Origin of the sequence: Rhizobium sp. BR 317 (assembly GCF_047445835.1) — a bacterium.
In the GTDB taxonomy this organism is placed as follows: domain Bacteria; phylum Pseudomonadota; class Alphaproteobacteria; order Rhizobiales; family Rhizobiaceae; genus Rhizobium; species Rhizobium paranaense.
This window is the reverse complement of the sequence record NZ_JARWLB010000024.1, coordinates 1-57,531: the sequence shown is the minus strand read 5'-3', so window position 1 is coordinate 57,531 and position 57,531 is coordinate 1. Positions and strand designations below refer to the sequence as shown.

The window sequence follows — 57,531 nt, the reverse complement described above, 5'->3', positions numbered from 1 at the left end:
GTGCGGCAATTTTTCGACATTTGCCCGTCGGCTTATACAAAAGACGACATGGGCAAGACAAAGCCCGCCTAAGTCATAAAGGAGACCTTCATCCACAGATTAGGCCCCCTGCCGCATGGCGGCCTTTATTGACGTTCAGTTGCTGAGTTGAATATTGTTGCGAAATCAGTCGAGTGGCCGGATATTTTGATTCGGGCCTTGCACGGGGAATCGAGAGGCATGACACCCTCAGGCAAAACGGTGGATGTGGCGCTCGCTCAGTTGCGCCAGGCGCTTTCGACTTTGGAAGGCGCCGTCGACGGGCGGTTTGAACGTGAACGCGCGCAAAGCGATGTCGAAGGCGAAGTTCGCCGGGTGCATGCGGATCGCTCGCGGCTCGCGCAGGAACTCGACCAGGCCGAGTTCCGGGCGAACCGGCTCGAAGAAGTCAATCGCGAAGTCTCGCGCCGGCTTGTGACGGCGATGGAAACCATAAGAGCCGTGCTCGACCGCTGATCCCTTGGGACGCAGCCGTCGCGATCCGCGGCAATGATCGGAAAGTCTGATGGCGCAGGTAACGGTAACGATCGACGGCAAGGCCTATCGCATGGCCTGCGAAGAAGGGCAGGAAGAGCATCTGACGGATCTCGCCACCCGCTTCGACCGCTATGTCATGCATCTGAAGAGCCAGTTCGGCGAGATCGGCGATCTGCGTGTCACCGTCATGGCCGGCATCATGATCATGGACGAGGTGGCGGAATTGACGCGCCGTGTCTCGGCGCTGGAAGCCGAACTCGAAAACCTGCGCAGCAACCGTGACACCGTGCTTGCGGCCAATGCCCGCAGCGAGGAGACGCTCGCGACCGTCATCGACGAAGTGACGATGCGCATTCGCGGCATCACCGAGAAACTGGCGGTTCGTCCGAGTGCCGAGCCGAACTGAGGCTTTCCTTTATTTACAGGGATTGCGTCGTGGCACCCTCTGGTACAAGGCGAGAATTGTCTTTATATAGGATTTGCGGTCTGCGCTTCCCGACAGGAACCACAATCCCTGGGGCCATACTCGATCCAAAGGGAGCTGTCCCTGACCAGGCCCGTGGGCCTGGACACACGGTGCCCACCTACGTTTGTAGGCGCCCAGGATCGTAAACATCCATCGGTCGTCGTGGATCGCTCTTTCTTTCTCGACCTTAAAGAACAGGCAGCGCCGCAGGGTTCTTGTTGCCCCGCTGACGCCGCTCCTCCCCTTAACGTTTCGCTCCGAGATAGGCGCCGCGCTCGAATTCAGAGCGGTTGGCCGCGCTGCGCAGGCGCAGCAGGTCCTTACGGGCGATGAGGCCGACAAGGACGCCGGTCCGCTCATCGACGACGGGAACGCGGCCGGTATCGGCATGGATCATGATATCGGCGACGCGGCCAACCGTGTCTTCGGGATGAGCGACCGGAATGGATGTATCCGAGATCAGATCATAGAGTGTCTGGCCGGCGAGATCGGGTTGGCCCTGCCATCTCAAGGCATCGGCGCGAGAGATCATGCCGACTAGACGCCCGTCGGTCTCGACGACGGGATAAAAGCGATGGGCATCCGGCTGCTCCGTCAACTGCTTTAGTGCCTCTGCCGCCTGCATCGCGGCGGGAAGCGTATCCACCTTCGCAATCATGATGTCGGCAGCGCGGGTCAGTTCGAACGGATCTATGCCGTATTCGCGCGTGATGTGCTGGCCGCGGCGCGCGATCTTTTCCGTCAGGATCGAGCGCTTCAACAGCAACACGGTGACCGCGTAAGCTGCGACCGTGGCGGCAAGCAGCGGCACGAGCGCATGCATGTCGCCGGTCAATTCGATGGCGAAGAAGGTGCCGGTCAGCGGCGCGCGCATCGTGCCGCCCATCATCGCGGCCATGCCGAGCAGCGCCCAAAAGCCGGGATCTCCGGGCAGGACGAGGCCGATAAGCCAACCGAGCGTGCCGCCGAGGATGAGAAGCGGCGCAAGCACGCCGCCCGACGTTCCCGACGACAAGGCGACCAGCCAGATACCGGCCTTGACCAAGAGAATGGCAACTACGGCAATCGCGACGACATGGTCGTTCAGCAGATCGGAGATGATGTCATAGCCGACGCCGAGCGCGCGCGGCTCGATCAGCCCGCCGAGACCGACGACGAGGCCGCCGAGTGCGGGCCACCACATCCAATGGATAGGCAGTTTCTCGAAGGCGTCTTCGATGCGGTAGAGCAGCGTCGTCAAAAGGCCGGATTGCAGGCCGGAGACAATGCCKAGGCCGGCGGCCAGCAGGATGCCCCACCAGCTTAGCTGCATGTCGAAATGGGCCGGAAAGAGCGGGCCGCTGCCAATGAGCAGGGGCCGCCAGGCGATGGAGACACAGGATGCGATTACCACCGGGATGAAGCTGCGCGGCTTCCATTCGAACAGCAGCAGTTCGACAGCCAGCATGACGGCGGCGATGGGCGAGCCGAAGATTGCGGTCATGCCGGCGGCGGCGCCCGCGACCAGCAGCGTCTTGCGCTCGGCAGCGCTCAGATGAAAGAACTGGGCGAACAGCGAGCCGATGGCGCCGCCGGTCATGATGATCGGCCCTTCCGCGCCGAACGGGCCGCMCGTGCCGATCGAGATGGCGGAAGAGAGTGGCTTCAGCACGGCCACTTTCGGCGACATGCGGCTGCCGCCGATCAGGATCGCCTCGATCGCTTCCGGAATGCCGTGGCCGCGGATCTTTTCCGAGCCGTAGCGCGCCATCAGGCCGATGACGAGGCCACCGATGATGGGCGCGGCCACCATCCAGGGGGAGCGGGCGACGGTGCCGAGCGACAGCGGTTCGACGCTGATCTTGAACAGCCAGACGGCGTTGGTGACAAGCGCGATGAGGTTGATCAGCACCCAGGCCGAGAGAGCGCCGCCGGTGCCCACGACCAGCGCCATGGCCGCAAGCACCAGGACGCGCTTGTCCGTCGTGAAATCCCCATTGTCTTTCCGCGAAGCGCCACCCGAGAAATCATGGGCGGGCCGATGATGTACGTTGATATCCTGCATGGAATGCTTTCTGTGCTAAAGCGCGGCGGCAAATTGGCCGAAACTGCAATGGCAATTATATCGTAATGCGATATAAATCAACGGCTGAAAACAGAATGTATTTGTGAGGAAGATGGAAGTGGCGCGGGATTTGGATGAAACGCTATCGCAGGCGGATTACGAGGCTCTGGCGACACTGCGCTACACGCTCCGCAAATTCATGGATTTCAGCACCTCCGCTGCCCATCAGGAGGGACTGCCGCCGCAGCAGCATCAGGCGCTTCTGGCGATTAAGGGCAACCCAGAGAACGAGACGATGACCATCGGCATGTTGGCGGAACGGCTGCTGATCGCACCCCATACGGCGACCGAATTGGTCGGCCGGCTGATCGATGCCGGCTATGTCACCCGCCATCCCGATCCCGCCGACAAGCGCCGGCAAACGCTGCGGCTGACGGAAAAATCCGAAGAGATCCTGCGTCGGCTGACGGCCATCCATCTGCGGGAAATCCGGGACATGGCGCCGGAACTCATCGATATCCTGACGCATCTGCAGGCGGATGTCGGCGGCAAATGAAGAAGCCATTGCCGTGGATGATCGGCAACGGCGCGCTCGCGGTTATTGACCGAGACGGATGCCGCCGTCGCAGATCAGCGTGTGGCCGCTGGTGAAGCCGTTGCTGATCAGGAAGGCGATGGCTTCGGCGATCTCCCGCGGGCGCCCGACACGTCCAACCGGCGTACGTGCGGCGAAGCCGGCAAAGGCTGGCGCCTTCTGTTCTTCGCCGAGGAAATCCCACCACGGCGTGTCAACGACGCCGGGCGAGACGCAGTTCACCCGGATCGGCTTGAGTTCGACGGCAAGAACTGGCGCAAGGGCGGCGATTGCGGCGTTGACGGCTGCAAGCCCTGCTGTTCCCGGTAAGGCCGCCTGGGCTGAGACGGCGGAGACGAAGGTGATGCTGCCTTCCTTTGAGAGATAGGGAAGACAAGCCTGAGCGCAGGCAAAATGCGCCATCGTCTTCTGCTCGAAACCCTTCTTGAGATCGGCAAGGTCGACGGTTGCGAAGGGGCCACCGCCATTGCCGCCGCCGAGTGCCAGGACGAGATGATCGAAAGGCCCGATCGTCTGGAAAATTCCGGCAAGACCAGTGACGTCGGCGGCGTCCATGACGATCGTCGCGACATCGCCCGAGAGGTTTTGCGCTGCCCGAAGCTTTGCCTCGTCGCGACCTGTAATGGTCACCCGATATCCTTTTTCGAGAAGATGGGCGGCGGTCGCAAGGCCGATGCCGGATGAGCCGCCAATGATGACGGCGTGTTGGGATGACATGGTTCGTCTCCTTGTTGGATGATTGATGGCGGAGATGTCGGGGTCGCTCAGGCGAGACCGGTGAGGTCGTAGCTGAGGGCGCGCGGCCGTTTGCGTGCTGTCGCGTCATAGGCCTGGGCGTTGGCGCGGGAGGGGCGCTGCCCGTCGTAATAGAGGCCGGTGCGTCCTTCGAGGTTGGAGGCTGCTGCCAAGTTGAGAATGGCGTTGGCGCCTTGGTCGACTGTGCTCAAGGGTGTCACGCCTGCCTGGCGCACCATGGTCGTGTCCATGTAAGTCGCGGGGTGCAGGCAATTAACGGTGACGCCGGTGCCTGCCAGTTCCTCGGCGAGATCGAACGTGAACATGATCTGCGCCAGCTTGCTCTGGCAATAGGCGCGCACGCCGCTATAGCCACGCGTCAGCATGACATCGGAGAAGTCGATCGGCTGCTGGCCAGCCGAGGAAACGTTGACGATGCGGGCCGAGCTGCTCGCCTTCAACAGCGGCAGCAGGCTGCGCGTCAGCAGGAAGCCGGCAAGATAGTTCACCGCAAAGCGCAACTCGTGCCCGTCACGGCTGACCTGGCGCCCGGCATTGCCGCTGCTGGTGCCGACACCGGCATTGTTGATCAGAATGTCGAGGCGATCATGGTCGCGCTTGATCGCGTCTGCGAGGACACGGACCTCGTCGAGCGATGAAAGATCGGCGGGATAAAAGGCGGCTTTTCCGCCCGCATTATGAATATTGGAAAGCAGGCTCTCGCCGCGCGCCTTATCGCGTCCATGCACCAGCACCATAGCGCCCGATACAGCAAGCCTTTCGGCAACCCGGCGGCCGACGCCGTCTGTCGAGCCGGTGATCAGGATCGTCTTGCCGCTCATGTCCATCGCAATCACCTCCATTTCATCCATGCAGTGATATTTGGCAGTTTGCGAAAGCGGCAAACAGTTCCGGTTTTATCCTAGTATTCATCCTGCTATGATGAGCCATGACCATCAATCAAAACCAGACCGTTCTCGAAGCTAAACGCCGTGAGTTCGGCGCTTTTCTTCGATCTCGCCGGGAGAAGCTGACGCCGGCAAGCGTGGGTCTGCCGGATGGATTTCGCCGGCGGACGCCGGGGTTGCGACGCGAGGAAGTGGCGCTTCTCGCAGGCGTCGGAGCCACCTGGTACACCTGGCTGGAGCAGGGGCGGGATGTGCGTGCTTCGGCGGAAGTGCTGTCGGCGCTTGCCGATGCATTGCGGCTGGACCCTGCGGAACGACGGCATCTCTTCACCTTAAGCGATCGGCCGTCGGCGGAAATTCCTTCGCGCGGGCCGGAAGAGGTGCCGGAATCCCTGCGGCGGATGCTTGCGAGCCTCACCGGCCAACCCGCCTATGTCCTCGGCCGGCGCTGGGATGTGCTTGCCTGGAATTCGGCGGCGGTGGCTCTTTTCGGCGATTACGGCGCGTTGCAAGGCGATGCGCGCAATAGCGTCCATCGGGTATTTACCGATCCTGCGCACCGCGAGCTGTTGGTCGATTGGGAGATCGTGGCGGCAAATTCGCTCGCCATGTTCCGCGCTGACAGCGCGCGCTACGCAGGCGATCCCGACTTCGAACGGCTGATCGCTACGTTGACGCAGACAAGCCCGGAATTTCGCGCCTGGTGGCCGAAACAGGAAGTGCTGCGGCCGCTCGCAGGCTACAAGCGCTTGCGCCATCCGCAGGGCGGGCTGATGACGTTCGAATATACGGCACTTGCCGTCATCGACCGGCCGGATATGAAGCTGGTCGTCTATACGCCGCTGGATGAGGACGGAACCGGCGAGAAGCTGAAGACACTCCTGGGTCGGAACGCAAAAAGCTGATCGCGCGGCGCGCCAGCGCATAAGGCCCCTGTAACCTCAGCCTTCAAGATCGCTTTTCAGCCGGTCAAGGATCGATAATGCGTGGCCGGCATAGGCGCTGATCCACCGGTCGTGAATCTGCTTGATCGGCAGGCTGTTGAGATGATTCCAGCGCTCACGACCCTCCTTCTTGGCAATTACCAAATCAGCCTCTTCCAGCACCTTCAGATGCTGCATCACCGTGCAGCGGTCCATATCCGCAAAAGTCTCGCAGAGCATGCCGGTCGTCCTCGGTGCCTCCTTGAGCATGTCGAGGATTTCGCGCCTACGGCGGTGCGCCAGGGCTTTGAAAATGAGGTCGCTGTCCGATTCGCTTGACATGTTATGTTTTTATAACATAATGACCTTGATCGCAATGGAGATGAGCACAGCGGAGGAAAACCATGACGTTGAATGTTCGTCTTTCGGGACGCATCGGCCGCAAGGTGGATGAGGTCTTCGATGCAGTTGTCAATCCGAAGAAGCTTTCGAGCTATTTCACCACCGTCGGCGGCGCCAGCGCGCCGCTCGTGGCAGGAACGACCGTGATCTGGTGGAAAAACGCGCCGGTCGAGGTCAGCGAGGTGAAGCCCGACCGACGGATCGTCTTTCACTGGGAAGGCGGCACCGGCGAAGACGGAGCGCGCTACAGGACCAAGGTGGAGATGACGTTCGAACCGCTGGAGGATGGCGGTACCCTGGTGACGATCGAGGAATCCGGCTGGCGCGAGGACGCAGCCGGGCGGCGCGGCACCTATTTGAATTGCGAGGGCTGGACGCAGATGCTTTGCTGCATGAAGGCTTTCGTCGAGTACGACATCAATCTGCGCGAGGGATTCTTCCTGAGCGAAATGCGCGGCGAGCCTGCGGAGGCGCCGGATCGATGAGGCAACAGGCAGCGCTCATACGCTGCTCACCGTTCACCGTCTCAACCGCGCAAGCTTCCCGGCGGCGCGTTGCCGCCGAGAAGACCAGTGCAAGCGCTTACCCCCGGTGCCAAGCGTGCAAACTCTGCGTCAGCCTGCGCGCCATGGATAGTTGTCGAGGCGACCGCGTCGGTCGCGCTTCCAGCCGAATAAAGCACATAACCGGCCACCAAACCGATGAATATCGCCAAAGATTGGAGCGGGTCGACAAGCTCGAGCTGCGCTCGGGAACGCAACGTGTGCCGGATTTGGAAGATACGATCGTCAAAAAGATGCATCGGCAGGTGTGACTAGCTGGAATTTCCTGATAGAGAGCTGCGTTGATTGCAGGTCACACTGTTCACTTTTCTGTGTGGATAAGCTCAAAATCCGGGTGAATGACAAATTCCTTTAAATAATAACAGATTCATTGCTGGCGGAACGGGTCCTGCGCCAAAATTGCCCAAATTCAGAATGATGGGAGCGCTCGAGAAAAAGAGCCCGTCGTAAGAAGTGCAGGCGGTAACACGAAGATGCAGACTACCGTTACTGCATATCCGAGCAAACGGGACCGGCGAAAGCCAATTCAAACAGGTAGAGCATGTCGACCCCAATCGATCTGGAAAAAGCCGATGAGGAACTGGAAGCGCGCGGTGGCATAAGCGGATTCTTGAACCGCAATCGCACGCTGATCGTCGCTATCCTCACCGTTGCCGTCTTCGGTATCGCCGCCTATGCGATCTTCGATCTGACGAACGAAGTGCGCTATGACGATGTGGTGCATGCGCTGGCGACGACGAAAGTCTCGTCCATCCTGCTTGCCCTGTTCTTTACGGGTCTCAGCTTCTTTTCGCTGATCTTCTATGATCAGAACGCGCTGGAATATATCGGCAAACGGCTGTCGTTCCCGCATGTGGCACTGACCTCCTTCAGCGCCTATGCCGTCGGCAACACCGCCGGCTTCGGTGCGCTCAGCGCCGGCGCCATCCGCTATCGCGCCTATACCCGGCTCGGTCTGGCCCCGGACGACATTACCCGTGTCATCGCTTTCGTGACGCTTGCCTTCGGCCTTGGGCTTGCCGCCGTCGGTGCCATCGCGCTGATGATCATCGCCGATGAGATCGGCCCGCTGATCAACGTCGACGGCCTGTGGCTGCGTCTGATCGCCGGTGCTATTCTCGCAGCGCTGGCCATAGTGATCATCGTGGGCCGCAATGGCCGCGAGGTTCGGATCGGGCCGATCGCCATCCGACTGCCGGATTCGCTGACCTGGTCGCGCCAATTCCTGGTGACCGCGGTCGACATCGCCGCGTCGGCCTCCGTGCTCTACGTCTTGCTGCCGGATTCGGCCATCGGCTGGCCCGGCTTCTTCGCGATCTACGCCATCGCTGTCGGCCTCGGCGTGCTCAGCCACGTTCCGGCCGGTTTCGGCGTTTTCGAGACGATCATCATCGCGTGGCTCGGCAGCTCCGTGAACGCTGACGCCGTTCTCGGTTCTCTGGTTCTCTACCGCGTCATCTACAACGTCATCCCGCTGGCGATCGCGATCCTTGCGGTTTCGGCGGCGGAGCTGCGTCGTTTCGTCGACCACCCGGCCGCTTCCAGCATGCGGCGTATCGGCGGTCGGCTGATGCCGCAGTTGCTGTCGACCTTCGCGCTTCTGCTGGGCATGATGCTGGTGTTTTCGAGCGTGACGCCGACGCCGGACAGGAACCTCGAATTTCTTTCCAGCTTTCTGCCGCTGTCGCTCGTCGAAAGCGCGCACTTTATCTCCAGCCTTCTCGGCCTGGCGATGATMGTTGCTGCCCGCGGCCTCGGCCAGCGTCTCGATGGCGCCTGGTGGGTTTCGATCATCTCGGCGGTCTTTGCGCTGCTGTTCTCGCTGCTGAAGGCCATCGCGGTGGTCGAGGCTGCGCTTCTCGCCTTCCTCGTTTTCGGCCTCGTCGTCAGCCGCCGGTTGTTCACACGCCCGGCTTCGCTGCTCAACCAAGCTTTGACGGGCGGATGGTTGACGGCAATCGCCGTGATCTGCATCGGCGCCGTTGTCATCCTGTTTTTCGTCTATCGCGACGTGGATTACAGCAACCAGCTCTGGTGGCAGTTCGAATTTACCGAAGAGGCGCCGCGCGGGCTTCGTGCMGTGCTCGGCATCTCCATCGTGTCATCTGCGATCGCGATCTTTAGCCTGTTGCGGCCGGCTACCGCGCGCCTGGAGCCGGTTTCCGACCATGCCGTCGAACGAGCCGTTGAAATCGTGCGCAAGCAAGGCGTCGCCGACGCCAATCTCGTGCGCATGAGCGATAAAAGCATCATGTTCTCCGAAAAGGGCGATGCTTTCATCATGTATGGCAAGCAGGGCCGTTCGTGGATCGCGCTGTTCGATCCGATCGGGCCTCGGCACGCGCTGCCGGAGCTTGTCTGGCGCTTCGTCGAAGCTGCCCGTTCGGCCGGCTGTCGTTCGGTGTTCTATCAGATATCGCCGACACTTTTGTCCTATTGCGCCGATGCCGGTTTGCGTGCTTTCAAGCTCGGCGAGCTGGCGGTGGTMAATCTCGCGAATTTCGAGCTGAAGGGCGGCAAATGGGCCAATCTTCGCCAGACGGCGAGCCGTGCCGTGCGTGATGGACTAGAATTTGCCGTTATCGAGCCGCAGCATGTGCCCGATGTCATCGATCAGCTTGCCGAAGTTTCGGAATCATGGCTTGCCGATCACAACGCCAAGGAAAAGGGTTTTTCGCTTGGCGCTTTCGATCCCGACTATGTCGTGTCGCAGCCGGTAGGCGTGTTGAAGAAGGATGGTAAGATCGTTGCTTTCGCAAACATCCTGATGACGGAGACCAAAGAAGAGGGCTCCGTCGATCTGATGCGCTTTTCGCCCGATGCGCCGAAGGGGTCGATGGATTTTTTGTTCGTGCAGATTCTCGAGTATCTGAAGGAGCAGGGCTTCCAGCGCTTTAACCTCGGCATGGCGCCGCTATCGGGCATGTCGAGGCGGGAATCGGCGCCGGTTTGGGACAGGGTCGGCGGAACTGTCTTCGAACACGGCGAACGCTACTACAATTTCAAAGGGCTTCGTGCCTTCAAATCCAAATTTCATCCCGAATGGCAGCCACGTTACCTAGCCGTTTCGGGAGGTGTCAGTCCAATGATCGCGTTGATGGATGCCACATTCCTCATCGGGGGCGGACTTAAGGGGGTCGTGAGGAAATGATCTTGAAATACGCAATGTCATTCGCTTTCGCATTCATGTTGACAACGGGCCTACTGGCATCAGGCGCGGCGAAAGCGGACGAGGACGGCACCAAATACGATCTCGGCATGATCTCCCCGCCGCATATCATGCGTCCGCAGGGTAAGGTGACGAGCGAGGTCGTTCTGATCTCCGACGCCAGCGGCTGGGGCGACAAGGAAAAGGGCGTTGCCGACAAGCTCGTCGCCAATGGTACCCTGGTCATCGGTATCGACTATCCGTCCTTCCTGGCGTCGCTCAACAAGTATGACGTCAGCCAGAATGACGGCTGTATCTACATGGTCTCCGATCTGGAGTCGCTGAGCCAGCAGGTGCAGCGCTCCCTTGCCGACAGCACCTATGAATTGCCTGTCATCGCCGGTGTCGGCGCCGGCGGCGCCATGGCGATGACCATCGCCGCCCAGACCCCCGACGCCACCGTGGCCGGCACGCTTGCTGTCGATCCGACCTTCGGCATCGCGCTGAAGCAGGAGCTTTGCACGCCGGCCGAAAAGAAGACCGATGGCGACATGGTGTCCTTCGGCCTGCAAGACGGCGCGCTGCCAAACCCGATTCTTGCCACCTTCACCTCGAAGGCTCCCAAGGATGGACGCGATCATGTCGAGGAGATCCAGAAGGAGCATCCAGACGTCAAGGTCACTGATTCCGACCAGGATGACGCCTATGCGGCGCTGAGCGACGGGCTGGTGGATCTGATGAAGACGATCGACAGTGAAAAGTCGCCGCTCGGCCTGCCGGTCGATGTCATGAACACCAAGCCGACGGAAGACACGCTGGCGATCGTCTATTCCGGGGATGGCGGCTGGCGCGATATCGATAAAGAGGTCGGCAGCTATCTGCAGGACCAGGGCATCCCCGTCGTTGGTGTCGATTCACTGCACTACTTCTGGTCGGAGCGCGATCCGCAGCAGACGGCCGACGATCTCGCCCGCATGATCCAGTACTACACCAAGCGCTTCAAGGTGAAGCATGTGGTGCTGATCGGCTATTCCTTCGGCGCCGACGTGCTGCCGGCGAGCTACAACCGCCTGAAGCAGGCGGATAAGGACAAGATCGTGCAGATGTCGCTGCTGTCGCTGTCGCGCAAAGTCGACTATGTGATCTCGGTCATGGGCTGGCTCGGCGCCGAGAGCGAAGGCAAAGGCGGCGATCCCCTCGCCGATCTCAAGTCTATCAATCCGAAGACGGTTCAATGCATCTACGGCAAGGATGACGACGAGGACGTCGCCTGCCCTTCGCTAAAGGGCACGGGCGCCGAAGTCATCGCCATGGATGGTGGCCACCATTTCGATGACGACTACGAGGCGCTGGCCAATCATATCATCGACGGTCTGAAGAGCCGGCTCGGCGAATAATATAGCGCTATGCGCGGCGGTCTGCTCCGTCGCGCATCCTGCCGCGATGATGGATATGCCAGAGCTCGGTGAGCCGGCGTTTTCCCACCTGCCATCCAGCATTCATTTGCTTCTTGCCGCCGCTGTCGGTAGTCGGAGCAGAGATATCGTGAGTGAGCCCTGGCTCGCCGACTGATCCCGCCAAACCGAAAGGGACTAACCTTGTCCGCCGCACCGTCTTTCGCCTTTGACAAAAGCTATTCCGGATTCCTGTTMGACATGGATGGCACGATCATCAATTCGATCGCTGCCGCCGAGCGTGTCTGGGGGGATTGGGCGCGCGGCAAGGGGCTGGATGTTGAGGCGTTCATGCCGACCATGCACGGTGCGCGCGGCGTCGATACGATCGGCCGGCTCAACCTGCCGGGCGTCGATCCGGTAGCGGAGTCGATGTTGATCATGGAAGCGGAAATCGCCGACGTGGAAGGCGTGGTGCCTCTGCCGGGTGCCATCGAATTCCTAGCCTCGCTGCCGCCGGAGCGCTGGGCGATCGTCACTTCCTCGCCACATCGGCTTGCCCTGGCGCGCCTTGCCGCCGCCGGCATCCCGGTTCCACGCTTCATCGTCACCGCCGAAGACGTCAAGATCGGCAAGCCCGATCCGCAATGCTACATTCTCGGCGCTGAGCGCCTCGGTCTGCGACCGTCCGATTGCCTGGTTTTCGAAGACGTGATGGCCGGCATCAGGGCGGGCGAATCCGCTGGCGCCGACGTCATGGTGATTACGGCGACGCATTCCCATCCGGTCGATACCAATCATCCGACGCTGCTGAACTATGAGAATGTTCGAGCGCATGTCGATGGAGATGGCGGGATTTCGGTGATGCGCCGGGACGGTTGACGTCCGACTGGCGAGCATGCAATCACCGCATGTCGCGTTCACGCATTGCAATGGGCCGCCAGCTCATTATGTTTTCGTGATATTGTCGAAATCCACGAAAGCCCGATGACCCCCAAAGAGCTGAAAACCCTATATCGCACCGAGCGCCTGGCAGCGCGTGATGCCATTTCTCCCGATGAGCGTATCGAAAAGGGGCTGGCGATGCTCGCGCATGCCGGCGATGCGATCGAGTTTCAACCCGGAGAGATCATATCCGGCTTCCTGCCGATCCGATCCGAAGTGGATATACGGCCGCTGATGGCGCGGCTGCGCGAGCGGGGTGCAAGGCTCTGCGTGCCGGTCATCCTCGACAAACGCACCATCGTTTTTCGCGAACTCGTTGCGGGTGCGCCGCTCGTTTCCAGCGGCTTTGGCACAGCAGGGCCGGGGCCAGAGGCTGCGGTGTTGGACCCGCATATTATGCTGGTGCCGCTTTCGGCTTTCGACAATACCGGCCATCGTATTGGCTACGGCGCGGGCTATTACGACCGCGCCATCGATCGATTGCAGCAAAAAGGGCTGAATCCACGGTTGATCGGCATTGCATTCGATTGCCAAGAAGTGCCATCAGTACCGGCTGAGCCGCATGATGTCCGCCTGGACGCGATTTTGACCGAGAGCGGACTCAATTTCGTCTCCGTAGAGATTGGATAGGAAATGCGGCTGCTATTTTTAGGTGACATGGTCGGCAAGACCGGACGGGTTGCGGTTTGGGATCGCCTGCCGGGCCTCATCTCCGATCTGAAGCTCGACTTCGTCATCGTCAATGGCGAGAACGCCGCCGGCGGCTTCGGCATCACTGAGGACATTTTTCTGGAAACGATCAATGCCGGCGCCGATGTGGTGACGACGGGCAATCACGTCTGGGATCAGAAGGAAGCGGTGGTGTTCTGCGAGCGCCATGATCAGTTCCTGCGCCCCGCCAATTATCCTGCCGGCACACCCGGTCGTGGTTCCGGCATCTATTATGCCCGCAATGGCGCCCGCGTACTCGTTGCCAATATCATGGGCCGCGTCTTCATGCATCCGGAACTGGACGATCCGTTCAAGTCGGCGGAAGCGATCCTCGATGCCTGCCCGCTGAAGGAGCAGGCGGACGCCATCGTGTTCGATTTCCATGCCGAAGCGACCAGCGAAAAGCAGTGTTTCGGCCATTTCGTCGATGGCCGCGCCAGCTTCGTCGTCGGCACGCACACGCATGTGCCGACTGCCGACGCGCAGATCCTGAACGGCGGCACCGCCTACATGTCGGATGCCGGCATGTGCGGCGATTACGATTCGTCGCTTGGCATGGAAAAGGAAGAGCCGCTCAACCGTTTCATTTCGAAGATGCCGAAGGGTMGTTTCGAGGCCGCTTCCGGCCCGGCCACCATCTGCGGCGTCGGTGTCGAGATATCGGATGCGACGGGGCTTGCCGAAAAGATCGCGCCTCTCAGGATTGGACCGCGCCTGGCCGAGACCATTCCGGAATTCTGGCGTTAGCCCAGCCGCTGACCGCCCGGCGGCGATGACGCGATTGTGAGCAATCCGATCGGGATTGCCGCTGGACGTACCTCAGGCCATGCCGCATCCTTCGCCCTCTGTGGAGCTGAAAGGGTGGCATGATGCTGCGATTTCCCGTCTTCGCTGTGATCTTCCTGCTCACTGTGGCAGGTTGCAGTGTCGCAGACGCCCAGGAGAGACCTTCCCGCCCACATGTCAGCCAATGTCAGGCCGTCGCGCAGTCGCTGCCGCAGGCGACATTTGCCAGCTTTACCGGTTCAGCCCCGACGCCGGCCAACGATTCCGTCGGCKGCGATGTAAAAATCACTTTCCTCGGTCATGCCACTCTCTTCATCGAGACTCCCGGCGGCGTGTCGATCGCGACTGATTTCAGCGGCGTCTTCCCACCGCCCCATACGCCTGATGTCGTTACGATGAACAAGGCGCATCCGAGCCATTACACGCTGACGCCGGACCCGGCGATCAAATATGTGCTGCACGGCTGGAGCGATACGCCCGGCGAGCCGGCGAAGATCAATTTGACCGTCGGCGATACGCTGATCCGCAATGTGGTGACCGATATCCGCTCCCTGTCGGGAGGCGTCGAGGCGAACGGCAATTCGATCTTCATCTTCGAAGTGGCGGGCCTTTGCATTGGCCATCTTGGCCACCTGCATTTCGAGCTCAACGACAAGCAATATGCCGAGATCGGCCGGCTCGATGTCGTCATGGTGCCGGTCGATGGCGGCCTTACCATGGGCGCGGATAGCATGAGCCGGGTGGTGAAGCGGCTGCGTTCGTCGCTCATTCTGCCCATGCATCGCTGGGGACCGCCGATACAGCAATTCCTGACGATGTTCGGTCCGGATTTCGACGTAGCCTATGCGCCGACCGCAAGCACCACGATTTCGCTGAAAACGCTGCCGCGAAAGCCGCTGATTTACGTGCTGAAGGGGCTTTGAGCCGATCAGCACGATGCCCGGGCGGCCCTCTCCCTCCGCCCGGGCACACCTTCGAAGGATATCGCTGCCGGGCGCCCTGTCGTGGGCGTCATCGCGGGCTTTTTGCTTGAATGAAAGCCACTTCGCTCTTATAAGGCGGCCCATTCCCAACAAAAGACGTGAACAGGGGTGCCATGGCTGGCCATTCACAGTTTAAAAACATCATGCATCGCAAGGGCCGTCAGGACTCCGTGCGTTCGAAAATGTTCTCCAAGCTGGCGCGTGAAATCACTGTCGCCGCCAAAACGGGTCTGCCTGATCCGAGCATGAACGCAAGTTTGCGCCTGGCGATCCAGAACGCCAAGGCGCAGTCGATGCCGAAGGACAATATCGATCGCGCCATCAAGAAAGCCTCCGGCGCGGACACCGAGAATTACGATGCGGTCCGTTATGAGGGCTACGGCCCGGGCGGCACGGCGATCATCGTCGAGGCTCTGACCGACAATCGCAACCGCACCGCGTCGAACGTCCGTTCGATCTTCACCAAGGCTGGCGGCGCGCTCGGCGAAACTGGTTCCGTCTCCTTCTCCTTCGACCATGTCGGCGAAATCACCTACAAGCCCGAGGTCGGCGATGCCGATAAGGTGATGGAAGCCGCCATCGAAGCCGGCGCCGACGATGTCGAGAGCGACGAAGAAGGCCACACCATCATCTGCGGTTTCGAAGCGATGAACGAAGTCGCCAAGGCGCTCGAAGCGACGCTTGGCGAAGCCGAAACCGTCAAGGCGATCTGGCGTGCCCAGAACAATGTGCCGGTCGACGAAGAAAAGGCACAGTCGCTGATGAAGCTCATCGACAGCCTGGAAGATGATGACGACGTGCAGAACGTCTACTCGAACTTCGAAGTCTCCGACGAGATTCTGGCCAAGCTTTCGGCCTAATTTCTTCTGCCAAAAAAATAGACCCCATTCTCACAAGGCTTTGCCTAACGGAGAATGGGGTCTTTTGTTTTTCAGGCCGCCTTTTTGAACGACGGCAATTGCGCGAATAGTTCCACCGATCTCAGCCGCGCCTCGATGTCGTGGATCGGCATCGAGATGATCACTTCGTCCGCTTCCGTATCCTTGATGAACTGAGAAAGCTTGGCTTCCGCCGTCGCGGGTGAGCCGACGACGGCATAGCGCAGCGTGTGCTCGACGTTCAGCTTTTCCATCGGCGTCCAGAAATCATCCATGTCCTTGCGGGGACGGGGGAAGGGGCCACGGACATTGCGGCGCAGGTTGACGAATTGCTGCTGTGCCGAGGTGAAGTGATATTGCGCTTCTTCATCCGTATCCGCGGCCGAACCCATCACGCCGACCATCACATAGGGCTTGTCGAGCGTTGCCGATGGCGTGAAACGGTGGCGATAGATGGCGACTGCGTCGAGCAGCGCTTCCGGCGCAAAATGCGAGGCGAAGGCATAGGGCAGACCGAGCATGGCGGCGAGATGGGCGCTGTAGAGGCTTGAACCGAGCAGCCAGATGGGCACCTTGGCACCGTTGCCGGGCACGGCAAGGATCGATTGGTTCTCGTCGGCCGGGCTGAATAGGTGCTGCAGCTCGACAATATCGTTGGGAAAGCTCTGAGCGCCGGCATCGAGATTGCGGCGCAGTGCCTGCGCGGTGCGCATATCCGTGCCCGGCGCGCGGCCGAGGCCGAGATCGACGCGGCCCGGGAACAGGGCTTCCAGCGTGCCGAATTGCTCCGCGATTACCAGCGGAGAATGGTTCGGCAGCATGACGCCGCCCGAGCCGATGCGGATACGCGAAGTCGCTGCTCCGACATGGCCGATCACGACCGCGGTCGCGGCGCTGGCGATGCCTGGCATGCCGTGATGCTCGGCCAGCCAGAACCTGGTGTAGCCAAGCGCTTCCGCCTTCTGCGCCATGCGCTTCGAGCTCTCGAAGGATTGGCTGACGGTGCTGCCCTCGGCAACGGGCGAAAGATCGAGAATGGAAAAGGGGACCATGGCAAGAAACCTGCGTGGTGAAAGGGGAGGAGCAATTCTCTCCATGTAGGAGCGCGGACACTCCATTCCAAACCCCGCCCTGCAATTTCGTCATCGTGATTTCAGAACTACAGAAAGGCGATAGCGTCGGGAGTTTGTTTTTGTTTTGTTCACATTTTGCTGGCACATCTGCTGCTCCAAAGATAGGTTAACGCATGCAGAACATGATTCGAATCATCGGCATCGATCCCGGCCTGCGCCGTACCGGCTGGGGCATTATCGACACATTGGGCAATTCCCTGCGTTTCGTTGCCTCGGGAACAGTGACATCGGATGGCGAGATGGATCTCGCGTCGCGCCTATGCCAGCTTCATGACGGGCTTGCCGATATCGTCCACAGCTACAAGCCGGATGAAGCCGCCGTCGAACAGACCTTCGTCAATAAGGACGCGGTGGCGACGCTCAAGCTCGGTCAGGCGCGCGGGATCGCCATGTTGGTGCCGGCGCGCGCCGGACTGCAGGTTGCGGAATATGCGCCGAACGCCGTCAAGAAGGCGGTGATTGGCGTGGGGCATGGCGAGAAGCAGCAGATCCATATGATGCTGAAGATCTTGATGCCGAAAGTAGAGTTCAAGGGAAACGACGCCGCCGACGCGCTGGCCATCGCCATCTGCCATGCCCACAATCGCGGTGCCAGCCGGATGCATCAGGCGGCACTGGCGGGGKAGTTTGTTTTCGTTACCGCTCCTACTTTCCTTCACTTCACCTCATCTCCCCGAAACCCATCCCTGACGGACATCATTCATGATCGGCAAGTTGAAAGGCACAATCGAAGAGATCGGCGAGGACTATGCGCTCGTGGATGTACATGGTGTCTGCTACGTCGCCTATTGCTCGGCGCGCACGCTGTCGAAGCTTGGCTCCGTGGGGGAAGCCTGCGTTCTCTTCATCGAAACCTATGTCCGCGAGGACCAGATTCGCCTTTTCGGGTTTACGTCGGTGTTGGAGCGGGAGTGGTTCAATCTTCTGCAGACCGTGCAGGGCATTGGCGCGAAGGTGGCGCTGGCGCTGTTGTCGACGCTGACGCCGGCGGAGCTTGCMAACGCGATCGCGCTGCAGGATCGCAGCGCCGTGTCCCGTGCGCCGGGTGTCGGGCCGAAGGTGGCAATGCGCATCGTCACTGAGTTGAAGAACAAGGCGCCGGCTTTTGCGGGCGAGGCGATCAATATCGGCCTCAAGCAGGAATTGGGTGAGGGCGTCGCTTCCGCTCCGGTCGCCGATGCCGTTTCCGCGCTTACCAATCTCGGTTACTCCCGCGATCAGGCCGCGAACGCAGTCGCGGCCGCGATGAAGTCGGCGGGCGAGGGGGCAGATAGTGCCAAGCTGATCAGGCTGGGATTGAAGGAACTGTCCCGGTAATTCCTTTCTTTCCTGAATATTCCTTGCTAAGATAAAAATGTAAGGAGACGAGCCATGACCATTTACGATGCTACGGTAACCTCCAAAGGGCAAACCACGATCCCGGTCGAGATTCGCGAGAAGCTGAAACTCAAACCCGGCGATAAAATCCGCTTCATCATGCATGGCGACAAGATCTACCTACGCGCCAAGAACAAGAAGGCTGCGGATTTGGCTGGCCTTCTGCACGATCCCAACCGGCCGCCCTTGTCACTTGAGGATATCGACGAGGCAATCGGCGAATATCTTGAGGAAAAGGATCAGAGAATAAAAGATGATTGGCATCGACACCAACGTTCTACTTAGATTTATCTTGGCAGACGATCCCGCTCAGCTCGAGGTTGCGAGGCGCTTCATCAATCAGCGTTCAATGGCCGATCCGGCGTTCATTTCCTTGCTCGTTTTCGCGGAGGTTTGCTGGGTGCTCCGGCGAAGATATAAATACGGCAATGAGGTGATTGCCGCGGCCTTTCGTCAATTGCTGGCGGCGGAAGAACTGATCTTCGAAGATGAATACTACATTGATGAACTTATAGCGGACGATGCACCGTTGAATTTCGATCTGTCGGATCATGTTGTGGCCCATATTGCAGCTCGTAATGGCTGCGCCAAAACCGTAACCTTCGATGAAAAAGCCGCGAAACGCATACCCGGAATGGAATTTCTGACATGAGCGAAGCCGCACGCCTGATATCGCCGGAAAAGCGGGGCGAAGACCTGGATGTGACGCTGAGGCCGCAGTCGCTGGACGAGTTMACCGGCCAGGCGGAGGCGCGTGCCAATCTCAAGGTGTTCATCGAGGCGGCGAAGGGGCGAGGAGAGGCGCTGGATCACGTCTTGTTCGTCGGTCCACCCGGTCTCGGCAAGACGACACTKGCGCAGATCATGGCGAAGGAGCTTGGCGTCAATTTCCGCTCGACGTCCGGTCCGGTTATCGCCAAGGCCGGCGATCTTGCGGCACTTCTGACCAATCTCGAAGAGCGCGATGTGCTCTTCATCGATGAAATCCATCGCCTCAACCCGGCCGTGGAAGAAATCCTCTATCCGGCCATGGAGGATTTCCAGCTTGACTTGATTATCGGCGAAGGCCCGGCGGCGCGGTCGGTGAAGATCGACCTCGCCAAATTCACGCTGGTTGCCGCTACCACCCGTCTCGGCCTGTTGACGACGCCGCTGCGTGACCGTTTCGGCATTCCGGTTCGCCTGAGCTTCTATACCGTCGAGGAGTTGGAGCTGATCGTGCGGCGCGGGGCGCGGCTAATGGGGCTCGGCATGACTGAAGAAGGCGCGCGCGAGATTGCCCGGCGCGCCCGCGGCACGCCGCGCATCGCCGGCCGCCTGCTGCGCCGAGTGCGTGATTTTGCCGAAGTGGCGAAGGCCGAGGCTGTGACCCGTGAGATCGCCGATGAGGCATTGACCCGGCTGCTGGTCKACAATGTCGGTTTCGATCAGCTCGACAAGCGCTATCTCAACATGATCGCGGTGAATTTCGGCGGCGGCCCGGTCGGTATCGAAACCATCGCCGCAGGCCTCTCCGAACCGCGTGATGCGATTGAGGATATCATCGAGCCCTATATGATTCAGCAGGGCTTCATTCAACGCACGCCGCGCGGCCGCGTGCTGACGGCGATCGCTTGGCGGCATCTCGGGATGCAGCCGCCGAAGGACCTGGAGGCAGCGCAGTTCAGGCTGTTCCAGGAGGAAGGCGAGTGATTGGCCGACGCGGGTTTCTGAAGCTTTTCGGCAGTAGTATCGTCGGGTTGCTGACACTCGGTGGCTATGCTTTCGGATACGAGCCCGTGGTGCGTTTGAGCACAACCCGTTACCAGTTGACTCCCCCAGCCTGGACGCCGGGGCTGAAGCTAAGGATCGTGGCGCTTGCCGATTTTCATGCGTGCAGGCCGTGGATGACGGCCGATCGCATCGCATCCATCTGCGCCCGCGCCAACGATCTCGGTGGCGATATCATCGTTCTCCTGGGCGATTACACATCGGGAACAGATTTCGTAACTGGCCATGTCGATCATGGCGTATGGGCGGCGGAGCTTGCAGCCCTGAAGGCGCCGCTCGGCGTTCACGCGATCGTCGGCAATCATGACTGGTGGCACGATGCTACTGCGCAGAAGAACGGCCATGGCCCGACATTCAGTCACAAGGCGTTGGTCGATGTCGGAATTCCGGTTTATTCCAATCGATCGGTTCGCTTGGAAAAGGATGGACATGGCTTTTGGCTTGCGGGTGTCGAAGATCAGCTTGCCCTGCGCCGGAGCGTCCGCTGGAAGCGTCAGTTCACGGAAGGGCTCGATGATCTCGACGGCACGCTGGCGCAGGTGAATGACGATGCGCCGGTCATCCTCCTTGCGCACGAGCCCGATATCTTCCCAACCGTACCGTCGCGCGTGTCGCTGACATTGTCCGGCCATACGCATGGCGGGCAGGTCAGGGTTTTCGGCTGGTCGCCCTATCTGCCGTCGCGCTATGGCGACCGATATGTATATGGCCATATCGTCGAGGAGGACCGGCATATCATCGTCTCCGGTGGCCTCGGCTGTTCGGTCGCACCGGTTCGTGTCGGCGTGCCGCCGGAAATCGTTGTGATCGATCTGGGATAGGACGATGTCGAAACGCAAGATCATCAGGTTGAACGCCGGTCACGCGCGATATCAGATGCGTGTTGCCGGCCTCGGTTTTCGTGAGGGGCATGTGCTCGTCCATCGCGCCGTGCATGAACCGTTCTGGACCTTTCCGGGCGGCCGCGCGGAAATCGGCGAGACGTCGGAGGAGACGTTGCGGCGGGAGATGATCGAAGAGCTGGGCGTCGAGGTGGTGGTCGGCCGGCTGCTCTGGATGGTGGAGAATTTCTTTCGCTACGAACGGCGTAACTGGCACGAGCTGGGACTCTATTATCTGATGGATATCCCCCGGAGTTTCCCGTTCCATCCCGAGGAGATCGTTCATCGCCTCAAAGACGGCGACGATCATCTCGAATTCAAATGGGTGCCGGCCACGCGCGAGGCGCTGGTTGCACTGGATATTCCGCCCTATTTCATCGCCGACGAGATCGAAAGCCTGCCACAGACTGCGCGCCATCTGGTTTGGCGGGACGGTGATCTCGACAAAGCGTAGAGAAGGGAGTGCAAAGTATGTCCGGTTTCGATCCGATCCGCGTATTCCGCAAGCTCGCTTACAATAACGCCCTGGCGAATACCCGATTGTATCGGGCCTGTGCGGCCCTTCAGCCCGGTGAGTTCGAGGCCAGGCGGGTGAGTTTCTTTCCGTCGATCAAGTCGACGCTTAACCATATTCTCACGGTCGACTGGTTTTATGTCGATGCGCTGGAAGGCGGCACGCTCGGTCTTAAGGCGTTCGACATCGAGGAGCCGTTCGACACGCTGGATGCATTGTCGGTGGAGCAAGACAAAGTCGACCGGCGGCTCGTAGCTCTGTGTGAACATCTGAATCCCGAGGCGCTGGTGCGGGTGATCGACCTGCATCGCGGCAATCGCATCCAAAGAGAGCGTGCGGAGGATGTGCTGAGTCATCTTTTCCAGCACCAGACCCATCATCGGGGGCAGGTGCATGCCATGCTCGCCGGCAGCAGCGTCGCTCCACCGCAACTGGATGAATTCATCGTTGCCGACGACGCGAGGTTCCGGGGTGAGGAATTGGCGGCGCTTAGCTGGGACGAGACAATGCTGATGCGCTGAACGTCGCAGGGCGTAGCGGCATCGCCAATCTCGCAATCGCCTCTTCCAGCAAAGCCGGCCMACCGCCGCGCCAGCCAAGCGCACGGATTTTCGACATATCCATTACGCTGACGACGCCCTGTGGCGCGGGTGCGGGCAGGGGGTGCGGACAGCCGGTTGCCCGCTGCAACTGCGACAGGATCTCATGCGTGTCGGTGAGAATATCCGAAAGGTTGAAGGCCTCGCCGTTGATGCGGCTGGTCTCGGTCTCCAGCAGAAGGCGGGCGGCGCGGCCGACGTCCCGGCCGTGGACCTCGGTTCCCGCGCGGGAGGAAACCGGCTTTCCCGCAAGATAATCCGCAAAAAGATCATCCCATTTGTTCGGGCGGAGATCGCCATAGACGCCTGTCGCTCTTAGGCTTGCGGTGGCAAAACCGGGAGCGGATAGGGAGAAGAGAGCGTGCTCGGCATCGCGCTTTACTTCGCCATAGAGCGTGTTCGGCGTCGGGATCATGTCCTCCATCAGCGTCTCGCCGGCCAGCCGGTCGCCATAGACGGCGCGCGACGAGAGAAAAATGCAGCGGCGGATGCCGGCACGTTTCGCAGTCTCGAACAGCTTTATGGTGCCATCCCGGTTGAGCCGGCGAAAGCTCTCTGGGTCATCGCCTTCGCCGCCGCGATACTTACCGGGGACATGCGCGAAGGCCGTGTGCACGAAGAAATAGGCATCGTCGAAGACGTTGCTCTGGTCGCCTGAAGGGTCGAGGCGAAGCGGCACGAAGGCGACGGGCTGCGAGAAAAAGCCGGGTTCCGGCGCATTGCGGCCGCCGACGGCAACTCGATATCCGGCGGCCAGCAGTTCCTCGACGATATAGCGACCGACGAGACCTGTTCCGCCCGAGACCAGAACTTTCATGCTGCTGCTTTCGGATTGGCGAATGCGGCTATGTCAGGCACGTCGCGCCCGGCATGGAAATGGTGCCACAAATCGATCAGAGGCTTCAGTTGATCAGCCTTCGGATGGTTCTTCTCCCAAGGCTTCTCATACTGGTAGTGCAGGATCGAAATGCTGTTCCAGTCCCAAAGCGCGGGCATGGTGAACCATACATATTGCAGCATGTTCATGAAGACCGGCAGGCCGTGCCAATCCGAGAAGAATGTCTCAAGAAAGGTCTGGTCGGTGCGTCGCCAGAAAACGTCGGGACGGTCAAGCAGCTTCAGCATGTCCTTGAAGGTCGCAAGCGAAGGCTTGGCGACGAAGACGCCGGAATTCATTCGATGAAAATCCGCAAGGCTTTCATAAACATTGGGTGCGGCGGAAAATTCCGGATAGTCGAAGAGCTTGTCGACATTCTTCAGCACCAGCGCATCCGCATCGATGAAGACGCAGGTGTCGTAATCGATGAGCTGCCAGAGCCTGAGCTTGCAGAAATTATCGAGCGGCGAGTGAAAGGACGGCTTGCGGCCTTTGGTGAAGGGGGCGTTGGCGTGGAGATTGCCGCGCGCGTGGCGCTCGTTGAATTCGTCGGAGAGCGGCAGATGTTCCACGTCCACCAACCGGCAGCCGAGTTCCTCCAGCGGCACAAGATCGCTTTCGTCGACGCCTGCCGTGTGCAGCACGACCATATCCGCTTTGGTGTTGGTGCACGAAATCGAGTGCATCAACGCCTTTGCGCCCATGGCGTAATCGGCATTGGTGACGAGCGTGACAAAGGCTTGCCGCGCCCGAGGGCTGGAGCGTGGCCGCACTCCCTGCAGCATTTCGCTTCCGAACATCATGAGACCGATTTCAATCGCTTACCTTCGGGATCGTGGTTGATGGTCGCCGCGAGATCCTTCGTCCAGGCGGAAACGGCCGGGACGCGGGAGCGATCGACGCGATAGGCATATTTCCTGGCGACATCGACGATTTCGCTCAAAAGACCCGCTTGCAGGGTGATTGGCGCGAGACCGAGATCGAGGAACTTGTCGTTCTTGACGATCAGGTCGTTCTCCGGCGCTTCCTTGCGAGGATTGGGCAGACGAATGATTTCCGCACCGCTCAACTTGGCGATCATCTCCGCGAGATCGCGGACCCGATGCGTCTCCGTCATCTGGTTGAAGATCTCGACGCGGGCGTTGCGCGGCGGCGGGTTCTTCAGCGCCAGCTCAATGCAGCGCACGGAATCCTGGATGTGGATGAAGGCGCGGGTCTGCCCGCCGGTGCCGTGGACGGTCAGCGGATAGCCGATCGCCGCCTGGATGAGGAAGCGGTTCAGCACCGTGCCGTAATCGCCGTCATAGTCGAAACGGTTGATGATCTGCTCATGGCGGCGGGTCTGCTCCGTGTGCGTGCCCCAGACGATGCCCTGATGCAGGTCGGTGATTCTGAGGCCGTCGTTCTTGGCATAGAACTGGAAGAGGAGCTGATCCAGGCACTTGGTCATATGATAGATCGAGCCTGGATTGGCCGGATAGAGAATATCCTGATTAACCGTTCGACCATCGGCGGTCTCGATGCCGACGGGCAGGTAGCCTTCCGGAATGGCGGCGCCGACCGTCGAATAGCCGTAGACGCCCATGGTGCCGAGGTGGACGAGATGGGCGTCGAGGTTGAGCTCCACCAGCGCGTTCAGGAGATTATGCGTGGCGCTGACATTGTTGTTGACCGTGTAGTTCTTGTGGCGGTCGCTCTTCATCGAATAGGGCGCGGCCCGCTGTTCGGCGAAGTGCACGATTGCATCCGGGCGATGCTCGGCCAGCCACTTTTTCAAAAGCTCATAATCCTTGGCGAGATCGATGAGGTTGAAATGGATGCGGCGGCCGGTCTCGGCGTGCCAGATGCGGGTGCGCTCCTGGATCGAATCCATCGGCGTCAGCGACTGGACGCCGAGTTCCGTATCGATCCATCGGCGGGAGAGATTGTCGAGAATATGGATCTCATGACCTGCGTCGGAGAGATGCAGCGAGGTTGGCCAACCAATAAAACCGTCGCCGCCCATAACCGCTATTTTCATGAGATCGTTTCCTTCTGCGTCGACCGCTATCCGGCCTATCCCGGATAGTCAGTATTTATGACAATCGTTCAAAGCTTGCTTGATGGCAGAAGTTCGGCCAAAGAGGGTCCCCAGATTTTTTGGAGATGCGGCGACGATGAACAGCCCCTTTCTGATTGCCGGGGAACTGGAAGCCGGTGGCCACCGGCTGGTGCAGCGAGTCTATTACGAAGATACGGATTTTTCCGGCCTCGTCTATCACGCGCGCTACCTCCACTTCCTCGAACGAGGCCGCACGGACTACCTGCGCTGCCTCGGCGTGGAACAGCGCGAGCTTCTGAATGCCGATGAGGAAGGGCTGGTTTTCGTCGTTCACCGCATGGAGATCGACTTCAAGGGACCGGCGCGAATGGACGATCTGCTGGTGATTCGCACGACGACCGAGAAGGCCGGCGGCGCCAAGATGGTGCTGTCCCAGGAAATCCGCCGCGGCGAGACGCTGCTGATCTCGGCCAAGGTCATTATCGCCGTGATCAACGCCAAGGGAAAACCGCGGCGGTTACCGGAAAAGTTGGCTGCGCAGATGCTGGTGGCGTCCGAGGCTGCGGTTTAACGTCGCGACGCGGGCTGCTAGCGCGGCTGGCAGGCAGCCGCGCACGGCAATATCGCGGTCCGAAAAGTCTCCTTGCTAAAACTTGACTTTTGTGTGAAGGAATTTCCGCGCGCAAGATTTGTTTTGTGCCCGCCGCCGGTTTCGCCCGGTCCGTTCTTTCCAGGAGACAGAATAACCTTCGTCACCGTCCAATCTTTCATGCTCCGACGCTAACATTCTTTTAACCATAATAGTGTCTTACTGCCCTTGTCGGAGTTTGTGCGGCGCACGCCTTCCTTTGACCAAATTTGACGGCAAGAAGGCAGTTGTAAGCTTGGAAAGCTTTGACCAGGGCGTTCAGCGGCGGCTGCCAAACATTTCTTGTGAGATCACTTTTAGCCGCCCGGTCTAGCGCCGGGCGTTTGGATTCGGGGATTTTGGATCAATGGAACAAGTAGCATTGGCAGCGGCCACCACACCGGACATCACTCTCTGGTCGCTTTTCATGCAGGCGGGCTTGGTGGTCAAGCTCGTGATGCTCGGACTGCTCGCGGCATCCGTATGGACCTGGGCGATCGTCATCGACAAGTATCTGAGCTACGCTCGGGCACGCCGGCAGTTCGATCATTTCGAACAGGTCTTCTGGTCGGGCCAGTCGCTCGAGGAACTCTATCGCACCCTTTCGGAGCGTACCAATACAGGACTCAGCGCCATCTTCGTCGCCGCCATGCGCGAATGGAAGAAGTCGTTCGAGCGCGGCGCACGTTCGCCGATCGGCCTGCAGATGCGTATCGATCGCGCCATGGACGTCACGCTGGCGCGTGAATCGGAACATCTGGTCGCTCGCCTCGGCTCGCTTGCGACCATCGGTTCGGCCGGTCCGTTCATCGGTCTGTTCGGCACCGTCGTCGGTATCATGACCTCGTTCCAGGCGATCGCCGGCTCGAAGTCGACGAACCTCGCGGTCGTCGCTCCCGGTATCGCCGAAGCCTTGCTCGCGACCGCGATCGGCCTCGTCGCTGCTATCCCGGCGGTTATTGCCTACAACAAGTTCTCGGCCGATGCCGGCAAGCTGTCGGGGCGCATGGAAGGTTTTGCGGACGAATTCTCCGCCATCCTGTCGCGCCAAATCGATGAGAAGCTGCAGCCGCGTCAGGCAGCGCAGTAAATCGCAGACGGAACCGGAGTAAATCACATGGCAATGTCTGTTGGAGGCAAAGGTGGCGGCGGTGGCCGCCGGGGCGGGCGTCGCGGCGGTGGCCGGGGCGGTCCGATCGCCGATATCAACGTGACGCCGCTGGTCGACGTCATGCTCGTGCTGCTGATCATCTTCATGGTGGCCGCACCGATGATGACGTCTGGCGTGCCGATCGACCTGCCGCAAACGCAGGCTGGCGCCTTGAACGCCCAGACCCAGCCGATCACCATTTCCATCAAGCAGGACGGCCAGGTCTTCCTGCAGGAAACGCAGATCGACGCGGCCGACATCGCCGCCAAGCTGAAGGCGATCGCCACCACTGGCTACAACGAACGCATTTTCGTGCGCGGCGACGGGAAAGCGCCCTATGGCGTCATCGCCGACGTGATGTCGCGCATTCAGGAGGCTGGTTACAAGAATATCGGCCTGGTTACGCAGCAGATAACGGACCACTGACGGATCGACATGAAGCGTAGCATCGCCACATCTGCGGTCATTCACATCTTGGTGCTGATTGGCGCCATGTTGACGCTGAGTGCGCCTGCGCCTCTGGAGACGCCGGAAAGCACGGCGATGGATGTCGATATCGTCACCGCTGATCAAATGCAGCAGGGCGAGAAGAAGGCGCCGGTTACGGATCACGTCTCGCGGAAGCAGACGACTAAGCAGGATCAGGTCGCCAACGCTCAGAATGTTGGCGAAAACAACGTCGATATCAAGAATCCCGTCGTGCCAACTCAACGGCCGGAGAGCGACACAGCGGCATTAGCACCGAAGAAGGTGGATACGCCTGTTCCGCAGAACGATCCGCGGCCGAATGACGTCAAGACGATCGAGCAGCAGGATACGGAAGCCGCGCCGAAGGAAGTGGCAGCCATTCCGCAGCAGAAGCCGGACGTGACGCCCACTCCAACGCCGACGCCGCAGAAAACGGAGCCGACCCCGCAGAAGAGCGAGGTCACGCCTGCACCGACCCCAACACCCACGCCGACTCCGACCCCTACACCGCAAAAGGCTGATCCGAAGCCGGTGACCGAAAACCCGACCGAGCAGGCTGCTCAGCCGCCGGCGGACAAGGTCCCCGTGCCCGACGTAAAGCCGCAGCCAGTGCAGCCGCCGAAGACCGTGGAGACAAAGCCCGATCCGAAGCCGGAGCAGAAACCCGTTGCGAAGCCTCAACAGGTGGCGGACGCCAAGCCGGCGACCAAGCCAACGGACAAGACGACCACTCAGAGCACGAGCAAGAATACCTCGACCGATGACGGCCAGAAGGACAGCGACAAGAAGCGCTCGACTCCCAAGGGCGCCGATAAAGGTCTGGACGATGGTCTCGCTGACCAGATCAACAGCTTACTGAACAATACATCGTCGAAGGGTGGCGGGGCGCGTTCGTCCAAACAGGCTTCCGCCGGCGCCGATACCCAGGTCGCCTCGCGCGGCGGCATGAAATCGCTCGGTGGAGGCAAGCTTAGCCAGAGCCAGCAGGATGGGCTGCGTGATTTGATCGCCAAATACTGGAACTTGATGCCTGGCCTCGAAGGTACCGGGGATGTACGGATCAAGGTGCATTTCAGGCTCGATAAGTCTGGGCAGATTGTCGGTGAACCGGAGGCGACGGCGAGTGGCGGACCGGCTTCGACGCAGTCCGCCATGCAGCTCGCTGCGGTGCGTGCCGTGCAGCGGGCGCAGGTGGATTACCTGAAAATTTTGCCGCCGGACAAGTATGACGACTGGCAGGAAGTCGTCGTCAATTTCAGTGCAGCGGATATGGGGATGTGATGACGAACCACTGTCCTCGTTTCGCCCTGAGCTTGCTTATGGCTCTTGGGATCATGCTAGCAGGTTCCGTGTTAGCCGAGCCTGCGAAAGCCGCTGGCGTGCATCAGCTTGGGCGTGCGGCTGAGGACAGTATTTGCGAGAAAGTCGCGGAGAACTGGAACCTCGTACCGGGGCTGCCCGGCATAAAAAATGTCCACGTTCGGGTTCGCCTCAGGCTCGATCGCACTGGGCAGATCGTGGGCGAGCCGTACCTCACGACAAGAGGCGGCCCCAAACAGACACAGATTGCTGCTGCGGCAAGCGCTCTGCGCGCTGTCCTCAGGGCGGCACCTTTCAAGAACTTGCCGCAGACTCAATTCGACAATGAAACTAGCTCGGTGGAAGTCATCCTGAACTTCACACCAAGCGACATGGCGCTTTAATGCTGAAAGGCTTGGCACATATGATCAGAAAATCCCTCGTTCGTCTCCTGCTGGTGCTGGCAGGCCTGACGGCAGCCCTCGCCACTCCAGCCTATGCTGTGGTCGAACTCAATATCAACAAGGGCAACGTCCAGCCCATGCCGATCGCCATCACCGACCTTTTGTCGAATGATGGTTTGGGCGCTCAGATCTCGGGCGTGATCGCTGCCGACCTGCAGCGGTCCGGCCTGTTCGCGCCGGTCAACAAGCAGGCCTTCATCGAGAAAATCAGCAATCCCGACTCGACGCCGCGCTTCCAGGACTGGACGGCGATCAATGCTCAGGCGCTGGTGACCGGCCGGGTGACGCAGGAGGGCGGCCGCCTTCGCGCCGAGTTCCGCCTGTGGGATACTTTTGGCAGCCAGCAGATGATCGGCCAGCAGTTCTATGCGCAGCCGGACAATTGGCGCCGCGTCGCCCACATCATCGCCGACGCGATCTATGAGAAGATCACGGGCGAGAAGGGCTATTTCGACACCCGTGTCGTGTTCGTCGCCGAAAGCGGCCCGAAGACTGCCCGCAAGACGCAGCTCGGCATCATGGACCAGGACGGCGCCAATGCCCGCATGCTGACGGACGGCAGCGACCTCGTGCTGACGCCGCGCTTCTCGCCGAACCGGCAGGAAGTGACCTACATGTCCTTCGCCAATCAGCAACCGCGCGTTTATCTGCTGCAACTGCAGACGGGCCAGCGTGAGCTGGTCGGCAACTTTCCTGGCATGACCTTTTCGCCGCGCTTCTCGCCGGATGGCCAGCGGGTGATCATGAGCCTGCAGCAGGAAGGTAACGCCAACATCTACACGATGGACCTGCGCTCGCGCACGACGACCCGCCTGACGTCGACGGCTGCCATCGACACGTCGCCATCCTATTCGCCTGACGGCACGCAGATCGCTTTCGAAAGCGACCGCGGCGGCAAGCAGCAGATCTATGTGATGAATGCTGATGGTTCCAACCAGCGCCGTATTTCCTTCGGCGACGGCGCCTATTCGACGCCGGTCTGGTCGCCGCGTGGCGATCTCATTGCCTTCACCAAGCAGTCCGGCCAGACATTCTCCATCGGTGTCATGAAGACGGATGGTTCGGGCGAGCGTCTGCTGACCACAGGCTTCCATAATGAAGGTCCGACCTGGGCCCCGAATGGCCGCGTCATCATGTTCTTCCGCGAAGCGCAGGGCTCCAGCGGGCCGCAGCTCTTTTCGATCGATCTGACGGGTTATAACGAACAGAAGATCCCGACCCCGGGCTTCGCCTCGGACCCGGCCTGGTCGCCGCTCCTCGAGTAGGGCGGGCCAGGCATGATCGTGAACTGACGGTTGGTGCAGCGCAAAGCGCTAAGCCGTTCCGGATAAGATCATGCAAAGAAAACAGTTTGAGCGGGTGGCGGCCTTAAGAATCGCTGATCCGCTCAAGCGTCACTTTGTCGCCGCAAAGTCCTGTGAGTGGACCACTTCGGGACAACTTTAGGACATCATTAACCATATTTGTTGGAATCGGATTAACCGAACCCGGTTACAGTCTGGCAACCTTAATAGAGAGATGTAAGGAGAGACCGGCCATGAGCCGCATCGCAAACCCGGCCGTTGGCCACATGCAAAACCTCGCCCGCAACCCGATCATGATCGCACTTTTCGTCGGCCTTTCGCTTGCCGGCTGCGCATCCAAAAAGGGCTTGCCGAACGATGCCAACGGCCTTGGCCTCAATGGCGCCGGCAATGCCGCTCCGGGCTCGCCGCAGGATTTCACTGTCAATGTTGGCGATCGCATCTTCTTTGATACCGACAGCTCGTCGATCCGCGCCGACGCTTCCCAGACGCTCGATCGTCAGGCTCAGTGGCTCGCCCGCTATCCGAAGTATGCAATCACCGTCGAAGGCCATGCCGACGAACGCGGCACGCGCGAATATAACCTGGCTCTCGGTGCTCGCCGTGCTGCGGCTACCAAGGACTATCTCGCTTCGCGCGGCGTTCCGGCTCAGCGCATGAAGACGATCTCCTACGGCAAGGAACGTCCGGTCGCCACCTGCGACGATATTTCCTGCTGGTCGCAGAACCGCCGCGCCGTCACCGTGCTCAATGGCGCCGGTTCCTGATAGGCGGAAATTCCGTTCGAAATTCACAAAGGCGGTCCTTGCGACCGCCTTTACTTTTTTGACCACACTTTAGCCGAACTCCGTTGCTTTTTGAGATTAATTGTAAAAATCTCCTGTTCGCGCCCTGGGGTGCGAAGAATCAATGGGCAGGATGATCCGTATGAGAAAACTTGTCGTGGCGAGCTTACTTTGTCTCGCCGCCGTCGCCGGTAGTGAGCGTKACGCCTCTGCCTTATCGCTGTTCGGGCTTCATTTAGGCGGTCGCAATGCCACGGAACAGGCTGTTCCGAACAATGCGGCTCCCCAGAGGCAGATCGGGCAGGCACCTGTCATCAACGTCCAAAACAGCGATGCCGAAGTCCGCTTGCAGCAGCTTGAAGACCAGATGCGCCAGTTAAACGGCCGCGTCGAGGAAATGAGCTATCAGTTGCTGCAGATGCAGGAACAGATCCGCAAGACGCAGGAAGACAATGAATTCCGTTTCCAGCAGCTTGAAAAGCGTGGCGGCGGGGGCGCTGGCGGTGCGACCGGCTCTGGAACTGGCACCGGCACTGGCGGCTCGATGAAGAAGAGCGAAGCCGATGTCCCGGCCCAGGGCGCGGGCGGCGGTCAGCAACAGGACGATATCGCCGGCGTCATCAGCGATTCGCAAGGCGGCGATGCGCCGAATACCGCGCAGCAGGGTGGCGGTTCCGGCAAGCCGCCGAGCCAACTCGGTTCGATCCAGTTCGATCAGAGTGGCAAGCAGGTTGGCTCGACGGCGACGCGCGCCAATAACGGTTCGGGCGCTGCGCCGGCTGCGGGCTCTGGAACGCAGACGGCCTCGCTCGGCGGCAGCGAAGGCGATCAGTATAAATCGGCCTATGGCCATGTTCTGTCCGGCGACTACAGCGTCGCCGAACAGGAATTCCGCCAGTATATCGACAGCTACCCGAACAGCGCTCGCGCGGCCGATGCCAACTTCTGGCTTGGTGAAGCACTTTATTCGCAGGGTAAATACAATGATGCGGCCAAGACCTTCCTGAACGCGCATCAGAAATACAGCACCTCGGAAAAGGCGCCGGAAATGCTCCTGAAGCTCGGAATGTCGCTTGCTGCCCTCGACAACAAGGATACGGCCTGCGCTACGCTTCGCGAAGTGACCAAGCGCTATCCGAAGGCTTCGAAGGCCGTTACCACAAAGGTAGCCAGCGAACAAAAGCGTCTTGCCTGCTGATCGAGATGTCCGGTGACGCTGTGACTGGTGCTGCCACAGCCCAAATGCCAGACGCTGCAGCGGCCGATTTTATTCATTCCCTTTTCAAGCCTGCCCATATTCTGGTCGCCATTTCCGGCGGCAGCGATTCCATCGGCCTTCTGGTTGCTCTTGCCGAGCAGTTGAAATCCTTTCCGAGTTCAAACATCGCCCTTTCCGCCGCCACGATCGATCATGATTTGCGGTCGGGATCCGCTGATGAAGCGCGCGATGTAGCCGCTCTCTGCGCATCCCTGGGCGTGCCCCATGTCGTTCGTCGCTGGGAGGGCGAGAAGCCGAAGAGTGGTATCATGGCGGCCGCGCGCGAAGCTCGTTATGGGCTGCTTGCCGATATCGCCGCGGAACTCTCTGCCAATGTTGTCGTTACCGCCCACACGCTTGATGACCAACGCGAAACATTGGCCATGCGCGCAGCACGTTTGAACGAAGGGGAGGGCACTGCCGGCACCGGCATTGCCGACGCCATACTCTTCGATCGGCGCCTCTGGATCGTCAGGCCATTTCTCGCCTGTCGGCGGGCGGATATTCGGGCTTTTCTTACGCAGCGGGGCATCTCCTGGCTGGACGATCCGAGCAATGAGGATGTCCGTTACKAGCGCGTGCGCACGCGCAAACGCCTGGCGCAAGATGCCGCGCCGTCTTTGGCGCAGGACAGCGGTGCGGCACGCGCGGCACTTTCGACGGATGCGGCTGCGTGGCTGGAGAGATACGCAACAGTCCATGCGGGCGTGCTTTGCGTCATCAGCCGCGATGCGCTGGCTGCCGACGAGGTMGTGCTCTCTTATGCGCTCTCCTATCTGGCCGCCGTATTCGGCGGTGGGCCCTACGGGCCGGGACGCGAACGGATGCGCCGCATCCTGGATTTCATCGGCGAGGGGGAGCCGGGACGGCGGACGGCGGGCGGGGTTGTTTTCGACCTGCGCCGGGACGGGCTTTATCTCATGCGCGAAAGCCGCGGTATCCAACCGCTTGTGCTGGCTTCGGGCGCGGATGGCATTTGGGACGGCCGCTTCTGGATCGCCAATCACGGTCCGGCCAGTGTCCGTATCGAAGCAGCAGGGGTAAAAGGTACAGCGGAATTTCCGGAGGGTTTGCCGAAAGGTGCCGTGCAGCGTGCGCGGGCGGTGCTGCCACAAATGGTCGCCGATGATGGCGAGAACGCCGCGTCTGCCGTGATTGTGCCGTATCTTGCGCCTTTCGACCGCTTTTTGACACGATTCGATCTCACATTTGCGGATCGGTTGTCGACCTGCTTTGGTCGAGAACCCTATGTGCGGCCGCCTCTTTGAGAGTTATTGACGGAAAAAGCATGTGGTGACGCGGTTTGCCTTGGCAAGGGCTTGGCGCAACCCTATGTTAGGGAACAAGTAATGCCGCCGCTCAACGGCGGAAGTTTCAGTGCTGGGGAGTTCGATGAACCCTAATTTTCGTAATTTCGCTCTGTGGGCAATCATAGCTTTGTTGCTGATTGCTCTGTTCAGCATGTTTCAGAACGCGCCGGCACAAACAGGCTCCAGGGAAATTCCATATTCGCAATTCCTTCGGGAAGTTGATTCAGGCCGCGTCCGCGACGTCACCGTCACCGGCAATCGCGTGGTCGGCAGCTATGTCGAAAACGGAACGCCCTTCCAGACCTATGCTCCGGTCGTGGATGACAGCCTGCTTGAACGCCTGCAAAGCAAGAACGTCAACATTGTCGGCCGTCCGGAATCGGATAGTTCCTCGAGCTTCCTGAGCTATCTCGGCACGTTGTTGCCGATGCTCCTGATTCTCGGCGTCTGGCTGTTCTTCATGCGGCAGATGCAGGGTGGCTCGCGTGGTGCCATGGGCTTTGGCAAGTCCAAGGCCAAGCTGTTGACCGAGGCGCATGGCCGCGTCACCTTCGATGATGTCGCCGGTGTCGACGAAGCCAAGCAGGACCTCGAAGAAATCGTGGAATTCCTGCGTGATCCGCAGAAGTTCCAGCGTCTTGGCGGTCGTATCCCGCGCGGCGTTCTGCTCGTCGGCCCTCCGGGCACGGGTAAGACGCTTCTGGCGCGCGCCATTGCCGGCGAGGCCAATGTGCCGTTCTTCACCATTTCTGGTTCCGACTTCGTTGAAATGTTCGTCGGTGTCGGCGCAAGCCGCGTCCGCGACATGTTCGAACAGGCGAAGAAGAATGCGCCCTGCATCATCTTCATCGACGAAATCGACGCCGTCGGCCGCCATCGTGGCGCCGGTCTCGGCGGGGGTAACGATGAACGTGAGCAGACGCTGAACCAGTTGCTGGTCGAGATGGACGGCTTCGAGGCCAATGAGGGCATCATCCTCATTGCCGCCACCAACCGTCCCGACGTTCTTGACCCGGCGCTGCTGCGTCCCGGCCGCTTCGACCGTCAGGTTGTCGTGCCGAACCCGGACATCGTCGGCCGCGAGCGTATCCTGAAGGTGCACGCCCGCAACGTGCCCCTCGCTCCGAACGTCGATTTGAAGACGCTTGCCCGCGGTACGCCCGGCTTCTCCGGTGCCGACCTGATGAACCTGGTCAACGAAGCCGCCCTGATGGCCGCGCGCCGCAACAAGCGTCTGGTCACCATGCAGGAATTCGAGGACGCCAAGGACAAGATCATGATGGGCGCCGAGCGCCGCTCTTCGGCAATGACCGAGGCGGAAAAGAAGCTCACGGCCTATCACGAAGCTGGTCATGCGATCACGGCGCTCAATGTCGCCATCGCCGATCCGCTGCACAAGGCGACCATCATTCCGCGCGGTCGTGCGCTCGGCATGGTCATGCAGCTTCCCGAGGGCGACCGCTACTCGATGAGCTACAAGTGGATGGTGTCGCGCCTCTGCATCATGATGGGCGGCCGCGTTGCCGAAGAACTGACCTTCGGCAAGGAGAACATCACCTCCGGTGCGTCCTCGGATATCGAGCAGGCGACCAAGCTTGCCCGCGCCATGGTCACGCAGTGGGGCTTCTCCGATGAACTCGGCCAGGTTGCTTATGGTGAAAACCAGCAGGAGGTCTTCCTCGGTCACTCCGTCTCGCAGTCGAAGAATGTCTCCGAGGCGACCGCGCAGAAGATCGACAACGAAGTGCGCCGCCTGATCGACCAGGCTTACAAACAGGCCATGGACATCATCACCACCAAGCACGACGAATTCGTGGCGTTGGCCGAAGGCCTGCTCGAATACGAAACGCTGACCGGCGAAGAGATCAAGGCGCTGATTCGCGGCGAAAAGCCCGCTCGCGATCTCGGTGACGACACACCCCCGAGCCGTGGCTCGGCTGTGCCGAAGACCGGCGCTAAAAAGGATGGCCCGCTTGGCACCAAGGGTGACGAGCCCGAGGGCGGTTTCGAACCGCAGCCACGCTGACGCACAGGATCGATTGAACATGCAGACGAAGAGGCCAGCTCCCATTTAGCAAGGGACTGGCCTTTTTCTTGGTAGCTACGGGTAACGAACGGAGGCGGAGGCCGGTATCGATGAAGGCCCGAGAATCGAAAATGAGTGGAGGGTGGATCCGTTGTCTGTGGTCCGCGATGTTCTTGTCGGTCAAAGCATCGGCCTCGTCTGCATTCATGTCGTGGAGGGCTGCAGTCCGAAAATCAACATCAGCCGGTCCCGTCGCCGCTGTTGCCCTGCTGACGATCGGGCATCTCTATGCATGAAGCATCCGTGATCCTCAGCTCAACGATTACCTGTCCGATCTGCCGCTTCAAGGCGACCGAAACGATGCCAACCGACGCTTGCCAGCATTTCTATGAATGCAAGGGCTGCGGTGTCATCCTTCGGCCAAAGGTCGGTGATTGCTGTGTGTTCTGCTCATATGGAACCGTTGCTTGCCCATCGATCCAGGCTCAGGGCGGGCGACACCGTTGAGGATGTATGAGAAATGCTCGGAGTTCCACCGCAGCCGTACCAACGGCCATCGCCATTTACGCCGATAGACTAGGGGGCGGTTCCGTTTCAGTGGAGAACTGGCCTTTTTTAGTGCTTATTAACGGTAACGCGTTGTAATACGCTTTCTCGGTAATTTAAGTGCTGAGTTTTGCAATGTATGGCATGAGCCTCAAGCATCGATGTTCGCGCCGCCCATGGAATTCCGGGGAGGAGAACGGGATGCCGCAGTCCCTCAGAGGGACGCTGCAATCACGGGAGTGCATATGAAACGTCGCTATTTCGGAACGGACGGAATCCGCGGTCAATCCAATATCTATCCGATGACGCCGGATCTTGCCATGCGCGTGGGTATCGCCGCCGGCACGATCTTCCATCGGGGTAGTCATCGCCATCGAGTGGTCATCGGTAAAGATACGCGTCTCTCCGGCTACATGCTGGAAAACGCCATGGTGGCCGGCTTCACCGCAGCCGGTGTCGATGCGTTCGTTCTTGGCCCTATCCCGACGCCCGCGGTCGCCATGCTGACACGGTCGCTTCGCGCCGATATTGGCGTCATGATTTCCGCTTCGCACAACCCTTACGAAGACAACGGCATCAAGCTTTTCGGCCCTGATGGCTACAAGCTTTCCGACGACCTCGAAACGAAGATCGAGGATCTGCTGGAAAAGGACATGACGGTGCATCTMGCCAAGTCCGAGAATATCGGCCGCGCCAAGCGCGTCGACGGCGTGCATGACCGCTATATCGAACATGCCAAGCGCACGCTGCCGCGCGACGTTACGCTGCAGGGCCTGCGCATCGCCATCGATTGCGCCAATGGCGCCGCCTACAAGGTCGCGCCCGCCGTGCTGTGGGAACTCGGCGCCGACGTCGTGACCATCGGCAACGAGCCGAACGGCACGAACATCAATCTCAATTGTGGTTCCACCAGCCCGGTCGCACTGCAGAAGAAGGTGGACGAAGTGCGCGCCGATATTGGCATTGCGCTCGATGGCGACGCCGATCGCGTCATCATCGTCGACGAAACCGGAACGATCATCGACGGTGACCAACTGATGGCCGTCATTGCTGAGAGCTGGGCCGAGAACCAGTTGCTGCGCGGCAATGGCATTGTTGCKACCGTCATGTCCAATCTCGGTCTGGAACGCTTCCTGGAAGATAAGGGCATGGCACTGGCCCGCACGGCAGTCGGCGACCGTTACGTCGTCGAGCATATGCGCCAACACAACTACAATGTCGGCGGCGAGCAATCCGGTCATATCGTGCTCTCCGACTACGGCACGACCGGCGATGGCCTCGTGGCGGCGCTGCAGATCCTGGCTGCGGTCAAGCGCACCGGCAAACCGGTCAGCGAAGTCTGCCGACGCTTCGAACCGGTGCCGCAGCTCCTGCGTAATGTCCGCATTTCCGGCGGCAAGCCGTTGGAAGACATCCAGGTGCGCCAGGCGATCGCCGATGCCGAAAGTGAGCTGGCCCGCAATGGCCGCCTGGTTATCCGCCCCTCCGGCACCGAGCCGTTGATCCGCGTCATGGCGGAAGGCGATGACCGCGGTCAGATCGAGCGCATCGTTGGCGGCCTGATCGATGTGATCTCAAACGTTCGCAACGCTGCCTGATTAAGCTATCGGCTATTTGCATATTTGCATGAGTTTACGGCCGCCTCACAGAGGCGGCCGTCGGTCTCGCTTAGCGGTGGTTGCGAGTGTCGCCGGTATCGCCCCCGTCAAGAGGATCACCGGAACATTTCGCCGGGATAAGCACCCCAGAGCATGCTCTGCCTGATATAGCCGCTTGCGGAATGCTTCTGCACGGAGACACTGCACCAAGTGCCGGTGCAGGAGCGCAGCTGCAGCAGGACGCCGGGCTGCAGTTCGGCGATGAGTGTGGCCGTTGTGTCCGGGCTTCGGCGCAGCATTGCGTTTGTTTTCAGCCATGGCCCGACGACCGCCGTGCGCAGTCCGGAAAGAAGCGCGCTATGCATCCATCCGGTGGTGCCGGCGTCATCGCGCACCTGCCGCCAATGGCCGTATTCGTCGATAATCTCCAGCGGCAGGCCGGGTTTCATATAGATCCATTTTGTCGGATAGATCGTTGAGGGTCCTACGCGCATGCGGGCTTTATAAGCCTTCAGCGACACGTAGCGAGGAATCGGCAGCCCCGTTTCCAGCCCCTTGTTCCAACTCGTAGCCGCGACGGGCTGTATCCGCATTGGTCCAGCGTAGGAGGCCGTCGCCAGAAAGATAAGTGCGAGGCATAGACCAGCGTACAGATTGTGAAAGTAAGTCAAAGACTTCCTCCATGTTTTACGCCCCGGCTTTGCTCATGGTAACGGCCCGATTATTGCCAATTGGTTTAGAAGCCGGAAACAGCTTGGCCTTATGAGCCTGACCGCCCCTGCTGTAAAAGCCTATCGGCCAAGACAATCCGCTCTCTCAAATTTAATTTTATGAATTACTAATGTATTGCGCAAAGTATATCGAGCAAGTAAACAGGGTAAATATTCGTAGTTAATTAGGTTTTAACCCTTATCATTCATTATCCTTATCATGTCTTTTGATTGGCGGGCGTTTGTCGTGCCAATGCCAATAAATTTGGAGCCAAAGCCATGATGAGAACTTTGATGGGAGCCGCTGCCGCTCTGTTTTTCGGCACATCCGCTTTTTCAGCCGATCTCTATACGCCGGAGCCGGCTCAGCCGGCGCCGGAAGTGGCCGTCAGCCAGTCGAGCGGCTGGTATCTGCGCGGCGATATCGGTTACACCTTCACCAATCTGCGCGGCGCCAACTACTTCCAGGGCTCCAACTCCAGCCTTGTCGATTTCGATAGCGCCTCGCTCGATGACAATGTGACGCTCGGCGGCGGTGTCGGTTACCAGATCAACAACTACCTGCGCACGGACGTGACCCTGGATTATCTCTTCAAGTCCGATTTCAAGGGTTCGACGAGCGGCGATTGCGGCGCCTGCGGCCCCGGTTTCACTGCCGTGCCTGCGACCTCCCGAGACATAGCGTCGCTGACGGCCTATAGCTTGCTTGCCAACGCCTATGTCGATATCGGCACCTACGGCATCTTCACCCCCTATGTGGGCGGTGGTCTCGGCGGCACTTACGTTAAATGGAGCAACCTGAAGAATACGTCTTGCTCCGACGCCGATTCGAGCTCCTGCGACGACACCGTTACGCATAAAGGCCGCGGTAGCTGGCGCTTCACCTACGCGCTGATGGCTGGTACTTCGATCGATCTCTCGTGCAATCTCAAGGCCGATGTCGGCTATCGCTACCGCCACGTCGAAGGCGGCGATATGTTCGGCTATGCGGAAAACGGCGGTCCCGGCTACGACAAGGGCCTCAACCTGCATGAAGCCCGCATCGGCGCCCGCTATACTTTCGGCGGCTGCCAGACGGCCAGCTACATGCCGCCGGCTGATATCCCGGTCCAGCAGCCGGTCTATAAGTAAGCCTCCCAAGTCCAAGTCCTTGAAAAGCCGTCCGGTTCGTCCGGGCGGCTTTTTTTCTGTCGCCGTTAAGCAATTCAGCCGCGTTTTAAACCTTCATTAACCATAAATTCCCTATGGTTAATGAAATGAGAATGGCTGCGGCTCCGTCCGGTCTCTCCTTTGGGAGAGCCAGAATGGCGGGGACGACAGGGGCAGGTCGGCTTGAAAGCCAAGCGCCGGCCCGAGGTTGGAAGGCGAGGGGTGATGATCCGTTTCGACGCTTTGGCGCTGGCCGCGATAATGGCGGGCGCGGTTGCGGGCACTGCCTTTGCGAGTGATCTGCCGCCGGAAATCAAGATGCCCGAAGTCAGCGTCAAGGATGCCCGGGGCTGGTACGTGCGCGGCGATCTCGGCTATGCCGTCAATGCCAGCCACGACGACACGACCTTCCGCACGTATGATTCCACCAGCGGCGATTACAGCTCCAGCCGCTTTAATTCCGATCGCTTCAGCGGCGATTTTTCGGGCGGTCTCGGCGTCGGCTATCAGTTCAATGATCTGTTGCGTGCCGATGTCACCGGCGACTATTTCAGCGGCGATTTCGATGGCCGGATTTCAAGCGCTTCGCCCTGCGCCGGTGGCGTGACCGGTACGGGCTGCTCCAGCAAAGCGCGCTCCTCTTTCAAAGCCGGCAGCCTGATCGTGAACGGCTATGTCGATCTCGGCACGCTCGCCGGCTTCACGCCCTATGTCGGCGCCGGCCTGGGGGCTACAAGGGTCTCCTGGAGCAACGTCAATGCCATCGGCTCCTGCGTCGACGGCGTCTCTGGCTGCGGTGGTGCTGCTTCGGTCAGTACGCGCTATCCCGGCGAAAGCGACTGGCGCATGACCTATGCCTTGATGGCCGGCGTCGCCTATGAGGTGGCGCCGAATGTGAAGCTGGATCTCGGCTATCGCTTCTCACATATCGCCGGGGGTGACATGTTCGGCTATTCGGCCGCGGATTCGGCGGCCGGCGCCAGCGGCACGATGGGTCGTGACGGAGCTTTGTCGCGACACGAGATCCGTATCGGTTTGCGAATCACCACCTGGTAGGATCGCTCCCTACGGCGTCGTCAGCACGTAGGCGATGCGGCGGAAGAAATCCAAGGTGCGGAAGAGGTGCGCTGGAATGCGGCGCCATGCCGTGGATTTCGCGGCACGATAGTCGCGGCGCCAGCCGATCATCGTGGTCCGCTGCAGCGGACTGAAACCGACAATGTTGGCACGCGTGGTGAAGATGGATGTGTGCATATCCCAACCGCGTTCGACGGCGACATCCCAGGGCAGGGACATGACCGCGAGCGCCTTGACAATCTTTTCCGCGCCGCTGCGTGTTACGAGGTAGCAAGCGGTCGAGCCTTGTGGGCCGAAAAGGCAGCGGCCGATCACATCTCCCGTACGGGTGCGGGTCGCGGCCAGGAAACCGCCCCAGCGATGGTTGACGAGCTTGATGACGTCGGCGCTGGGAGCTGCTTCCTTCGCAGCCATGGCGCGGGCGAGAAAATCACCGTCCAGCGCAATGTCGTCTTCGATGATGACGGCCGATTCGCCGCCATCGGCAAGAAATTGGCGCAACGCCATCAGATGGCTGCGATAGCAACCATATTCGCCGGGCAGGATGACCCTGCCATGCCGGCGCTGGAAGCGATCGTGATCGACGTCGATCCATTGATTCCGCGGCAAAAGAGCGCCGTCGACACCCTCGACGCGCTCGATCTTGATGCCGAATTGATTGCTCTGCCGGTTAATTTCCGCCAATCTGTCCGTCGCCCGATCAATATTGATGAGGTAAACGGGCAGCGGCTGCACGGGCGTGCGGGGACTCTCGGACAATATGGCTTGATACATTAAAGACATTTGTTCTTCATCTGTCGGCGCAGATCCATTCAACGCCATTACATATGGTGGGTGTCTGCAAAGATGCCAGCTTTTGTGTGGCTAACTTAACGTGATTATGCTGCGCGAAGCTTATCCACCGGCGCTATTGCTGCACGAATTCGTGAAGCCTTGTCGACCCGCTTATTTTATCTATTGCGCTGGCGGGCTGCTTCCAATATATCCGGCGGCGGGACACTCCTCCCCAACGAGGAGCTTTCTATCTGAGAGGATAGCATCATGACTAAGCTCGCCAAGCCGGACATCCGTCCGAACAATACCCATTTCTCTTCTGGCCCCTGCTCKAAGCGCCCCGGTTGGACGCTCGATGCGCTTTCCGACGCGCCTTTTGGCCGTTCGCATCGTGCGAAAGTCGGCAAGGCCAAGCTGAAGCAGGCCATCGATCTTACTCGCGAAATTCTGGAAGTGCCGGCGGATTACCGCATCGGCATCGTTCCGGCTTCCGATACCGGCGCCGTCGAAATGGCGCTGTGGTCGCTGCTCGGAGAGCGCGGCGTCGACATGCTCGCCTGGGAAAGCTTCGGGGCCGGCTGGGTCACCGACGTCGTCAAGCAGCTCAAGCTCAAGGACGTCCGCAAGCTTGAAGCCGCCTATGGCGAGCTGCCCGACCTTTCCGCCGTCGATTTCGACCGCGACGTGGTCTTCACCTGGAACGGCACGACCTCCGGTGTCCGCGTTCCGAATGCCGATTTCATCCCGGCCGACCGCAAGGGCCTGACGATCTGCGACGCCACCTCGGCCGCTTTCGCTCAGAACCTTGATTTTGCCAAGCTCGATGTCGTCACCTTCTCCTGGCAGAAGGTTTTGGGCGGCGAGGGCGCACACGGCGTCATCATCCTGTCGCCGCGCGCCGTCGAGCGCCTGACGACCTATCAGCCGGCCTGGCCGCTGCCGAAGATCTTCCGCATGACCAGCGGCGGCAAGCTGATTGAAGGCATCTTCACCGGCGAGACCATCAATACGCCGTCGATGCTCTGCGTCGAGGACTATATCGATGCTCTTCTTTGGGCCAAGGACCTCGGCGGTCTCAAGGCGCTGATCGGCCGTGCCGATGCCAACGCCAAGGTCATCCATGACTTCGTTGCTGCCAACGACTGGATTGCCAATCTCGCAGTCAAGGCTGAGACGGAATCCAACACTTCCGTCTGCCTGAAGATCGTCGACAAGGACATTGCCGCTCTCGATGAGGACGGTCAGGCGAATTTCGCCAAGGGTCTGGTCGCGCTGCTTGAAAAGGAAGGCGTCGCCTATGACGTCGGCCACTACCGCGACGCGCCGTCGGGTCTGCGCATCTGGGCCGGTGCGACGATCGAAGCTGCCGACATGCAGAAGCTGATGCCCTGGCTCTCCTGGGCTTTCGAAACGCAGAAGGCGACGCTCTCCCAGGCTGCTGCCTGAGATCATAGCGTCCACGGGCTCCGCCGAGAGGGCGGAGCCAGCATTCGCAATTCTCGTTATTTTCACGCAGTTCCCAACGGAAAACCGCTTCGCATTTTCCTGGAATTGCTTGTCATCGTTGACCCATTTCCCAGGAGGCCTCCATGGCACCTCGCGTTCTCGTATCCGACGAACTGTCGGAAACCGCCGTCCAGATCTTTCGCGATCGCGGCGTTGAAGTCGATTTCCAGCCGCAGCTCGGCAAGGACAAGGAAAAGCTGCTCGAAATCATCGGCAATTATGATGGTCTCGCCATCCGTTCCGCCACCAAGGTGACCGAGAAGATCATCGAAGCGGCGAAGAACCTCAAGGTCGTCGGCCGCGCCGGTATCGGCGTCGACAATGTCGATATCCCGGCTGCTTCGCGCCGCGGTATCATCGTCATGAACACGCCCTTCGGCAATTCGATCACGACTGCGGAACATGCTATCGCGCTGATGTTTGCCGTTGCTCGCCAGCTTCCGTCTGCCGATGCCTCGACCCAGGCCGGCAAGTGGGAAAAGTCGAAGTTCATGGGTGTCGAAATCACCGGCAAGACGCTCGGCGTCATCGGTGCCGGCAATATCGGCTCCATCGTCATTGCCCGCGCCATCGGTCTGAAGATGCACGTCGTTGCCTATGACCCGTTCCTTTCCAAGGAACGCGCCGAGGAAATGGGCGTCGTCAAGGTCGAGCTCGACGAACTCTTTGCTCGCGCCGATTTCATCACGCTGCATGTGCCGCTGACGGACAAGACGCGCAACATCATTGACGCCGACGCGCTCGCCAAGACGAAGCCAGGCGTGCGCATCATTAACTGCGCGCGCGGCGGTCTGGTGGATGAGGCGGCCCTTGCCGCCGCCATCAAGTCCGGCCATGTCGCCGGCGCCGCCTTCGACGTGTTCGAAGTCGAGCCCGCCAAGGAAAGCCCGCTCTTCGGCCTGCCGAATGTCGTCTGCACACCGCATCTCGGCGCATCGACCACGGAAGCGCAGGAGAATGTCGCTCTGCAGGTCGCCGAGCAGATGTCGGATTACCTCGTCAAGGGCGCGGTTTCCAACGCCATCAACATGCCCTCGATCACCGCTGAGGAAGCGCCGATCCTGAAGCCGTTCATCAAGCTCGCCGATGTTCTCGGCGCCTTCGTCGGCCAGGTCACTGAAGATCCGATCAAGGAAATCGAAATCCTCTACGATGGCGTGACCGCCGGCATGAACACGAAGGCTTTGACGAGTGCGCTGCTGGCCGGCCTGATCCGCAATCAGGTTGCTGACGTCAACATGGTTTCGGCGCCGATCATGATCAAGGAAAAGGGTATCGTGCTCGCCGAAGTCAAGCGCGACAAGACCGGGGTCTATGATGGCTACATCAAGCTGACGGTCACCACCGACAGCATGACGCGCTCCGTCGCCGGCACCGTCTTCTCCGACGGCAAGCCGCGCTTCATCCAGATCAAGGGCATCAACCTTGACGCCGATGTCGGCAACCACATGGTTTATATCGCCAATACCGACGTTCCCGGCATGATCGGCTTCATCGGCACGACGCTCGGCGCGGCCAATGTCAACATCGCCAACTTCCAGCTCGGCCGTGACAAGCAGGGCGGCGATGCCATTGCGCTGCTTTACGTCGATGGCGCGATCAACGATGAGGTTTTGGGCAAGCTGACCGCTCACCAGGCGATCCGCCAGGCAAAGCCGCTGGTGTTCAACGTCGACTAAGTTAAGCTCCTCCCAAGAGCGACAAGAAGGCCCGGCGCAACGCGAGTTGCACCGGGTTTTTCGTGATTGCAAACGGGTTGTGGATAAGTTCACGCAGGAGGCTATCGGCTCCCGCGGAACGCGCCTATCTCTTTGTCATGGGGGCGTCACAACGGAATAGTTTCGACAGCATCAAGGGCAGGGCGGCGACGGCTTGGCTCGCGAAACCGGCTGCGGTCGCGATCGTGCTGTTTGCGCGCGCCATTACCGCCGTGAGAGCGATCTGGTCGGAAAGCGGCGTGCCCGCCGGCCGTTGCGTTTATTTCGCCAATCACTCCAGCCATGGTGATTTCATCCTCATCTGGGCGGTGCTGCCGCCGCGGCTTCGCCGGCGAACCCGCCCGGTCGCCGGCGCCGACTATTGGCTGAAATCGAAGCTGAACAGCTTCATCGGCCGTGACGTCTTCAACGCCGTGCTCATCGAACGGGACCGCGAAGCGCGGACGGAAGACCCGATCGAGCAGATGGCGGCCGCCATCGATGCCGGCTCCTCGCTGATCCTATTTCCCGAGGGCACGCGGAACCTGACCGACGTACCCCTGCAGCCTTTCAAGAGCGGGTTGTTTCATCTGGCGAAGATTCGCCCCGATATCGATCTCGTTCCCGTCTGGATCAACAATCTCAACCGTGTCATGCCCAAGGGCGAGTTCGTGCCCATTCCGCTGATCTGTACAGTGACCTTCGGTGACGCGCTGCGCATTGGCGCAGACGAAGAGAAGGCGGATTTTCTGGCACGGGCGCAATCGGCGCTGCTGGCCCTCTCTCCCAATCAAGCGGGGCCAAAACAAGCGGGGAATGGCGAATGAGTGCGGCGAGCGCCGATCTGATCCATCTCGTCCTCGGTATCTTCGGCGTACTGATCGTCGCATCCGTCATCGGCTATGTGCTGCAGCACCGCCTGTCGCCGGATGGCTCCAACGCGGCGATCGAAAACCTGAATGCCCGCATCAAGGCCTGGTGGGCGATGGTGATCCTGATCGGCATCGCCTTTCTGATCGGTCGTGTCGGCGTTCTCCTGCTTTTCGGCTTTTGCTCCTTTGCAGCGCTGCGCGAATTCATCACGCTGACCAACACCCGGCGCGCCGACCATTGGGCACTGGCAACCGCCTTTTTTGTTGTCCTGCCAGTGCAATATTATCTGCTCTGGGCCAGGCAATACGGCATCTTTTCCATCTTCATCCCGGTCTATGCCTTTCTGTTCATGCCGATCATCGCGGTCTTGCGCGGCGATACGGAACGCTTCCTGATGCGCATCGCCGAGGTGCAATGGGCGCTGATGATCTGTGTCTTCTGCGCCTCGCATGTGCCGGCATTGTTGACCCTGCAGATACCCGGCTATGAGGGTCGCAACGTCCTCTTGATCGCCTTCCTCGTCATCGTCGTGCAGCTCAGCGATGTCCTGCAATATGTCTGGGGCAAGCTGTTCGGCCGCCACAAGATCGCGCCGAGACTATCGCCATCCAAAACGGTCGAAGGCTTTCTCGGCGGCGTCGCCAGCGCGACGCTGATCGGGGCGGCGCTTTGGTGGATCACGCCGTTTACGCCGTTTGAGGCCGGCCTGCTTGCCTTCGTGATCACCCTCATGGGCTTTTTCGGCGGGCTGGTGATGTCGGCGATCAAGAGGGATCGTGGCGTCAAGGACTGGGGACATCTGATCGAAGGTCATGGCGGGCTGATCGACCGGCTGGATTCAGTCGTCTTCTCCGCGCCGATCTTCTTTCATCTCGTCCGCTTTTGGTGGTCGCTGTCATGACGGCGCGGGTGAAGGCGCTTGCCGGCAGCAGCATCGTGCATGTGCTTTTCGCCTTTCTCGCCATGGGCGGATGGGCCGTCTTTGCCAACCGCCTGCATCCGATGCCGCAGCCGGTGATCGCAGGTCTCGTCCAGGGCATTCTTTCCGGCTGCCTGACGCTGTTTCTGAAGTCGGTGGTGGAAGCCCTGTCGAGACGGTTCAGCGGCTTCACGGTTCTCTGGGCGCCGCCATTGATCGCCTGTCTCGGCTCTACCGGCATATTGGTGACGATCCATGCGCTCAGCGGCACGCCGGAAATATTGAAGACGATCGCGGTGCCGCTGCTGGTTTCGACCAGCTATGCGGCGATCTACAATTATTCGATTTCCAGCGGGAGGCGTTAGGTTCATGGGCGAGGGAACGGGCGACAGGCGGCCCTTGGCGAGCCGCAACACACGCTGGGCGCAGGCGCTGGCGCGGCGTATGACGAGGCTCTCGGTKACGCCGAACCAGATATCGCAGGCGAGCATGGTCATGGCGGCGCTGGCTGGCGGGGCCTTCTGGCTGTCGGGGCAGGGCGGCGGCGGGTCGCGCGCCATATGGCTGATCCTTGCGGCCCTCTTCTGCCAACTTCGCCTGCTCTGCAATCTGCTGGACGGCATGGTCGCGGTCGAGGGCGGCAAGGGCGAGGCGGATGGGCCGTTCTGGAATGAATTCCCCGATCGCGTCGCCGATATCCTGATCTTTGCCGGCGTCGGCTATGGTATCGCCGCACCGGGCCTCGGCTGGGCCGCCGCTGCCTTTGCCGTTCTCACCGCCTATGTCCGCGAGCTCGGCCGCGCCACTGGCAATCCCAGCGATTTCGGAGGCCCGATGGCCAAACAGCATCGTATGGCGACGATCACCGCGGCTGCCCTGCTGTCTGTTATGGAAGTGCTGTGGAGCGGCAGCTCCTGGGTGCTGACCATCGCGCTCTGGGTCGTCGCCGTCGGGGCCGCGGTGACGGCGCTTCGGCGCGGTTTCAATCTTATCCGGCAGCTAAAAGCCAGAGGTTGATTGGCGATCTCATCCGATGGCGAGCGGCTGTCGCAATGTCGGTGATTCGCCGCCCCTTGCGCCGGGCAGCAATCCTTTCTATATCCCTGATCCATCAAGGCTAGGCGGCCAAATTGCCGTATGCCCGCAGACGATAAAAATCCGCCGCTTTTGCATGGCAACCGGTGGACAGAAGACAGCACCGAAGATCGACTGAGATTGGCGGCAAGACCGTGAACACACTGGATTTTGACAAGAGGCCGGAAGATACGCGCGTCGTCGTCGCCATGTCTGGCGGCGTCGATAGTTCTGTTGTCGCCGGCATTCTGAAGCGCCAGGGCTATGATGTGCTCGGCATCACGCTGCAGCTCTACGATCACGGCGCTGCCGTGCACCGCGCCGGCTCCTGCTGCGCCGGCCAGGATATCGATGATGCCCGCCGCGTCTGCGAGACGCTTGGCATTCCGCATTACGTGCTCGATTACGAAAAGCGTTTCCGCGAGACAGTGATCAATCCCTTCGCTGAAAGCTATGTTGCCGGCGAGACGCCGATCCCCTGCGTTGCCTGCAACCAGACCGTCAAGTTCGCCGATCTCCTGGCAACCGCCAAGGAACTCGGCGCCGATGCGCTGGCGACCGGCCATTATATCCGCTCGCGCCCGAACTCGTCCGCCGACCATCCGGGCCGCCGTGCGCTCTATCGCCCGGCCGATGCCGATCGCGACCAGAGCTATTTCCTCTTTGCCACCACGCAGGAGCAGATCGACTATCTGCGCTTTCCGCTCGGCGGCATGCCGAAGGCGGAAACGCGTGCGCTTGCCGAGGAAATGGGCCTCGTCGTCGCCAAGAAGGCCGACAGCCAGGACATTTGTTTCGTGCCGCAGGGCAAATATTCCGACGTGATCGCCAAGCTGAAGCCGAATGCGGCACTTGCCGGCGAGATCGTCCATCTCGATGGCCGCGTGCTCGGCCAACACGAGGGTATCCTGCATTATACGATCGGTCAGCGCCGCGGCATCGGCATCGCGACCGGCGAGCCTCTTTATGTCGTCTATCTCGACGCCCGCTCGCGCCGCGTCATCGTCGGCCCGAAAGAAGCGCTGGAGACGCACCGTGTCTATCTCCGTGACGTCAACTGGCTCGGCGACGAGCCGCTGAGTCAGGCGGCTTCCGGCGAAGGGTTTGCCTGCTACGCCAAGGTCCGCTCGACCCGCGCCCCGGCACCCGCCGTGCTGCATGCCGATGCGACCGGCATTTATGTCGACCTGACGATCGGCGAAGCCGGCGTTGCCCCGGGCCAGGCCTGCGCGCTCTATTCCGCCCCCGGTGACGACGCCCGCGTCTATGGCGGTGGCTTCATCGAACGCTCCGAGCGCGAACCGACGGCGGAAGCCTCGTTGAAAGCATTGCTGGCCAGCCCCGTCGCCGCCTGAAGGCGGCAGCGCGCCGGGGTAGGGGAAAGCATTGATTTTTCCAAATCATCCGCTTGACACAAAGCCGAACCGCACCTTATAAGCCGCTCAACCGACGAGCCAACGCTCCTCGAGCGGCGGTTTCGTTTGGCCCTTGCACTTAGTCTAACCGACTATGTGCTGTAGTGGCGGAGTAGCTCAGTAGGTCAGAGCAGAGGAATCATAATCCTTGTGTCGGGGGTTCAAATCCCTCCTCCGCTACCATCAGTCCCCCCAAGCAAATCAGCAGGCTTGCCGATCAGTGTTGAAAGATAGCTGATAGGTTCGGCTTCCATGCCAATTCAGTTCGCGGACACCGCCTTCAAACGCCCAAAATCGCATCGATCTGGGCAATCAGGGCGGCATAGGTTTCGATATGTCGGTGGTATTCCGCCTTGATCTCCTCGGTTATCTCGGCAAGAGGGCCATTGCCCTCCTGGCGAAAATGACGGATGTCCTTTTCTTCCATCGACTGAAGTTGTTCCTGATGCTCGGCAATTTTCTGCTCGTAGCTCTTCCGACGTTCATGCAAATCCATCGCACCCTCCATTCGGCAAGCAATCATTTGCTAAGATAGCTCTTTCGGCCGTCATCGGTAAGGCAGTAATGGCCGCCGCGTGGCCCGACGCAATACGATCCACCTCGGCAGGAGCAATCTGTTGAAGTCGTTGGTTCCATGTCCGCGGGCGCTGATCCGAGAAGGGATGCGCCGCCCATGTAAGACTCGCACGATTTCTTGCTCGCGCTGACAGATCCGTCATTGCAGATGAAAGTTGATCCCTGGCAGTGATCGATGCCGCCTTTGCGGCCGCTGCAGGGTGTATTGGCCGCCTCGCAATAAGCCGGCACCAAGATCAAAGTCGCTCCGCAGATTGCAATCCATGCTCGCATCAAGTCCCCTCTGTGCGAGAACTATTCGATCGCTGCAATGAGACGCGAAGGTCGAATGAGCCGCGCGCAAGAGGCCGCTTCGCCTGAAATTATGACGATTTTATCCGGAATTGCGTGAAAATCGAGTGCGAGTATTCGCCGATAAGTCGCGACGTCGGCGGCGCCAACGTCTCAGAAGTCAATGAAGAAGCTGCAGCACCATAAGCGCTACCGTGGTTATACCAGCGCATACCGTCATGGCAGTCAGAATCGAAGTCGACATCATCTCGCTCCTCAAACCGAATTTTCGGAACTGATTACAGAAGCGGGAGCGGGATGTCGCGTGACAGATAGCGTGACGTAGCGTGAGTTCACCTCGGCGACCGGAAGCCGGACGACTTCGCAGCCTTTATTTATTCAGCCTCCGCTCGAAACTAAGCTGGAATGACATCTCAAAAAAGCCCCCGCCTACTTGAGTTTCAGCGGGGGGAGGAAATATGACAGAACTCTTATATTAGAATATGCGAATTCTATATCAAAGGCGAAAGCGGATTCAAAAACCTCTGTTCGGCCAGTTTGGGTAACTTTTTGTTTCTGCGGTGGCCCAAAAGACTTGTTGCGATCGCAACAGCGTAAGCGAGCCACACTTACTGAGATATTTGATAGCGAAGAAATCAGGCCGACTCAGCTTTCACCATTATCAATGCGTCGTCTCAAATCCTCGGCGAAATATTTGTAGTTCTCCAGCATGTCCTCATAGTGAGTGAGGACTATGGCCGTGATGTCCTCCCAAGGGCCGTCACCGAATTTGGCTTGATGCTGAATTTCCCCGGCCTGAATGCGAGAGATGCGCTGCGAGAACTCCTCGATTTGCCCGACGCAGTCTGCCAAACGTTCGACAAGCGATGTACCCATCTTCTCCTCCGTCCTGCGCGTAATGACTGTGCAGAAGTCAACAATGATAGGCGCGGAAAGACAAGCTATCCGAGAGGGCATACGCCTGTCAGCTCGCTTTTGGGCAAGGACGATGCGGCGTGCGCGGCGCTATTGGCGCTGGCGGCAGGCAATGGGCTTCATGTTTGCCGGTTAATTTCATGCTGCAATGCCGCAATAGTGCCGTCCGCGAACGCAATGTCGCCTTGATGCTGTGAGAGGCCCTGCCGCGACGGTTGCCGATGCTCGGCCGCTTTTACCAGGAATTACGAGACCAGCGATGCATTGGGATCTAATAACAATCGCAGCAATTTTTGCTCTGTTTGCCGCCGTGCGAGAGGGCCGGCTTATCCTTGCCAAGGCAAGAGATTCGAATTGGAATAGCTTCAGGCTCCGCTAGCCGCAAAACACTTCACGATAACGCCGTGAGTCCAGGCGACAGAAAAAGTGCGCAACGAGTTCATTCTTGCGTCCTTTTTGTGAAGATTATGACTCCTTGCCGCGTTGGTGCGGCAAGGGGGATGCATCATGGATTACTACGTGACACTCGCAGTATGCGTTACCGCCGGGTCGTTCGTCTTTGCGGTTATGAATATTCGCTAGGATCGGCACGGCTGGTGTAAGGGAACGCCGTACAGGCGCGAGTCCAATGAACGCGCACCTGTATCGGTCGAGTGGTGTCCGAGCCTACAGCCTCGGGCAGGTCAAAGGCGTGAAGAGCTCAATGCATCATAGGCATTGATCAAACGGTCGACATCCAGCCCATGCTCTTGCGGCCCGAAGCTGAGGTGGCTGACGGTAAAGTCCGCGTAGATCGCGGTGGGCCGATCGAGGAAGGTCGGCAGGTCGACCGTCAGGGCGTATTCGTCATCGCCTTTCGGAAGAGCCATATGCAGCAGGTCTTTGCCGAGCCAGGATATGAAGTTGATCGATTGGCGCTCCGTCCATTCGATGACCTTATTCGGTAAAGGCAGGTACTTGTCGTCCTTTTCCAGGAAGTAGTCGTGAAGCTGGGTTGCGCGCTCGGCGCTCTGCCACAGGCTCCCGCCGAACCCGCCAGGGGGGCGCTCGAAATGGCCGAGGTCATCGGGCAATGCGCCGCCTTGTTGTTGCCAATAGGCGCACACGCCGTTGTTCACGACATTTGCGGAGACGACGAAGTAATTCGGATTGGCTCTTCTGAACTCGATGAATTCATTGAGTTTTTCGATGTCCAGATAGACGATGTCGTCGTCGCACTTCAGGAATACCGCGCTGGAAAACCGCTCCAGCCGTTTCGCGTAGTAGTCATAAGCCTGCCAATAGGGCAGTTTTTCATTGGGATTGCCGACATAACGCCGCACGGGGGCGTTTACATCGCAAAGTTCCAAATCGGCGCCCCATCCCCCGCGGACCATGACCGATGCGCCGGAACCCAAGTTCAGCTCGGGCCATTTGCCGATCGTCACGCCGTTCACCTGAAGTACGGGAGCGCCGGCCGAGTCGATGCTGAGGACGACCTGGTTCGGCAGGCTTGGTGAGAGAACGCCGGGAGTCGATTTGCTCCAAATCGTCGTGGCTTCAGCCCTGCTTGCGAAATTATTGAGGTCGCTGCGGTTGATGCTGCGAAGAACCGAGTGGGTATTGACCCAGCCACCGACGACAATTTCGTAACAGGTTTCGTCCTCACCATTCGGAAGAATGGCGATATGAAGATCGTGGTCTATTTTCGCATTGGTGCGGAAAGAGGAACGCGACGTGACCGCTCCCTTTACCTGATAGGGCGCTTCGGACCCCATGTATCGCGCCGGGCCGAATTCGCGCGTAACCCAGTCGCTATCTTCAGAGGAACGCGTGAAATCCCATATGTGCCATTCATCAATGATGCCGTCATTGATTGCCTTGCGGATGTACTTGGTCAAAATCTCCATTCGCTTTTGCCGCCCGGCGAATGTCACAAGTATTACAGGATTCATAGTGTCCTCTTCGCTCGCAGCCGTTGCCGCAATCCAACTTTAAAGTGATGCCGGCTCAGTCAACAAACGGCTGTCGCTCGCAAGCGGTGCGTAATCGTTCCATTGGGCCAGTTTCTGGAGATAGCGGCGCCGGTAGTCTTGATCGTCCTCGAATTCGATATTCTCCAGAACGATCTCGGCGCCAACCTCGTAGTACACATCAAGATTGCGCAGGTCGGGCGCGGGCGTTTCTCCGCGCTCGATCTCGCCCTGCATCTGCCAGAACAGATGCTCGAGACGCCGCGCAAGGCCTGGAATATCGCGCAACGCGCTGGTCTCGCGCTGGCGCTGCAAGGAATCCCGGATCGCCGTGAGGCTCTCGCGGTCATGCGCGAACGCGATAGCGCGGCTGACATAATCATCCGGTCCGCTGCAGATCAGCTMGGGAACGCCGGCAGCCGCAACGATGCTGCTGCAGAAGCGCGAGGCGAAGCTTTTTCCGGGCATGGTCAAGACCGGCAGCCCGACGGTGATGGCGTCAGCCGCGGTGGAATGCGCCCCATAGGGGAAGGTGTCCAGGAAGAGATCGGCCAGCGCCATTCGCGCGAGATGGTTTGGATTGGCGGCCTTGGACGCGAAAATAAGACGCTCGGGCGCCACGCCGTTTTGCTCGGCCATCTGGCGCAGGCGCTGGTTGACGTCCGGTGCCTCAGCCAGCAGCCACAGCACGCTGTCGGGTGTCGCGGAAAGGATCTGCATCCAGCGGGCAAAGCAGTTGGCGGTGATCTTCTGCATGCCGTTGAGGCAGGCGTAGACGAAGGCGTCCTCCGGCAGGCCGGCTTCCGCGCGGGTCGGCCGCGCGGCGATCAGCCGTTTGCGGTCGATGGGCTGGTTGCAGGCAATCCGCAGCACCTTTTCCGTATAGTAGATTTCGTTCTCCGGCGGGATGATGTGCTCGTCCGCGATGATGTATTGATGGAACGGGCTGGCAGTCGTGCCGGGATAGCCGCAGAAATTGACGATGACCGGCGCCGGGCGGTAGGCGAAGATCTTCGCGCGTGCATGTTTGGTGTATCCGTTGACGTCGACGAGAATGTCGATCTCGTCAGCGCGGATTTGCTTTGCCGCGTCGATATCGCTGAGCGTAGAGATTTCCCGCCAGCAATCCACCGCGTTCTTGATCCGCGTTTGTGTTGCGTCGTTGGATCGGGGCTCGCCGCAATAATAGGCGAAGACCTCGACGCTGCTCTTGTCATGCAGCTCCAGAACTTCCCTAAGCGCAAAGCCGACCGCGTGATCGCGCAGATCTGATGAGACATAGCCGACGCGCAAGCGCTCTCCAGTCCCCGATTTCTGCTTTGGGGCCTGGCGTGGGAAATCACGGAGATCGGGCCGCCCGATCAGAGATTTGTGATAGCGATAGGCCTTGGCGAGCTGAAATAGGGGATCGTCGGTGTAGCAGCCGAGAATCAAGGGCGACATCGCGTCCAACAGGTTCCGGGCCGAAACGTGTTCGGACGTGACCAAAGTCGGCCACTTACATTGGTGCTGCCGCAACGACGTCCAATGCTGTCCTGCCTCGGTCTTGGTGGGCTGCAGCTCGATCGCCTGCCATAAAGCCGCTTCCGCCTCTTCGAGCGAACCGACGCTTTCGAGAACGCGGCCGATGTGCTGGAGGGCCATCAGGCGATAGCCAATCTTTTCAGCCGTGATCTCKGCGGTCGCTTTTGCGAAATCTCGCCATTGCTCGACAGCCCGGCCGTGCAGGCCGCTGTCTTCCAGCAGACGGCCAAGGTTGATGTGCGCCGGCCCGAATTGCGGAGACAGCTTCAGACAGGCTCGCAGCGCGTGGATCGCACCCGCAGTATCACCACTTTGGTTGGCGGCAACCGCATAGTTGAAATAAGCAAGATGCAGCAGGGGATTGGTGTCGTTGAAGGCGATCCACGTCTTGTAAAGCTCAACTGCCTGCGCGTGCTTTCCGATGCCGTTCAAAACTTCGGCGAGTTGGAACAGTTCGCCAAGCGGCAATTGCTGGTTCCGCGCCCTCTCCGACGCGCTGACGAGCGGCGAGACCTGGGGCGAGACAGAGGCAATATTGACGGTCATGGACATCCTGCGACAAGACGGCCTTGCGGCCGAGGGTGTGAACTGACGAGCGAAAGCGTCATCCCTTCTAGCGCAGCTAGCTTGCGTCGGACTGGTTGTTTTCAGTGGGAGCTGTGGCAGGGAGCGGGACGTCCTCCGCCCATGACACACGGCGAAGTGGGCCCTCCGTAGCCTGCCGAGAGGCATGACGAGCAAATCGCAACGATTCCGATTCACATCTCACGAAGAAAGCGCCGCGCAATCTCTCGCGCGACGCTGAGGTCTATTGCGGCGCGTATGAAACCGCGCCGCAATCCGTTGGATCTTAGTTGTAGGCCGCGTAGGCCGAGATGACCGCTGAGACCTGTCCTTGATCCAGTGCCTGCACCTGTGTGGTGGTGAAAGCGTAAAGCTGGGCGCTGGAGAGCGACGCGATGTCATCCGTGGACAGTCCAGCCAGACCCGCCGTGCTGATCGCCGCGATCTCGTCAGTCGAGAAGGTTGCGATGTCAGCGGTGGAGAGGGCGCCGACTTCGGAGGCCGTCATCGCGCCGATCTGCGTGCTCGTGAGAGCGGCGACCTGATCGGTGGAGAGGGCGGCAACCTGTGCGGAGCTCAGGGCCGAGACTTGGCCGGTCTTCAGCACACCGATCTGATCGGTGGAGAGGGCGGCAACGTCGTCGGTGGAGAGCGCGCCGATCTGCGAGCTTGTCAGCGCGCCGACCTGGTCGGTGGTCAGGACCTTGGCCTGGTCGGTGGAGAGAGCGCCGATCTGGGTGGTGCTCAGCTTAGCGATCTGGCTGGTCTTCAGAGCAGCAACCTGATCGGTGGAGAGAGCAGCAACCTTATCGGAGGTCAGTCCGGACAGAGCCGAAGTGCTGATCGCCGCGATCTCGTCGGTCGAGAAGGTTGCGATATCAGCGGTGGACAGAGCACCAACTTCCGTTGCCGTCAGAGCGCCGATCTGCGTCGAAGTCAGAGCGGCAGCCTGGTCGGTGGAGAGGGCTGCAACCTGTGCGGAGCTCAGGGCTGAGACTTGACCGGTCTTCAGTACACCGATCTGAGCGGTAGTGAGGGCGGCAACATCGTCAGTCGAGAGTGCACCGATCTGCGAGCTTGTCAAAGCACTGACCTGGTCGGTGGTCAGAACCTTGGCCTGGTCGGTCGAGAGAGCGCCGATCTGAGTGGTGCTGAGCTTCGCGACCTGACTGGTGGTCAGAGCGGCCACCTGATCGGTCGAGAGGGCAGCAACCTTGTCGGAGGTCAGGCCCGACAGAGCCGCGGTGCTGATCGCTGCGATCTCGTCAGTCGAGAAGGTCGCGATGTCAGCGGTGGACAGAGCACCAACTTCGGTTGCCGTCAGGGCACCGATCTGGGTCGAGGACAGAGCAGCAGCCTGGTCGGTGGAGAGGGCTGCGATCTGGGCCGACTTCAGGGCGGCGACCTGAGCTGTCTTCAGAACACCGATCTGAGCGGTGGTGAGAGCGGCAACGTCGTCAGTGGAGAGGGCTGAGATCTGGGTCGAGGACAGAGCGGCAACCTGATCAGTGGTCAGAACCTTGGCTTGGTCGGTCGAGAGTGCGCCGATCTGGGTGGTGCTGAGCTTCGCGATCTGGCTGGTCTTGAGAGCGGCCACCTGATCGGTCGAGAGCGCTGCAACCTTGTCAGAGGTCAGTCCGGACAGAGCCGCGGTGCTGATCGCTGCGATCTCATCGGTGGAGAAGGTCGCAAGGTCAGCGGTGGAGAGTGCGCCAACTTCCGTTGCCGACAGGGCACCGATTTGCGTGCTCGTGAGAGCGGCAGCCTGGTCAGTGGAGAGGGCTGCAATCTGTGCGGAGCTCAGGGCTGCGACCTGGCCGGTCTTCAGCACACCGATCTGATCGGTGGAGAGGACGGCAACGTCGTCGGTGGAGAGTGCACCGATCTGCGAGCTTGTCAAAGCACTGACCTGGTTGGTGGTCAGAACCTTGGCCTGGTCGGTGGAAAGTGCGCCGATCTGGCTGGTGCTGAGCTTCGCGACCTGGCTGGTGGTCAGAGCGGCCACCTGATCAGTCGAGAGGGCAGCAACCTTGTCAGAGGTCAGGCCCGACAGAGCCGCGGTGCTGATCGCCGCGATCTCGTCAGTCGAGAAGGTGGCGATATCAGCGGTGGAGAGGGCGCCAACTTCCGTAGCCGTCAGAGCGCCGATCTGGGTCGAGGTCAGAGCAGCAGCCTGGTCAGTGGAAAGGGCTGCGATCTGGGCCGACTTCAGGGCGGCGACCTGAGCCGTCTTCAGGACACCGATTTGAGCGGTGGTCAGAGCGGCAACATCGTCAGTGGAGAGTGCTGCGATCTGGGTTCCGGACAGAGCGGCCACCTGGTCGGTGGTCAGAACCTTGGCCTGGTCGGTCGAGAGTGCGCCGACCTGAGCGGTGCTGAGCTTCGCGACCTGGCTGGTCTTCAGAGCGGCCACCTGATCGGTCGAGAGCGCTGCAACCTTGTCAGAGGTCAGACCCGACAGAGCTGCAGTGCTGATCGCCGCATCGCCGC

General features: G+C 60.1%; 54 protein-coding genes, 1 tRNA gene, 1 other RNA gene and 2 pseudogenes. 43 read left to right on the top strand and 15 right to left on the bottom strand.

Going from position 1 to position 57,531, the window contains the following annotated elements; genetic code table 11:
- Positions 1-219: 219 nt before the first annotated feature.
- The 3 genes from QD357_RS27535 (at position 220) to ssrS (ending at position 1,155) form a co-directional block, all read left to right on the top strand.
- Positions 220-495: a DUF4164 domain-containing protein gene (locus QD357_RS27535; protein WP_107109123.1), complete on the top strand. Its 276-nt coding sequence runs from the start codon at positions 220-222 to the stop codon at positions 493-495.
- A gap of 49 nt (positions 496-544) precedes the next feature.
- A complete protein-coding gene (locus QD357_RS27530; protein WP_107109122.1) occupies positions 545-922 on the top strand; it encodes a cell division protein ZapA in 378 nt (125 codons plus the stop codon).
- Positions 923-996: 74 nt separating this feature from the next.
- A non-coding RNA gene (gene ssrS, locus QD357_RS27525) (6S RNA) lies at positions 997-1,155 on the top strand.
- 71 nt (positions 1,156-1,226) lie between these two features.
- On the opposite strand, the gene QD357_RS27520 is transcribed toward ssrS, so the two are convergent.
- Positions 1,227-3,026 carry a chloride channel protein gene (locus QD357_RS27520; protein ID WP_414125473.1) on the bottom strand — a complete coding sequence of 600 codons (1,800 nt, stop codon included), beginning with the start codon at positions 3,024-3,026 and terminating at the stop codon, positions 1,227-1,229.
- 118 nt (positions 3,027-3,144) lie between these two features.
- Between QD357_RS27520 and QD357_RS27515 the strand changes: the two genes are divergently transcribed.
- The gene (locus tag QD357_RS27515; protein ID WP_245407506.1) at positions 3,145-3,582 is read left to right on the top strand and encodes a MarR family winged helix-turn-helix transcriptional regulator; all 438 of its coding nucleotides are present in this window, start codon (positions 3,145-3,147) and stop codon (positions 3,580-3,582) included.
- Positions 3,583-3,624: 42 nt separating this feature from the next.
- On the opposite strand, the gene QD357_RS27510 is transcribed toward QD357_RS27515, so the two are convergent.
- Entirely contained in the window at positions 3,625-4,338 is a 714-nt protein-coding gene (locus QD357_RS27510; protein WP_107109119.1) for an SDR family oxidoreductase, read from the bottom strand.
- A 47-nt stretch (positions 4,339-4,385) separates the two neighbouring features.
- A complete protein-coding gene (locus QD357_RS27505) occupies positions 4,386-5,204 on the bottom strand; it encodes an SDR family NAD(P)-dependent oxidoreductase (protein WP_107109460.1) in 819 nt (272 codons plus the stop codon).
- 101 nt (positions 5,205-5,305) lie between these two features.
- On the opposite strand from QD357_RS27505, the gene QD357_RS27500 reads away from it, so the two are divergent.
- Positions 5,306-6,169, top strand: coding sequence for a helix-turn-helix transcriptional regulator (locus tag QD357_RS27500; protein ID WP_107109118.1), 864 nt, complete (start codon positions 5,306-5,308; stop codon positions 6,167-6,169).
- Between the two features lie 36 nt (positions 6,170-6,205).
- Here QD357_RS27500 and QD357_RS27495 read toward each other — a convergent pair whose 3' ends face one another.
- Positions 6,206-6,529: an ArsR/SmtB family transcription factor gene (locus QD357_RS27495; protein ID WP_107109117.1), complete on the bottom strand. Its 324-nt coding sequence runs from the start codon at positions 6,527-6,529 to the stop codon at positions 6,206-6,208.
- A 62-nt stretch (positions 6,530-6,591) separates the two neighbouring features.
- Between QD357_RS27495 and QD357_RS27490 the strand changes: the two genes are divergently transcribed.
- From QD357_RS27490 to QD357_RS27455, 8 genes are all read left to right on the top strand, one after another.
- Positions 6,592-7,074, top strand: coding sequence for an SRPBCC domain-containing protein (locus QD357_RS27490; protein WP_414125471.1), 483 nt, complete (start codon positions 6,592-6,594; stop codon positions 7,072-7,074).
- A gap of 619 nt (positions 7,075-7,693) precedes the next feature.
- Complete coding sequence (gene mprF, locus QD357_RS27485; protein WP_107109114.1) at positions 7,694-10,303, top strand: bifunctional lysylphosphatidylglycerol flippase/synthetase MprF; 2,610 nt, start codon at positions 7,694-7,696, stop codon at positions 10,301-10,303.
- Positions 10,300-11,697, top strand: a complete 1,398-nt coding sequence (locus QD357_RS27480) for a virulence factor (RefSeq protein WP_107109113.1) — start codon at positions 10,300-10,302, stop codon at positions 11,695-11,697. Before mprF ends, QD357_RS27480 begins: the two co-directional genes overlap by 4 nt.
- A 258-nt stretch (positions 11,698-11,955) precedes the next feature.
- Positions 11,956-12,576, top strand: a complete 621-nt coding sequence (locus QD357_RS27475; protein WP_107109459.1) for an HAD-IA family hydrolase — start codon at positions 11,956-11,958, stop codon at positions 12,574-12,576.
- Between the two features lie 105 nt (positions 12,577-12,681).
- A complete protein-coding gene (locus tag QD357_RS27470; RefSeq protein WP_107109112.1) occupies positions 12,682-13,269 on the top strand; it encodes a 5-formyltetrahydrofolate cyclo-ligase in 588 nt (195 codons plus the stop codon).
- A gap of 3 nt (positions 13,270-13,272) precedes the next feature.
- Positions 13,273-14,097, top strand: a complete 825-nt coding sequence (locus QD357_RS27465; protein ID WP_414125470.1) for a YmdB family metallophosphoesterase — start codon at positions 13,273-13,275, stop codon at positions 14,095-14,097.
- Positions 14,098-14,216: 119 nt separating this feature from the next.
- Complete coding sequence (locus QD357_RS27460) at positions 14,217-15,059, top strand: MBL fold metallo-hydrolase (RefSeq protein ID WP_414125469.1); 843 nt, start codon at positions 14,217-14,219, stop codon at positions 15,057-15,059.
- 173 nt (positions 15,060-15,232) lie between these two features.
- Positions 15,233-15,979, top strand: a complete 747-nt coding sequence (locus QD357_RS27455) for a YebC/PmpR family DNA-binding transcriptional regulator (protein WP_107109109.1) — start codon at positions 15,233-15,235, stop codon at positions 15,977-15,979.
- Positions 15,980-16,050: 71 nt separating this feature from the next.
- On the opposite strand, the gene QD357_RS27450 is transcribed toward QD357_RS27455, so the two are convergent.
- Positions 16,051-17,049: an LLM class flavin-dependent oxidoreductase gene (locus QD357_RS27450; RefSeq protein WP_414125468.1), complete on the bottom strand. Its 999-nt coding sequence runs from the start codon at positions 17,047-17,049 to the stop codon at positions 16,051-16,053.
- 194 nt (positions 17,050-17,243) lie between these two features.
- On the opposite strand from QD357_RS27450, the pseudogene ruvC reads away from it, so the two are divergent.
- The 8 genes and pseudogenes from ruvC to QD357_RS27410 all read left to right on the top strand — a co-directional run.
- A pseudogene (ruvC, locus tag QD357_RS27445) lies at positions 17,244-17,753 on the top strand (crossover junction endodeoxyribonuclease RuvC); the annotation flags it as partial.
- A 79-nt stretch (positions 17,754-17,832) separates the two neighbouring features.
- Positions 17,833-18,447, top strand: coding sequence for a Holliday junction branch migration protein RuvA (gene ruvA / locus QD357_RS27440; protein WP_107109106.1), 615 nt, complete (start codon positions 17,833-17,835; stop codon positions 18,445-18,447).
- A 54-nt stretch (positions 18,448-18,501) separates the two neighbouring features.
- Complete coding sequence (locus QD357_RS27435; RefSeq protein WP_107109105.1) at positions 18,502-18,792, top strand: AbrB/MazE/SpoVT family DNA-binding domain-containing protein; 291 nt, start codon at positions 18,502-18,504, stop codon at positions 18,790-18,792.
- Positions 18,761-19,159: a PIN domain-containing protein gene (locus QD357_RS27430; RefSeq protein WP_107109104.1), complete on the top strand. Its 399-nt coding sequence runs from the start codon at positions 18,761-18,763 to the stop codon at positions 19,157-19,159. The genes QD357_RS27435 and QD357_RS27430 overlap by 32 nt, the downstream gene beginning before the upstream one ends.
- Complete coding sequence (ruvB, locus tag QD357_RS27425; RefSeq protein ID WP_414125467.1) at positions 19,156-20,199, top strand: Holliday junction branch migration DNA helicase RuvB; 1,044 nt, start codon at positions 19,156-19,158, stop codon at positions 20,197-20,199. The genes QD357_RS27430 and ruvB overlap by 4 nt, the downstream gene beginning before the upstream one ends.
- Positions 20,196-21,098, top strand: coding sequence for a metallophosphoesterase (locus QD357_RS27420; RefSeq protein WP_107109102.1), 903 nt, complete (start codon positions 20,196-20,198; stop codon positions 21,096-21,098). The genes ruvB and QD357_RS27420 overlap by 4 nt, the downstream gene beginning before the upstream one ends.
- Before the next feature lie 4 nt (positions 21,099-21,102).
- Entirely contained in the window at positions 21,103-21,612 is a 510-nt protein-coding gene (locus tag QD357_RS27415) for an NUDIX hydrolase (protein ID WP_107109101.1), read from the top strand.
- A gap of 17 nt (positions 21,613-21,629) precedes the next feature.
- The gene (locus QD357_RS27410) at positions 21,630-22,193 is read left to right on the top strand and encodes a DinB family protein (RefSeq protein ID WP_107109100.1); all 564 of its coding nucleotides are present in this window, start codon (positions 21,630-21,632) and stop codon (positions 22,191-22,193) included.
- Here the strand turns inward: QD357_RS27410 and QD357_RS27405 are convergent.
- The 3 genes from QD357_RS27405 to QD357_RS27395 are packed head-to-tail and all read right to left on the bottom strand — an operon-like array spanning position 22,162 to position 25,168.
- Positions 22,162-23,088, bottom strand: coding sequence for an NAD-dependent epimerase/dehydratase family protein (locus QD357_RS27405; protein WP_414125466.1), 927 nt, complete (start codon positions 23,086-23,088; stop codon positions 22,162-22,164). The two genes, QD357_RS27410 and QD357_RS27405, sit on opposite strands and share 32 nt — an antisense overlap.
- Entirely contained in the window at positions 23,085-23,948 is an 864-nt protein-coding gene (locus tag QD357_RS27400; RefSeq protein ID WP_414125476.1) for a glycosyltransferase, read from the bottom strand. Before QD357_RS27400 ends, QD357_RS27405 begins: the two co-directional genes overlap by 4 nt.
- Complete coding sequence (locus QD357_RS27395) at positions 23,948-25,168, bottom strand: NAD-dependent epimerase/dehydratase family protein (protein ID WP_107109098.1); 1,221 nt, start codon at positions 25,166-25,168, stop codon at positions 23,948-23,950. The genes QD357_RS27400 and QD357_RS27395 overlap by 1 nt, the downstream gene beginning before the upstream one ends.
- A 136-nt stretch (positions 25,169-25,304) precedes the next feature.
- On the opposite strand from QD357_RS27395, the gene ybgC reads away from it, so the two are divergent.
- From ybgC to glmM, 12 genes are all read left to right on the top strand, one after another.
- Positions 25,305-25,760 carry a tol-pal system-associated acyl-CoA thioesterase gene (gene ybgC / locus QD357_RS27390; protein ID WP_107109097.1) on the top strand — a complete coding sequence of 152 codons (456 nt, stop codon included), beginning with the start codon at positions 25,305-25,307 and terminating at the stop codon, positions 25,758-25,760.
- 424 nt (positions 25,761-26,184) lie between these two features.
- On the top strand, positions 26,185-26,907 hold the full coding sequence (gene tolQ / locus QD357_RS27385) for a protein TolQ (protein ID WP_107109096.1): 723 nt from the start codon (positions 26,185-26,187) through the stop codon (positions 26,905-26,907).
- Between the two features lie 27 nt (positions 26,908-26,934).
- A complete protein-coding gene (gene tolR / locus QD357_RS27380) occupies positions 26,935-27,393 on the top strand; it encodes a protein TolR (protein WP_107109095.1) in 459 nt (152 codons plus the stop codon).
- Between the two features lie 9 nt (positions 27,394-27,402).
- Positions 27,403-28,716, top strand: coding sequence for a hypothetical protein (locus QD357_RS27375; RefSeq protein ID WP_107109094.1), 1,314 nt, complete (start codon positions 27,403-27,405; stop codon positions 28,714-28,716).
- A gap of 38 nt (positions 28,717-28,754) precedes the next feature.
- Positions 28,755-29,138: a hypothetical protein gene (locus QD357_RS27370; RefSeq protein ID WP_183937677.1), complete on the top strand. Its 384-nt coding sequence runs from the start codon at positions 28,755-28,757 to the stop codon at positions 29,136-29,138.
- A 20-nt stretch (positions 29,139-29,158) separates the two neighbouring features.
- Positions 29,159-30,463 carry a Tol-Pal system beta propeller repeat protein TolB gene (gene tolB / locus QD357_RS27365; RefSeq protein ID WP_107109457.1) on the top strand — a complete coding sequence of 435 codons (1,305 nt, stop codon included), beginning with the start codon at positions 29,159-29,161 and terminating at the stop codon, positions 30,461-30,463.
- 272 nt (positions 30,464-30,735) lie between these two features.
- The gene (pal, locus tag QD357_RS27360; protein ID WP_107109092.1) at positions 30,736-31,269 is read left to right on the top strand and encodes a peptidoglycan-associated lipoprotein Pal; all 534 of its coding nucleotides are present in this window, start codon (positions 30,736-30,738) and stop codon (positions 31,267-31,269) included.
- Between the two features lie 160 nt (positions 31,270-31,429).
- Positions 31,430-32,485, top strand: a complete 1,056-nt coding sequence (gene ybgF / locus QD357_RS27355; protein ID WP_414125465.1) for a tol-pal system protein YbgF — start codon at positions 31,430-31,432, stop codon at positions 32,483-32,485.
- Positions 32,486-32,490: 5 nt separating this feature from the next.
- Complete coding sequence (gene tilS / locus QD357_RS27350; protein ID WP_414125464.1) at positions 32,491-33,813, top strand: tRNA lysidine(34) synthetase TilS; 1,323 nt, start codon at positions 32,491-32,493, stop codon at positions 33,811-33,813.
- A gap of 124 nt (positions 33,814-33,937) precedes the next feature.
- The gene (gene ftsH / locus QD357_RS27345; protein ID WP_414125463.1) at positions 33,938-35,881 is read left to right on the top strand and encodes an ATP-dependent zinc metalloprotease FtsH; all 1,944 of its coding nucleotides are present in this window, start codon (positions 33,938-33,940) and stop codon (positions 35,879-35,881) included.
- Between the two features lie 288 nt (positions 35,882-36,169).
- On the top strand, positions 36,170-36,388 hold the full coding sequence (locus tag QD357_RS27340) for a GDCCVxC domain-containing (seleno)protein (protein ID WP_107109088.1): 219 nt from the start codon (positions 36,170-36,172) through the stop codon (positions 36,386-36,388).
- Positions 36,389-36,672: 284 nt separating this feature from the next.
- Positions 36,673-38,025, top strand: a complete 1,353-nt coding sequence (gene glmM / locus QD357_RS27335; protein WP_107109087.1) for a phosphoglucosamine mutase — start codon at positions 36,673-36,675, stop codon at positions 38,023-38,025.
- Between the two features lie 116 nt (positions 38,026-38,141).
- Here the strand turns inward: glmM and QD357_RS27330 are convergent, their stop codons facing one another.
- On the bottom strand, positions 38,142-38,618 hold the full coding sequence (locus QD357_RS27330; protein WP_331371116.1) for an SH3 domain-containing protein: 477 nt from the start codon (positions 38,616-38,618) through the stop codon (positions 38,142-38,144).
- Between the two features lie 396 nt (positions 38,619-39,014).
- On the opposite strand from QD357_RS27330, the gene QD357_RS27325 reads away from it, so the two are divergent.
- Positions 39,015-39,866 carry an outer membrane protein gene (locus tag QD357_RS27325; protein ID WP_107109085.1) on the top strand — a complete coding sequence of 284 codons (852 nt, stop codon included), beginning with the start codon at positions 39,015-39,017 and terminating at the stop codon, positions 39,864-39,866.
- 243 nt (positions 39,867-40,109) lie between these two features.
- Positions 40,110-40,940, top strand: coding sequence for an outer membrane protein (locus QD357_RS27320; RefSeq protein WP_107109084.1), 831 nt, complete (start codon positions 40,110-40,112; stop codon positions 40,938-40,940).
- Positions 40,941-40,949: 9 nt separating this feature from the next.
- Here the strand turns inward: QD357_RS27320 and QD357_RS27315 are convergent, their stop codons facing one another.
- Positions 40,950-41,744, bottom strand: a complete 795-nt coding sequence (locus QD357_RS27315) for a glycosyltransferase family 25 protein (protein WP_246451095.1) — start codon at positions 41,742-41,744, stop codon at positions 40,950-40,952.
- A 258-nt stretch (positions 41,745-42,002) separates the two neighbouring features.
- Between QD357_RS27315 and QD357_RS27310 the strand changes: the two genes are divergently transcribed.
- The 8 genes from QD357_RS27310 (at position 42,003) to QD357_RS27275 (ending at position 49,402) form a co-directional block, all read left to right on the top strand.
- A complete protein-coding gene (locus QD357_RS27310; RefSeq protein ID WP_107109082.1) occupies positions 42,003-43,181 on the top strand; it encodes a phosphoserine transaminase in 1,179 nt (392 codons plus the stop codon).
- 143 nt (positions 43,182-43,324) lie between these two features.
- Positions 43,325-44,920, top strand: coding sequence for a phosphoglycerate dehydrogenase (gene serA / locus QD357_RS27305; protein WP_107109081.1), 1,596 nt, complete (start codon positions 43,325-43,327; stop codon positions 44,918-44,920).
- A gap of 137 nt (positions 44,921-45,057) precedes the next feature.
- Complete coding sequence (locus QD357_RS27300; RefSeq protein ID WP_107109080.1) at positions 45,058-45,765, top strand: lysophospholipid acyltransferase family protein; 708 nt, start codon at positions 45,058-45,060, stop codon at positions 45,763-45,765.
- Positions 45,762-46,712 carry a phosphatidate cytidylyltransferase gene (locus tag QD357_RS27295; protein ID WP_107109079.1) on the top strand — a complete coding sequence of 317 codons (951 nt, stop codon included), beginning with the start codon at positions 45,762-45,764 and terminating at the stop codon, positions 46,710-46,712. The genes QD357_RS27300 and QD357_RS27295 overlap by 4 nt, the downstream gene beginning before the upstream one ends.
- Entirely contained in the window at positions 46,709-47,095 is a 387-nt protein-coding gene (locus tag QD357_RS27290; protein ID WP_107109456.1) for a hypothetical protein, read from the top strand. The genes QD357_RS27295 and QD357_RS27290 overlap by 4 nt, the downstream gene beginning before the upstream one ends.
- 4 nt (positions 47,096-47,099) lie before the next feature.
- Entirely contained in the window at positions 47,100-47,747 is a 648-nt protein-coding gene (locus tag QD357_RS27285; RefSeq protein WP_107109078.1) for a CDP-alcohol phosphatidyltransferase family protein, read from the top strand.
- 212 nt (positions 47,748-47,959) lie between these two features.
- The gene (gene mnmA / locus QD357_RS27280) at positions 47,960-49,159 is read left to right on the top strand and encodes a tRNA 2-thiouridine(34) synthase MnmA (RefSeq protein ID WP_107109077.1); all 1,200 of its coding nucleotides are present in this window, start codon (positions 47,960-47,962) and stop codon (positions 49,157-49,159) included.
- Between the two features lie 166 nt (positions 49,160-49,325).
- A tRNA-Met gene (locus QD357_RS27275) sits at positions 49,326-49,402 on the top strand.
- Positions 49,403-49,499: 97 nt separating this feature from the next.
- Here QD357_RS27275 and QD357_RS27270 read toward each other — a convergent pair.
- From QD357_RS27270 to QD357_RS27250, 5 genes and pseudogenes are all read right to left on the bottom strand, one after another.
- Positions 49,500-49,715 carry a hypothetical protein gene (locus QD357_RS27270; protein WP_107109076.1) on the bottom strand — a complete coding sequence of 72 codons (216 nt, stop codon included), beginning with the start codon at positions 49,713-49,715 and terminating at the stop codon, positions 49,500-49,502.
- Positions 49,716-50,731: 1,016 nt separating this feature from the next.
- The gene (locus tag QD357_RS27265) at positions 50,732-50,962 is read right to left on the bottom strand and encodes a hypothetical protein (protein ID WP_107109074.1); all 231 of its coding nucleotides are present in this window, start codon (positions 50,960-50,962) and stop codon (positions 50,732-50,734) included.
- 722 nt (positions 50,963-51,684) lie between these two features.
- On the bottom strand, positions 51,685-52,890 hold the full coding sequence (locus tag QD357_RS27260) for a hypothetical protein (RefSeq protein ID WP_414125461.1): 1,206 nt from the start codon (positions 52,888-52,890) through the stop codon (positions 51,685-51,687).
- An 84-nt stretch (positions 52,891-52,974) separates the two neighbouring features.
- Positions 52,975-55,023, bottom strand: coding sequence for a glycosyl transferase (locus QD357_RS27255; RefSeq protein WP_414125460.1), 2,049 nt, complete (start codon positions 55,021-55,023; stop codon positions 52,975-52,977).
- Positions 55,024-55,327: 304 nt separating this feature from the next.
- Positions 55,328-57,531 (bottom strand): annotated as a pseudogene (locus QD357_RS27250) (hypothetical protein); the annotation flags it as partial.

Excerpts from the sequence above, each read along its gene's own strand:
- QD357_RS27530 (WP_107109122.1), top strand. The coding sequence starts at position 545 with ATGGCGCAGGTAACGGTAACGATCGACGGCAAGGCCTATCGCATGGCC.
- ftsH (WP_414125463.1), top strand. The coding sequence starts at position 33,938 with ATGAACCCTAATTTTCGTAATTTCGCTCTGTGGGCAATCATAGCTTTG.
- QD357_RS27375 (WP_107109094.1), top strand. The coding sequence starts at position 27,403 with ATGAAGCGTAGCATCGCCACATCTGCGGTCATTCACATCTTGGTGCTG.
- tolB (WP_107109457.1), top strand. The coding sequence starts at position 29,159 with ATGATCAGAAAATCCCTCGTTCGTCTCCTGCTGGTGCTGGCAGGCCTG.
- QD357_RS27410 (WP_107109100.1), top strand. The coding sequence starts at position 21,630 with ATGTCCGGTTTCGATCCGATCCGCGTATTCCGCAAGCTCGCTTACAAT.
- QD357_RS27290 (WP_107109456.1), top strand. The coding sequence starts at position 46,709 with ATGACGGCGCGGGTGAAGGCGCTTGCCGGCAGCAGCATCGTGCATGTG.
- QD357_RS27470 (WP_107109112.1), top strand. The coding sequence starts at position 12,682 with ATGACCCCCAAAGAGCTGAAAACCCTATATCGCACCGAGCGCCTGGCA.
- ybgC (WP_107109097.1), top strand. The coding sequence starts at position 25,305 with ATGAACAGCCCCTTTCTGATTGCCGGGGAACTGGAAGCCGGTGGCCAC.
- QD357_RS27475 (WP_107109459.1), top strand. The coding sequence starts at position 11,956 with ATGGATGGCACGATCATCAATTCGATCGCTGCCGCCGAGCGTGTCTGG.
- QD357_RS27370 (WP_183937677.1), top strand. The coding sequence starts at position 28,755 with ATGGCTCTTGGGATCATGCTAGCAGGTTCCGTGTTAGCCGAGCCTGCG.
- QD357_RS27450 (WP_414125468.1), bottom strand. The coding sequence starts at position 17,049 with ATGGTCCCCTTTTCCATTCTCGATCTTTCGCCCGTTGCCGAGGGCAGC.
- QD357_RS27395 (WP_107109098.1), bottom strand. The coding sequence starts at position 25,168 with ATGAAAATAGCGGTTATGGGCGGCGACGGTTTTATTGGTTGGCCAACC.
- QD357_RS27265 (WP_107109074.1), bottom strand. The coding sequence starts at position 50,962 with ATGGGTACATCGCTTGTCGAACGTTTGGCAGACTGCGTCGGGCAAATC.
- QD357_RS27500 (WP_107109118.1), top strand. The coding sequence starts at position 5,306 with ATGACCATCAATCAAAACCAGACCGTTCTCGAAGCTAAACGCCGTGAG.
- QD357_RS27325 (WP_107109085.1), top strand. The coding sequence starts at position 39,015 with ATGATGAGAACTTTGATGGGAGCCGCTGCCGCTCTGTTTTTCGGCACA.
- pal (WP_107109092.1), top strand. The coding sequence starts at position 30,736 with ATGAGCCGCATCGCAAACCCGGCCGTTGGCCACATGCAAAACCTCGCC.
- tolR (WP_107109095.1), top strand. The coding sequence starts at position 26,935 with ATGGCAATGTCTGTTGGAGGCAAAGGTGGCGGCGGTGGCCGCCGGGGC.
- QD357_RS27505 (WP_107109460.1), bottom strand. The coding sequence starts at position 5,204 with ATGGACATGAGCGGCAAGACGATCCTGATCACCGGCTCGACAGACGGC.
- QD357_RS27300 (WP_107109080.1), top strand. The coding sequence starts at position 45,058 with ATGGGGGCGTCACAACGGAATAGTTTCGACAGCATCAAGGGCAGGGCG.
- QD357_RS27490 (WP_414125471.1), top strand. The coding sequence starts at position 6,592 with ATGACGTTGAATGTTCGTCTTTCGGGACGCATCGGCCGCAAGGTGGAT.
- tolQ (WP_107109096.1), top strand. The coding sequence starts at position 26,185 with ATGGAACAAGTAGCATTGGCAGCGGCCACCACACCGGACATCACTCTC.
- QD357_RS27295 (WP_107109079.1), top strand. The coding sequence starts at position 45,762 with ATGAGTGCGGCGAGCGCCGATCTGATCCATCTCGTCCTCGGTATCTTC.
- QD357_RS27480 (WP_107109113.1), top strand. The coding sequence starts at position 10,300 with ATGATCTTGAAATACGCAATGTCATTCGCTTTCGCATTCATGTTGACA.
- QD357_RS27330 (WP_331371116.1), bottom strand. The coding sequence starts at position 38,618 with ATGCGGATACAGCCCGTCGCGGCTACGAGTTGGAACAAGGGGCTGGAA.
- QD357_RS27270 (WP_107109076.1), bottom strand. The coding sequence starts at position 49,715 with ATGGATTTGCATGAACGTCGGAAGAGCTACGAGCAGAAAATTGCCGAG.
- QD357_RS27455 (WP_107109109.1), top strand. The coding sequence starts at position 15,233 with ATGGCTGGCCATTCACAGTTTAAAAACATCATGCATCGCAAGGGCCGT.
- QD357_RS27320 (WP_107109084.1), top strand. The coding sequence starts at position 40,110 with ATGATCCGTTTCGACGCTTTGGCGCTGGCCGCGATAATGGCGGGCGCG.
- QD357_RS27400 (WP_414125476.1), bottom strand. The coding sequence starts at position 23,948 with ATGTTCGGAAGCGAAATGCTGCAGGGAGTGCGGCCACGCTCCAGCCCT.
- QD357_RS27315 (WP_246451095.1), bottom strand. The coding sequence starts at position 41,744 with ATGTCTTTAATGTATCAAGCCATATTGTCCGAGAGTCCCCGCACGCCC.
- QD357_RS27510 (WP_107109119.1), bottom strand. The coding sequence starts at position 4,338 with ATGTCATCCCAACACGCCGTCATCATTGGCGGCTCATCCGGCATCGGC.
- QD357_RS27535 (WP_107109123.1), top strand. The coding sequence starts at position 220 with ATGACACCCTCAGGCAAAACGGTGGATGTGGCGCTCGCTCAGTTGCGC.
- serA (WP_107109081.1), top strand. The coding sequence starts at position 43,325 with ATGGCACCTCGCGTTCTCGTATCCGACGAACTGTCGGAAACCGCCGTC.
- QD357_RS27340 (WP_107109088.1), top strand. The coding sequence starts at position 36,170 with ATGCATGAAGCATCCGTGATCCTCAGCTCAACGATTACCTGTCCGATC.
- QD357_RS27415 (WP_107109101.1), top strand. The coding sequence starts at position 21,103 with ATGTCGAAACGCAAGATCATCAGGTTGAACGCCGGTCACGCGCGATAT.
- QD357_RS27435 (WP_107109105.1), top strand. The coding sequence starts at position 18,502 with ATGACCATTTACGATGCTACGGTAACCTCCAAAGGGCAAACCACGATC.
- QD357_RS27495 (WP_107109117.1), bottom strand. The coding sequence starts at position 6,529 with ATGTCAAGCGAATCGGACAGCGACCTCATTTTCAAAGCCCTGGCGCAC.
- QD357_RS27430 (WP_107109104.1), top strand. The coding sequence starts at position 18,761 with ATGATTGGCATCGACACCAACGTTCTACTTAGATTTATCTTGGCAGAC.
- QD357_RS27260 (WP_414125461.1), bottom strand. The coding sequence starts at position 52,890 with ATGGAGATTTTGACCAAGTACATCCGCAAGGCAATCAATGACGGCATC.